We start from the raw sequence: 57,671 nt of genomic DNA on the forward strand, positions 1-57,671 counted from the left end.
TGGATACACCTCTGAGCCGCATGCAGCCGTCGCTTACCGCGCTTTACGTGACCAGTTAAATCCGGGCGAGTATGGTTTGTTCCTCGGTACTGCGCATCCGGCGAAGTTTAAAGAAAGCGTTGAAGAGATTCTTGATGTGACGCTGGATCTGCCAAAAGAGCTGGCGGAGCGTGCGGACTTACCTCTGCTCTCCCATCACTTACCCGCCGATTTTGCCGCGCTGCGTCAGTTGATGATGACCCGCAGCTAACTATAGTGCCCGGTAGCGCATGCGCTTACCGGGCCTACAAAATCTGTTGGTTAATCTCTATTGCTAAACAAATCACTGTTCGTGACGTTTAAACACCAGTTCACCGTTCCCTGACGCTTCTTCATCAAAGAAATAGCCGTCACTGTTAAACGCCGCAAGCTGTTCTGGCTTTGTTAAACGGTTTTCAATGATATAGCGGCTCATCAGGCCACGTGCCTTTTTGGCATAGAAACTGATGACTTTGAATTTGCCATTTTTCTCATCGAGGAAAACGGGTTTGATCAGCTCCGCGTTTAGCTTTTTCGGCTTCACGGATTTGAAATATTCATCAGAGGCGAGGTTAACCACCACGTTGTCGCCTTGTGCTTCCAGCGCTTCATTTAGTTTGTCTGTGATGATATCTCCCCAGAACTGGTAGAGATCTTTCCCCTTCGTATTGGCAAGACGGATGCCCATTTCCAGACGATAAGGCTGCATCAGGTCCAGTGGGCGTAAAACGCCATACAGTCCGGACAGCATGCGTAAATGCTGCTGAGCGAAATCAAAATCCGCCTCACTGAAGGTTTCTGCCTGCAATCCGGTGTAGACATCGCCCTTAAACGCCAGAATCGCCTGACGCGCATTCTCAGGTGTGAAATCAGGCTGCCAGTCATGAAAGCGGGTGGCATTCAGGTCCGCCAGCTTGTCGCTAATCCCCATCAGCTTGCCAATCTGCGGTGCAGAGAGCTGGCGTGCGGTATGAATAAGCTGCTGGGAGTGATCCAGCAGCTCGGGCAGAGTATGGCGAGTGGTGGCCAGCGGACTTTGGTAGTCGAGTGTTTTTGCAGGTGAAATCAGAATCAGCATATCCAGTCCTTGCAGGAAATTTACTGCGACTTTAGCAAAAAAAACGACAGAATTGATCGATGGTTGCAATTGCCTGGCTAGTTGCGCGGCGGTTCATGCCATGTTTCCGGTGCAAGCTGTTGTCTGATATCAGGATAACGGTGTGGATCAAATTCTGGTCGCACGCCGAGTTTTCGCTGACGCAGGTAATCGCTGGCAAGAGTATGGACAACCGGGGACAGCAGTAAAATTGCCGTCAGATTAGTGATGGCCATACAGGCCATGATAATGTCGGCTAACTGCCACACCAGCGGAAACTGGAGTAATGTTCCTGCAATTACGGTGCAGACGGTCGTGATACGTAAAAGCCAGATGACCCGGATATTGTCCAGATTCAAAAAGACCAGGTTGTTTTCCGCATAGATGTAGTTGGCGACGATCGAACTGAAAGCAAAAAGGATAACAATCAGAGCGACGAATCCCGCGCCCCATTCACCTGTTAGCGATACCATGGCTTTCTGAACCAACTGGATACCTTCCATTGGGACATATGTAGTTCCATTCCCTGCCAGAAGAATAATCATTGCGCTGGCTGTACAGATAATCAGTGTATCACCCAGCACGCCAATCATTTGCACAATACCTTGTGCGGCAGGATGCGGAGGCCATGAGGCGGCTGAAGCCGCAGCGTTAGGGGTTGAACCCATTCCGGCCTCATTCGAAAACATACCGCGTTGAAAGCCACTGGCAATGGCCTGGCTTAGCGTATACCCGGCTGCACCGGCGGCGGCTTCCTGCCAGCCAAATGCACTCTTCACAATGGTGACGATGATCTCTGGGATCTGGCCGATATGCCACAGACAAATGGCAATGCTACAGCCGACCCACAACAAAGCCATTAACGGAACGAACCATTGCATCAAGCGGGCAACACCTTTAATTCCGCCGACTATAGCCAGTAAAGACAGCAATGCCAGCGAGATACCGGATGCAAGAGGAGGGATGTCGAAAGCAAATTCCAGCGCACGAGAGACAGAGTTTGCCTGGACGCTGTTAAAAATCAGGCCATAAGCAATGAGTAAGAAGATAGCAAAGAGGACGCCCATCCAGCGCATGCCCAGTCCGCGAGCCATATACCACGCAGGCCCGCCGCGAAACTGCCCCTTACTGTCGCGCTCTTTATACAGTTGTGCGAGTGAGCACTCGGCAAACGAGGTCGCCATACCAATCAGGGCAGAGACCCACATCCAGAAGACAGCACCAGCGCCACCTGCAGCAATAGCCAGTGCAACGCCAGCCAGGTTTCCGCTTCCGATACGAGCCGCAAGGCTGGTACACAGTGCCTGAAATGATGTTAAACCGCCCGGCTGTGGGCTGAGACTATTTTTAAGACTTTTGCCAAACTGGCGAACGTAGCGAAACTGGACAAATCCCGTACGGTAAGTGAACCAACACCCTGCGCCTAGCAGGAGGTAGATCATCACCGATCCCCAGAGTACTTCATTAATAAATGAGAAAAAATCAGGCATTAACATCCCTCTTGTTGATGCCGGCAAGCGCGAATAATTCCGTGTAAGCGCTACCAATTAGCGAACAGTATATACCTTGTCATGAGATTGATAGCGGGAGTTTATCATACATCAGGTCTCCCCCTTAATTGCGCATGGCTGGCCTGGAGATGCGTAATCAGAGCTGAACGGCAGGTCGGGCAATCCCGGCGGTTGCGCTGAGAGTGCGTCGTGCTATCATCAGGGAAGATCGGTTACATCCCCCTAACAAGCTGTTTAAAGAGAAACGCTATCATGACGGACAAATTGACCTCCCTTCGTCAGTTCACCACTGTAGTGGCCGACACCGGAGACATCGCGGCAATGAAGCTGTATCAGCCTCAGGATGCCACAACTAACCCTTCTCTCATTCTTAACGCAGCGCAGATCCCGGAATACCGTAAGCTGATTGATGATGCTGTCGCCTGGGCTAAGCAGCAGAGTAACGACCGCGCACAGCAGATCGTCGATGCAACTGACAAACTGGCGGTGAACATTGGTCTGGAGATCCTGAAGCTGGTCCCGGGTCGCATCTCCACCGAAGTTGACGCTCGTCTGTCCTACGACACTGACGCATCTATCGCGAAAGCAAAACGCCTGATCAAACTGTACAACGATGCTGGCATCAGCAACGATCGTATTCTGATCAAACTGGCTTCTACCTGGCAGGGTATCCGTGCCGCGGAGCAGCTGGAAAAAGAAGGCATTAACTGTAACTTGACCCTGCTGTTCTCCTTCGCGCAGGCGCGCGCATGTGCAGAAGCTGGCGTATACCTGATCTCTCCGTTCGTTGGCCGTATTCTTGACTGGTACAAAGCGAATACCGACAAGAAAGAGTATGCACCGGCAGAAGATCCAGGTGTGGTTTCCGTTACGGAAATCTACGAGTATTACAAACAACACGGTTATGAAACTGTGGTTATGGGCGCGAGCTTCCGTAACATCGGCGAAATCATTGAGCTGGCAGGCTGCGATCGTCTGACGATTGCTCCGGCACTGCTGAAAGAGCTGGCGGAAAGCGAAGGTGCTATCGAGCGTAAACTGTCCTTCTCCGGTGAAGTGAAGGCACGTCCGGCACGCATCACTGAAGCTGAGTTCCTGTGGCAGCACAACCAGGATCCGATGGCTGTAGACAAACTGGCGGATGGTATCCGTAAGTTTGCTGTAGACCAGGGTAAACTGGAAAAAATGATCGGCGATCTGCTGTAATCATTTAAGCGTGACCGGGCTTCCGGTCACGCTCTCGTTCTATACCTCTTCTGAAACCTGTCTGTCGCTTCCTCCGCAGTGTATCATTCTGTTTAACGAGACTGTTTAAACGGAATAATCATGAACACTTTACGCATTGGCCTAGTTTCCATTTCTGACCGAGCCTCCAGTGGCGTTTACCAGGATAAGGGGATCCCTGCTCTCGAAGAGTGGCTGGCATCGGCCCTGACGACCCCTTTTGAGCTACAAACGCGGCTAATCCCGGATGAGCAGGCGATCATCGAACAAACGTTGTGCGAACTGGTTGATGAAATGAGTTGTCATCTGGTGTTGACCACCGGAGGCACCGGTCCGGCACGTCGCGATGTGACACCGGATGCGACGCTGGCTGTTGCCGACCGCCAAATGCCTGGTTTTGGTGAGCAAATGCGCCAGATTAGTCTGCACTTTGTCCCTACGGCGATCCTCTCCCGCCAGGTCGGGGTGATTCGTAAGCAGGCGTTGATCCTGAACCTGCCTGGGCAACCTAAATCGATCAAAGAGACGCTGGAAGGCGTGAAAGGTGCCGACGGTAAGGTTATTGTGCCGGGTATTTTTGCAAGTGTACCGTATTGTATACAGTTGCTGGATGGACCATACGTGGAAACCGCACCGGCAGTGGTAGCATCTTTTCGACCAAAAAGCGCAATACGCGATACAAACGCCTGAAAGTAGCCTATTTGTGATATAAATGACAATGATGGTGGAGTGTTGAATTGTTTACGATATAGTAATTTTTAATTTACACGTATCGACAAAACGTTCAATGACTCCACTGACTCATGGTTTGCTATGTCACAACACTCTCGACCGCTGAATCGCCAGGATTATAAAACCCTTTCGCTTGCTGCCCTCGGCGGGGCGCTGGAGTTTTATGATTTCATTATTTTTGTCTTCTTTGCCGCAGTCGTTGGCGAATTATTTTTCCCCGCAGACATCCCGGAATGGCTACGTCAGGTCCAAACCTTTGGTATTTTTGCCGCAGGATATCTGGCGCGTCCGTTGGGTGGCATCATCACGGCGCATTTTGGCGATCTGGTGGGGCGTAAGAAAATGTTCACTTTGAGCATTTTGCTGATGGCGATACCGACGCTGGCGATTGGCCTGTTACCGACTTACAGCTCGATGGGGATTCTGGCACCGCTGTTGTTGCTGCTGATGCGTATTTTGCAGGGCGCTGCCATCGGTGGAGAAGTTCCGGGGGCGTGGGTGTTTGTGGCAGAACATGTCCCGGAACGCCGTATTGGTATTGCCTGCGGAACACTGACCGCCGGATTGACAGTCGGTATTCTGTTGGGGTCAGTGGTTGCAACGCTGGTCAATACAAGCCTGACACCGCAGGCAGTACATGAGTACGGCTGGCGTATTCCTTTCCTCTTAGGGGGGGCGTTTGGGCTGGTGGCGATGTACCTGCGCCGTTGGTTGCAGGAAACACCGATCTTCCTTGAAATGCAGGCGCGTAAAGCGCTGGCGGAAGAACTGCCGGTTAAATCGGTTGTCAGCAAGCATAAAAAAGCGGTGGTAATTTCGATGCTACTGACCTGGCTGCTTTCGGCCGGTATTGTGGTGGTGATCCTGATGTCGCCTGTCTGGCTGCAAAAACAATATGGCTTTGCGCCCGCTCTGACGCTACAAGCCAACAGCGTCGCCACCATTATGCTGTGTGTGGGATGTCTGCTGGCCGGCTTTATTGTCGACAGAGTTGGTGCCAGCAAAACCTTTATTATCGGTAGCCTGCTGCTGGCCTGTTCCAGCTGGTTTTTCTATCACCTTGCCGGTATTTACCCTGAACACCTGTTTCTTTTATACGGCCTGGTCGGTTTATGTGTCGGCGTGGTCGGAGCCGTACCTTACGTGATGGTGCGGGCGTTTCCAGCGGAAGTTCGCTTTACCGGCATCTCTTTTTCCTACAATGTCTCGTATGCCATTTTTGGCGGTCTGACGCCGATTGCAGTGACAATGTTGATGAGTGTGTCGCCAATGGCTCCAGCCTGGTACGTGCTGGCGTTATCACTGGTAGGGTTAGGACTGGGAATTTGGCTGCGACAGGATATTTATCATCGCGATACGGACGTACAGGGAGAGTTGCAGCGCCTGTAAGAAATATCCCCCCGCAAGGGGGGGATAACGGAATAGATTAGTGCATTTCACCAATCGGCAGGATAGTACGGCCAAACTGTTCGTTCAGCACTTCACCCATTGCCAGGTAAATGGCGCTTGCGCCACACACTAAACCAACCCAGCCAGCGAAATGGATAACTCCTTCGTTACCTGCAATGTTGCCAACAGCCAGCAGGGCGAACAGCACCGTCAGGCTCAGGAAGACAAACTGCAAAGCACGGTTAGCTTTCAGCGTGCCGAAGAACATGAACAGTGTGAACACGCCCCACAGACCCAGATACACGCCCAGGAACTGACCATTTGTTGCATCCGCCAGGCCCATTTTCGGCATGATCAGGATGGCAACCAGCGTCAGCCAGAAAGAGCCGTAGGAGGTAAAGGCGGTTAAACCGAAGGTGTTGCCTTTTTTATATTCCAGCAGGCCGGCAAAAATTTGCGCGATACCGCCGTAGAAAATTCCCATCGCCAGAATAATAACGTCAAAGGCGAAGAAACCCGCGTTGTGCAGGTTAAGCAGAATGGTGGTCATGCCAAAGCCCATCAGGCCCAGCGGTGCCGGATTAGCCAACTTAGTGTTGCCCATAATTCCTCAAAATCATCATTGATTGAATGGTGAAATAGTTTCCCCGAATAACGATCACTGTCTTCGGGGCGCGGCATAATAATCAGGTGAGAGTGGGCTGTCTATGATCTAATAAGGGGAAAATGAATTATTTTCCCCTGTGACAGGCATCACGCTTGTGGGGGGAACATTTGGCGCAGGTAAAGGAGAGGGTTTAGTCGTCGCCAATCACTTTTAACGTCGCCATGTCAGAAGAATTGACCGACTGGCCTGAGAAGGTAATTTTCGACACACAACGTTTATTGTTGTTGTCGCTATTGATATTGATCCATTTGGTGGTTTGCCCCTCTTTGATTGACGAAGGGACATTCAGGCTCTGGCTGGACATGCGTGCTGCTTTAAAATAAACGGAGGCTCCATTCAGATGAATATCGCCACGATCTGCCGTCAATTGGATGCGCTTCACAACGCGACAAACGGGGATTTTTAACGTGAGGCTGTCGGTTTGATTTCTGGGCATCGCAATCATACCGAGGATTTTATGATCGTTAGCATGTGCTGTGCTGCTCAGAAGAAGACCGAAAAGCATGCTGACAGACAGCGTTAAAACGGATTTCATGGGATTTCTCTTTGACGGGTTCAAAAGTGGCAATCTGCCACCATATTACCGCTGTCAGAAAAACGATTCATTCTTGTAATATTTTCTTTTTATTACAATTTTTTCGTGAATGGCTTATTTTGTTTTATTCGATTTATGAATAAATTTGGATTGGTAACTATTTCTCATGTTGCTTTTCAGCTCCATTTATCTCGTTTTCTGGTCTCAGGGCTAAAAAAAATTTGCATGCCCCCCTTGATGACGTGGGTTACGACCCCATCTTGTAGACAACCGCAGTGGTGAGTCTGAAAAAAAACGATTCAGGGTAGTTGAAACCGCACGTTTCGCCCTTATTACAGATTCACAACCACATGATGACCGAATTTTTAGTGGAGACGTTTAGATGGGTAAAATTATTGGTATCGACCTGGGTACTACCAACTCTTGTGTAGCGATTATGGATGGCACTACTGCACGTGTGCTGGAGAACGCCGAGGGCGATCGCACCACGCCTTCTATCATTGCTTATACCCAGGATGGTGAAACTCTGGTTGGTCAGCCGGCTAAACGTCAGGCAGTGACAAACCCGCAAAACACCCTGTTTGCGATTAAACGCCTGATTGGCCGCCGCTTCCAGGACGAAGAAGTGCAGCGTGATGAAGCTATCATGCCGTACAAAATCATCGGTGCTGACAACGGTGATGCATGGATTGATGTAAAAGGTCAGAAAATGGCACCGCCGCAGATTTCTGCAGAAGTGCTGAAAAAAATGAAGAAAACCGCTGAGGATTACCTGGGCGAACCGGTAACTGAAGCCGTTATCACCGTACCTGCATACTTTAACGATGCTCAGCGTCAGGCAACCAAAGACGCAGGCCGTATCGCAGGTCTGGAAGTCAAACGTATCATCAACGAACCGACTGCTGCCGCGCTGGCTTACGGTCTGGATAAAGAAGTCGGCAACCGTACTATCGCGGTATACGACCTCGGTGGTGGTACCTTCGATATCTCTATTATTGAAATCGACGAAGTTGACGGCGAAAAAACCTTCGAAGTTCTGGCAACCAACGGTGATACCCACCTGGGTGGTGAAGACTTCGATAGCCGTATGATCAACTACCTGGTTGACGAATTTAAGAAAGATCAGGGCATTGACCTGCGTAACGACCCGCTGGCAATGCAGCGCCTGAAAGAAGCCGCAGAAAAAGCGAAAATTGAGCTGTCTTCTGCGCAGCAGACCGACGTTAACCTGCCGTACATCACTGCAGATGCGTCTGGTCCGAAACACATGAACATCAAAGTGACCCGTGCGAAACTGGAAAGCCTGGTAGAAGACCTGGTGAACCGTTCCATCGAGCCGCTGAAAGTTGCTCTGCAGGATGCTGGTCTGTCTGTTTCCGACGTTCAGGATGTAATCCTGGTTGGTGGTCAGACTCGTATGCCGATGGTGCAGAAGAAAGTTGCTGAGTTCTTTGGTAAAGAACCGCGTAAAGACGTTAACCCGGACGAAGCTGTAGCAATTGGTGCTGCCGTTCAGGGTGGTGTATTGACCGGTGATGTGAAAGACGTACTGCTGCTGGACGTTACCCCGCTGTCTCTGGGTATCGAAACCATGGGCGGCGTGATGACTCCGCTGATCGCCAAAAATACCACCATCCCGACCAAGCACAGCCAGGTGTTCTCTACCGCTGAAGACAACCAGTCTGCGGTAACCATCCATGTGCTGCAGGGTGAACGTAAACGTGCTGCTGATAACAAAGATCTGGGTCAGTTTAACCTGGATGGCATCAGCCCGGCACCGCGCGGCATGCCGCAGATCGAAGTCACCTTCGATATCGATGCTGACGGTATCCTGCATGTTTCCGCGAAAGACAAAAACAGCGGTAAAGAGCAGAAGATCACCATCAAGGCATCTTCTGGTCTGAACGAAGAAGAAATTCAGAAAATGGTTCGTGAAGCAGAAGCGAACGCGGAATCTGACCGTAAGTTCGAAGAGCTGGTTCAGACCCGTAACCAGGGCGACCATCTGCTGCACAGCACTCGCAAGCAGGTTGAAGAAGCAGGCGACAAACTGCCAGCTGATGACAAAACTGCCATCGAGTCTGCACTGACCGCGCTGGAAACTTCTCTGAAAGGTGAAGACAAAGCGGATATCGAAGCGAAAATGCAGGCGCTGGCACAGGTTTCCCAGAAACTGATGGAAATCGCTCAGCAGCAGCACGCACAGCAGCAGGCTGGTGCAGCAGGCGCTGATGCTTCTGCAAACAACGCGAAAGATGACGATGTTGTCGACGCTGAGTTTGAAGAAGTGAAAGACAAAAAATAATCGCCCTTTGAACGGGTAATTACTGGCACGGGCGAAGAGGTTTCCTCTCCGCCCGTGCATGCATGTTAGGGGCAGATAAAAAAAGATGGCTAAGCAAGACTATTACGAGATTTTAGGCGTTTCCAAAACAGCGGAAGAGCGTGAAATCAAAAAGGCCTACAAGCGCCTGGCCATGAAATTCCACCCGGACCGTAACCAGGGTGATAAAGAGGCCGAAGCTAAATTCAAAGAGATCAAAGAAGCCTACGAGATCCTGACCGATGCGCAAAAGCGTGCGGCTTACGATCAGTACGGCCATGCAGCATTTGAGCAAGGCGGTATGGGCGGCGGCGGCGGTTTTGGCGGCGGTGCTGACTTCAGCGATATCTTTGGTGACGTGTTTGGCGATATCTTTGGCGGTGGTCGTGGCCGTCAGCGCGCCTCACGTGGTGCTGATTTACGTTACAACATGGATCTCACTCTGGAAGAAGCCGTGCGTGGCGTCACCAAAGAGATCCGTATTCCTACACTGGAAGAGTGTGACGTCTGCCACGGCAGCGGCGCGAAATCCGGTACTCAGCCGCAGACCTGTCCAACCTGTCACGGTTCAGGTCAGGTGCAGATGCGTCAGGGCTTTTTTGCCGTACAGCAGACCTGTCCACACTGCCAGGGGCGCGGTACGCTGATCAAAGATCCATGCAATAAATGCCATGGTCATGGTCGCGTTGAGAAGAGTAAAACGCTGTCCGTTAAAATACCTGCTGGGGTGGATACCGGCGATCGTATTCGCTTGTCTGGTGAAGGCGAAGCAGGCGAGCATGGCGCACCGGCAGGCGATCTGTACGTTCAGGTGCAGGTGAAACAGCACCCGATTTTTGAACGAGAAGGCAATAACCTCTACTGTGAAGTACCGATTAACTTTGCGATGGCAGCTCTGGGCGGTGAAATTGAAGTACCGACGCTGGATGGCCGCGTGAAGTTAAAAATACCTGGTGAAACGCAAACCGGTAAACTTTTCCGTATGCGTGGCAAAGGTGTTAAATCGGTTCGCGGTGGTGCTCAGGGCGATCTGTTGTGCCGTGTTGTCGTTGAAACCCCAGTGGGTCTGAACGACAAACAAAAACAGTTGCTGAAAGATCTTCAGGACAGCTTTGGCGGTCCGACGGGTGAGCAAAACAGCCCGCGCTCAAAAAGCTTCTTCGACGGCGTGAAGAAATTCTTCGATGATCTGACGCGCTAATAAACAAGCCTAACATTTGATGAAAAGCCTGAGACTGAAGAGCCTCAGGCTTTTTTATTTCTGCGATCCGTCCTGATCAAATTGTCATCCACCTTTGTTTTTAGTTCGTAAATACCGAGTTATTCATCATGAATAAACTAATATTAACGATGAGTTATGCGGAGTAAGATAGTAATTACGAAGTATTCACCCAATAGAGAGAATAAAAAGTGAAACATCTGCATCGTTTTTTTAGTAGCGACGCCTCGGGAGGCATTATTCTGATCATCGCTGCAGTGGTAGCTATGTTGATGGCCAATATCGGCGTAACCAGTGGATGGTACCACGCCTTTCTGGAAACCCCCGTCCAACTGCGGGTTGGCGCGCTTGAGATCAACAAAAATATGCTGCTGTGGATCAACGACGCCTTGATGGCGGTGTTTTTCCTGCTAATTGGTCTGGAAGTGAAGCGTGAGCTGATGCAAGGGTCGCTGGCCAGCCTGCGTCAGGCTGCTTTTCCAATCATTGCGGCGATTGGCGGCATGATTGTTCCGGCGTTGCTCTATCTCGCATTCAACTATGCCGATCCTATCACCCGTGAAGGGTGGGCGATCCCGGCGGCAACGGATATAGCTTTTGCATTGGGCGTGCTGGCACTGCTGGGGAGTCGTGTCCCGCTGGCGCTGAAAATATTCCTGATGGCGCTGGCGATTATCGATGATCTTGGCGCTATCGTGATTATCGCGCTGTTCTATACCAGCGACCTGTCACTGCTTTCGGTGGGGGTTGCCGCATTCGCTATTTTGATTCTGGCGGCGTTGAATTTGTGCGGGGTAAGACGTACCGGCATTTATATTCTGGTTGGCGTAGTGCTGTGGACTGCGGTACTGAAGTCCGGCGTGCACGCGACCCTGGCTGGCGTAATTGTTGGTTTCTTCATTCCGTTGAAGGAAAAGCATGGTCGGTCACCAGCGAAGCGTCTGGAGCACGTCCTGCATCCGTGGGTGGCATATTTGATTCTACCGCTGTTTGCCTTTGCCAATGCGGGAGTTTCATTGCAGGGCGTTACGATGGATGGGCTAACCTCCATACTGCCTCTGGGCATTATTGCCGGCCTGCTTATTGGTAAGCCGTTGGGAATCAGCCTGTTCTGCTGGCTGGCGCTGCGTCTGAAGTTGGCACAGTTGCCGGAGGGGACGAATTTCCAGCAAATTATGGCGGTGGGTATTCTGTGCGGTATTGGCTTCACAATGTCGATTTTTATCGCCAGCCTTGCGTTTGGTAACGTTGATCCTGAGTTAATTAACTGGGCGAAACTGGGGATCCTGATCGGTTCCTTGCTGTCGGCGGTTATCGGTTATAGCTGGCTGCGCACGCGTTTGAATGCGCCAGCCTGATCGGTTAATCCGTTTATGACAATTTTCAGGGAGAGAGTATGTCTCATATAAATTACAACCACCTGTATTACTTCTGGCATGTGTACAAAGAAGGTTCGGTGGTGGGGGCTGCAGAAGCGCTTTATCTGACGCCACAAACTATTACCGGGCAGATCAAAGCGCTTGAGGAACGTTTACAGGGAAAGTTGTTTAAGCGTAAGGGACGTGGGCTGGAGCCGAGTGAGCTGGGCGAATTAGTTTTTCGATATGCGGACAAGATGTTCACCTTAAGCCAGGAGATGCTGGATATCGTGAACTATCGCAAAGAGTCTAATTTACTGTTCGACGTTGGCGTGGCGGATGCGTTGTCTAAACAGCTGGTCAGCAGCGTGCTGGATGCTGCTGTGGTTAAAGATGAACAGATCCACCTGCGCTGCTTTGAATCAACGCATGAGATGCTGCTGGAGCAGCTCAGCCAGCACAAGCTGGACATGATTATCTCAGACTGCCCGATCGACTCAACGCAACAGGAAGGGCTGTTCTCGGTGAAAATTGGCGAGTGTTGTGTAAGCTTCTGGTGTACAAATCCGTTACCAGAAAAGCCGTTTCCGGCATGCCTCGAGGAGCGGCGATTATTGATACCAGGACGTCGTTCAATGCTCGGGCGTAAGTTGCTGAACTGGATTAACTCTCAGGGGCTGAACGTAGAAATCCTCGGGGAGTTTGACGATGCCGCATTGATGAAAGCTTTTGGTGCAACACACAATGCCATTTTTGTTGCACCTACGCTCTATTCGAACAATTTCTATGCAGATGACTCAATTATTGAGATTGGACGCGTGGAGAATGTGATGGAGGAATATCATGCCATTTTTGCCGAGAGGATGATCCAGCATCCGGCGGTGCAGCGTATTTGTAATGCGGATTATTCCGCGCTATTTACGCCAGCGAACAAATAAGCAGACATAAAAAAACCCGCTTGCGCGGGTTTTTTCACAAAGCGACAACAAGCAAGCGATTAAGCCAGTTTGTTGATCTGCGCAGTCAGGTTTGCTTTATGACGTGCAGCTTTGTTTTTGTGGATCAGACCTTTAGCAGCCTGACGATCCACGATTGGTTGCATTTCGTTAAATGCTTTCAGTGCAGTAGCTTTGTCGCCAGCTTCAATAGCTGCGTATACTTTCTTGATGAAAGTACGCATCATAGAGCGACGGCTAGCGTTGTGCTTGCGGGCCTTTTCAGACTGAACGGCGCGCTTCTTAGCTGATTTGATATTAGCCAAGGTCCAACTCCCAAATGTGTTCTATATGGACAATTCAAAGGCCGAGGAATATGCCCTTTTAGCCTTCTTTTGTCAATGGATTTGTGCAAATAAGCGCCGTTTAAATTGCGGCACTCGTTGCGTAGTGATGGCGCAGGATTCTACCAGCTTGCGTGCTGTGAATACAGCTTTTCCACGAGAAAAGTTGAATTGGCTTGCCCATGAAGGACATCAATTTGTTTCATAACAATGAAAACAATCTTCTTTCTGTTTCGTGGTACCAATCGTCGGTTAACCTTGACCGCGGTACAGGGTATACTTTCACGATTTTCACTGTTTTGAGCCAGACATGAAGCTGATACGAGGCATACATAATCTCAGTCAGGCCCCGCATGGGTGTGTGCTGACTATTGGTAATTTCGATGGCGTGCATCGTGGCCACCGCGCGTTGCTGCAGGGTTTGCAGGAAGAAGGACGCAAGCGGGGCTTGCCGGTAATGGTGATGATTTTTGAGCCACAGCCGCTTGAACTGTTTGCGACTGAAAAGTCACCTGCACGACTGACTCGTTTGCGGGAAAAGCTGCGTTATCTGGCGGAATGCGGCGTTGATTACGTGCTCTGTATACGTTTTGACAGACGCTTTGCCGCATTAACGGCACAGAATTTTATCGGTGACCTGTTGGTTAAGCGGCTGGGTGTACAATTTCTTGCCGTTGGTGATGATTTCCGCTTCGGCGCTGGTCGCGAGGGCGATTTCTTGTTATTACAGGAAGCGGGTGCGGAGTATGGCTTCGATATCACCAGTACCCAGACCTTCTGTGAAGGTGGAGTGCGAATCAGCAGTACCGCAGTGCGCCAGGCGCTGGCTGAAGATAATCTGTTGCTGGCTGAAAGCTTGCTGGGTCATCCCTTTACCATTTCGGGACGGGTTGTACACGGCGACGAGTTAGGACGTACCATCGGCTTTCCGACGGCAAATTTACCGCTCCGTCGCCAGGTCTCTCCTGTAAAAGGGGTGTATGCGGTTGAGGTGATGGGGCTTGGCGAAAAACCTATTCCCGGTGTCGCTAACATCGGTACTCGCCCAACGGTGGCAGGCGTACGCCAGCAGTTAGAAGTGCATTTGCTGGACGTTGTAATGGACCTCTACGGTCGCCATATAGATGTAGTACTGCGTAAAAAAATACGCAACGAACAGCGATTTGCCTCGCTGGATGAACTAAAAGCGCAGATTGCGCGTGATGAGTTAACTGCCCGCGATTTTTTTGGGCTATCAAAACCGGCTTAACGCCTATACGAGTTTTAAATACGGAACCGAGAATCTGATGAGTGACTATAAATCAACCCTGAATTTGCCGGAAACAGGGTTCCCGATGCGCGGCGATCTCGCCAAGCGTGAACCGGGAATGCTGGCGCGTTGGACTGATGATGACCTGTACGGCATCATTCGTGCGGCTAAAAAAGGCAAAAAAACCTTCATTCTGCATGATGGCCCTCCTTATGCGAATGGCAGCATTCATATTGGTCACTCTGTAAACAAGATTCTGAAAGACATTATCGTGAAGTCCAAAGGACTCACGGGATATGACTCGCCTTACGTTCCGGGCTGGGACTGCCACGGTCTGCCTATCGAGCTGAAAGTAGAGCAGGAATTTGGTAAGCCGGGAGAGAAGTTCACTGCCGCAGAGTTCCGTGCCAAATGCCGTGAATATGCCGCAACGCAGGTTGACGGCCAGCGTAAAGACTTTATCCGTCTTGGCGTGATGGGCGACTGGTCACATCCGTACCTGACGATGGACTTCAAAACCGAAGCCAACATCATTCGCGCGCTGGGTAAAATCATCGGCAACGGTCACCTGCACAAAGGTGCGAAACCGGTGCATTGGTGCGTAGACTGCCGTTCTGCACTGGCGGAAGCGGAAGTTGAATATTACGACAAAACGTCCCCGTCTATCGACGTGGCGTTCCACGCTGCCGACCCTGACGCGGTGAAAGCGAAGTTTGGCGTTTCTGATGTCAACGGCCCGATCTCTCTGGTCATCTGGACTACCACTCCGTGGACGCTGCCGGCTAACCGCGCTATCTCTCTGGCACCTGATTTTGATTATGCGCTGGTGCAGATTGACGGTCAGGCCCTGATTCTGGCAAAAGACCTGGTTGAAAGTGTAATGCAGCGTATTGGCGCCGCTGAGTACAGCATCCTTGGTACAGTAAAAGGCGCTGAGCTGGAACTGCTGCGTTTTACCCATCCGTTTATGGGCTTTGATGTTCCGGCAATCCTTGGCGATCACGTGACGCTGGATGCGGGTACCGGTGCGGTGCATACCGCGCCAGGCCATGGTCCTGACGACTATGTCATTGGTCAGAAATATGGACTGGAAGTGGCTAACCCGGTTGGTCCGGACGGCACTTATCTGCCAGGTACTTATCCAACGCTGGATGGCGTTAACGTATTCAAAGCCAACGATATCGTCGTTGCATTGCTGACTGAAAAAGGCGCACTGCTGCACGTTGAGAAGATGCAACACAGCTATCCTTGCTGCTGGCGTCACAAGTCTCCGATCATCTTCCGTGCAACACCACAGTGGTTCGTCAGCATGGATCAGAAAGGCTTGCGCGCGCAGTCGCTGAAAGAGATCAAAGGTGTACAGTGGATCCCGGACTGGGGTCAGGCGCGTATCGAATCAATGGTTGCCAACCGTCCTGACTGGTGTATCTCCCGTCAGCGTACGTGGGGTGTGCCGATGTCTCTGTTTGTTCACAAAGACACAGAAGAACTGCATCCGCGTGCCATCGAACTGATGGAAGAAGTTGCCAAACGCGTTGAAGTCGACGGCATCCAGGCATGGTGGGATCTCGATCCAAAAGATATCCTCGGTGACGAAGCTGACCAGTATGTCAAAGTACCGGATACGCTGGACGTATGGTTCGATTCCGGGTCAACCCATTCATCCGTGGTTGATGTGCGCCCTGAGTTTTCTGGTCACGCGGCAGATATGTATCTGGAAGGCTCTGACCAGCATCGCGGTTGGTTCATGTCTTCGCTGATGATTTCCACCGCAATGAAGGGCAAAGCGCCATACCGTCAGGTACTGACCCACGGTTTCACCGTTGATGGTCAGGGACGCAAGATGTCCAAGTCCATCGGTAACACCATTAGCCCACAGGATGTGATGAACAAACTGGGTGCGGATATTCTGCGTCTGTGGGTGGCATCTACCGACTACACCGGCGAAATGGCGGTTTCAGACGAAATCCTGAAACGTGCTGCTGACAGCTATCGTCGTATCCGTAACACCGCTCGCTTCCTGCTGGCGAACCTGAACGGGTTTGATCCGCTAAAAGACATGGTGAAACCGGAAGAGATGGTCGTGCTGGATCGCTGGGCTGTGGGCTGTGCACAAGCGGCACAGGACGAGATCCTGAAAGCCTACGAAGCCTATGACTTCCACGAAGTCGTGCAGCGCCTGATGCGCTTCTGCTCCGTTGAAATGGGTTCGTTCTATCTCGACATCATCAAAGACCGCCAGTACACCGCGAAAGCGGACAGCGTGGCGCGTCGTAGTTGCCAGACTGCGCTGTTCCATATCGCAGAAGCACTGGTCCGTTGGATGGCACCAATCATGTCATTTACCGCCGATGAAATCTGGGGTTACCTGCCAGGCGATCGCGAGAAGTATGTTTTCACCGGTGAGTGGTACCAAGGTCTGTTTGGTCTGGCCGATACTGAAGCGATGAACGACGCATTCTGGGACGAACTGCTGAAAGTGCGTGGCGAAGTGAACAAGGTTATCGAGCAGGCGCGTACGGATAAGAAAGTGGGCGGTTCTCTGGAAGCGGCAGTCACCCTGTATGCTGAGCCAGAACTGGCTGCGAAGCTGACCGCACTGGGCGAAGAGTTACGCTTTGTTCTGTTGACCTCTGGCGCGATTGTTGCGGATTATGCAGAAGCACCTGCTGATGCTCAGCAGAGCGAACTGCTCAAAGGTCTGAAAATTGTACTGAGCAAAGCCGAAGGTGAGAAGTGCCCGCGTTGCTGGCATTACACCACCGACGTCGGTCAGGTGGCGGAACACGCAGAAATCTGCGGACGCTGTGTCAGCAACATCGCCGGTGATGGCGAAAAACGTAAGTTTGCCTGATGAGTAAGCCTCTTTGTTCAACTGGGCTACGCTGGCTATGGCTGGTGGTAGTCGTGCTGATTATCGATTTGGGCAGCAAATACCTGATCCTCCAGAACTTTGCTCTGGGGGATACGGTGTCGCTATTCCCGTCGCTTAATCTGCACTATGCGCGTAATTATGGCGCTGCGTTTAGCTTCTTAGCCGACAGCGGTGGCTGGCAGCGCTGGTTCTTCGCCGGTATCGCGATTGGTATTTGTGTCATTCTGGCGGTGATGATGTATCGCTCGAAGGCGACGCAGAAGCTAAACAACATTGCCTATGCGCTAATCATTGGTGGCGCGCTGGGGAACCTGTTCGATCGACTGTGGCATGGTTTCGTGGTCGATATGATCGACTTTTACGTTGGTGACTGGCATTTCGCGACATTCAATCTTGCTGATACGGCGATTTGTATTGGCGCTGCGTTGATTGTCCTGGAAGGCTTCTTACCTTCGAAAGAGAAAAAAGCCGCATAAAAAAATGCCGGATAACGCTATGCTTATCCGGCGTGTAATATATCGCGATCCTTGTTTGCCCGGCTTGCTTAGCGCTACCGGGCAAACAGGCGGCAGCAATTTTAAAGAGCAATCTGCATGTCTAAATCAGTACAGAGTAACAGTGCGGTGCTGGTGCACTTCACCTTAAAGCTCGACGATGGCTCCACCGCAGAGTCAACCCGCAATAACGGTAAGCCTGCGCTGTTCCGCCTGGGCGATGGTTCTCTGTCTGAAGGACTGGAACAACATCTTCTGGGGTTAAAAGAGGGTGATAAAACCACTTTTTCTCTGGAGCCGGACGCCGCCTTTGGTGTGGCAAGCCCGGACTTAATTCAGTATTTCTCGCGTCGGGAATTTATGGACGCGGGTGAGCCAGAAATTGGCGCTATCATGCTCTTTACCGCAATGGACGGCAGTGAGATGCCGGGTGTGATCCGCGAAATCAATGGTGATTCAATCACGGTTGACTTCAACCATCCGCTGGCCGGGCATACCGTTCATTTTGATATTGAAGTGCTGGAAGTCGAACCGGCACTGGAGGCGTAAAATGCAGATCCTGTTGGCCAACCCGCGCGGTTTTTGCGCTGGCGTAGACCGCGCTATCAGCATTGTAGAAAACGCGTTGGCCATTTACGGCGCGCCGATTTATGTCCGCCATGAAGTGGTGCATAACCGCTATGTGGTGGATAGCCTGCGCGAGCGCGGCGCTATTTTTATAGAACAAATCAGCGAAGTGCCAGATGGCGCGATCCTGATTTTCTCGGCTCACGGAGTGTCTCAGGCAGTACGTAATGAGGCGAAAGGTCGTGACCTCACGGTGTTTGATGCAACCTGTCCGCTGGTGACGAAAGTGCATATGGAAGTCGCGCGAGCCAGCCGTCGCGGTGAAGAGTCGATCCTGATCGGCCACGCCGGGCACCCGGAAGTCGAAGGCACAATGGGGCAGTACAGCAACCCGCAAGGGGGAATGTATCTGGTTGAATCACCAGATGATGTGTGGACGCTGGACGTTAAAAACGAAGCGAAGCTGTCGTTTATGACGCAAACCACGCTCTCTGTGGACGACACATCTGATGTGATTGACGCGCTACGTAACCGTTTCCCGAAAATTGTCGGACCGCGTAAAGACGATATCTGCTATGCCACCACTAACCGACAGGAAGCGGTTCGTGCGCTGGCGGAACAAGCGGATGTGGTACTGGTGGTCGGTTCGAAAAACTCCTCTAACTCCAACCGCCTGGCCGAGCTGGCGCAGCGTATGGGCAAAGCGGCATACCTGATCGACGATGCAACCGATATCCAGGAATTGTGGGTGAAAGAGGCGAAGTGCGTGGGTGTCACCGCCGGAGCTTCTGCACCGGATATCCTGGTGCAGAACGTGATTACTCGCCTACAGGAGTTTGGCGGCGGGGAACCTGTTCCGCTGGAAGGACGTGAAGAGAACATTGTTTTCGAAGTGCCTAAAGAGCTGCGTGTGGATGTTCGTGAAGTAGAGTAAAACTTTCACTTATCTATTATGAGAAGATGCCAGACTTAACGTCTGGCATTTTTTTTGGAGAAACCATGCGCTTACCGATCATTCTTGATACCGACCCCGGCATTGATGATGCCGCCGCTATAGCCGCCGCGCTGTTTGCCCCTGAGCTGGATCTGCAACTGATGACCACGGTAGCAGGTAACGTTTCTGTGGAAAAAACCACTCGTAACGCGCTACAACTGCTACATTTCTGGAATGCGGATATCCCGCTGGCACAAGGGGCATCAATGCCGTTGCTGCGACCGCTACGCGACGCGGCTTCTGTACACGGTGAGTCCGGTATGGAAGGATATGAGTTTGTCGAACATAACCGTCAGCCGCTGGTAAAACCCGCCTTTCAGGTGATCCGTGATGCATTGATGAGCTCCCCTGAACCCCTCACCCTGGTTGCTATTGGTCCGTTAACTAATATTGCATTGCTGCTGATGCACTATCCGGAATGTGCGTTCAATATTCGTCGTCTGGTGATCATGGGCGGTTCCGCGGGTAGGGGAAACTTTACGCCAAATGCGGAGTTTAATATTGCTATCGATCCTGAAGCGGCAGCAAAAGTATTCCAGAGTGGGCTGGAGATTGTGATGTGCGGGCTGGATGTTACTAATCAGGCAGTACTCGCACCAGATTATCTGGCGACATTGCCTGAGTTGAACCAGACCGGGAGAATGCTGCATGCGCTGTTCAGTCATTACCGCAGTGGTAGCATGAATACAGGGCTGCGTATGCACGATCTCTGCGCCATTGCCTGGCTGGTGCATCCGGATCTGTTCACAATGAAGCCGTGCTTTGTGGCAGTAGAAACGCAGGGTGAATACACGTCGGGTACGACGGTGGTGGATATTGAAGGACGACTTGGTCAACCGGCAAACGCACAGGTGGCGCTGGATCTGAACGTTGAAGGTTTTCAACAGTGGGTTGCTCACGTGTTGGCGCTGGCCCCCTGATTTCTGCACGATATAACGATATGACGCTGCTTATTCCGTAGTGTCATGTCTTTTACTGATATCTCTCCCTGTTTATCATTAAATTCTAATTATCGACGTTTTCGGCTGGCGGCGCAGCGATGCGCTGGTTAATCTGAAAATGATTTACGTGAAATTAACAAAAGAGAATAGCTATGCATGATGCACAAATCCGCGTTGCCATCGCGGGAGCCGGGGGGCGCATGGGGCGTCAGTTGATTCAGGCCACCCTCGGCATGGATGGCGTACAGCTGGGCGCGGCGCTGGAGCGTGAAGGCTCATCCTTGCTGGGTAGCGATGCCGGAGAGTTGGCAGGAGCCGGGAAAACGGGCGTGACTGTGCAGAGTAGCCTTGAGGCGATCAAAGATGATTTCGATATTTTTATCGATTTTACTCGCCCGGAAGGCACTTTGACGCATCTGGCATTTTGTCGCCAGCATGGAAAAGGGATGGTTATTGGGACGACTGGCTTTGATGATGCAGGCAAACAGGCTATTCATGATGCTGCTCAGGAGATTGGCATTGTATTCGCCGCTAACTTTAGCGTGGGTGTCAATGTCATGCTGAAGCTTCTGGAAAAAGCGGCGAAAGTGATGGGTGATTACACCGACATTGAAATCATCGAAGCCCACCACCGTCATAAAGTAGATGCGCCGTCAGGCACAGCGCTGGCGATGGGAGAAGCGATTGCCGGGGCACTGGATAAAGATCTCAAAGATTGCGCTGTCTATAGCCGTGAAGGTTACACCGGTGAACGTGTACCTGGCACCATTGGTTTTGCCACAGTGCGTGCAGGGGACATCGTCGGGGAACATACCGCGATGTTCGCTGATATTGGCGAACGTATCGAGATTACGCACAAGGCTTCCAGCCGTATGACGTTTGCTAATGGAGCGGTGAGATCGGCCATCTGGCTTAAATCTAAGTCAAATGGTCTTTTTGACATGCGTGATGTGCTTGATTTACGCAGTTTATAGGCATTATTTATCCTTCGTGATGTGGTTATTGTAATCATAATTAGTTGATTACATGGGGCAATATTTTATTGCCCTTTTATTTTTGATTGTTTTTGTGTGTTTTTGTCCTGAGTTGATTAATTTGAAACATTTACCTACAGTATTTTGTAGATTAAATGTAAATTTTGACCAAATGGTCTACTTTTTTTCATGTGTAAGCTATTTTTCACGCTCGATAAGTTCCGCAAGCGTTTTCTACCCCCACTTAGCTGATCTTTTTGCCTGTTAAATCGCATGTTTCATTCCAGTTGCGTAAAATAATAATAAAAATTGCCCTTTTGGGTAGACTTTTAGCTGGGCTGTCTCTAGAATGCCGCCGTTTGCCAGAAATCCATAGGTAAGCAAATTTGCATTGATTCACTCTGTCTTAATGAATTAATATGCAAATAAAGTGAGTGAATATTCTCTGGAGGGTGTTTTGATTAAGTCAGCGCTATTGGTTCTGGAAGACGGAACCCAGTTTCACGGTCGGGCCATAGGGGCAACAGGTTCGGCGGTTGGGGAAGTCGTTTTCAATACTTCAATGACCGGTTATCAAGAAATCCTCACTGATCCTTCCTATTCCCGCCAAATCGTCACTCTTACTTATCCCCATATCGGCAATGTCGGCACCAATGAAGCCGATGCAGAATCTTCTCAGGTACATGCGCAAGGTCTGGTCATCCGCGACCTGCCACTGATTGCCAGCAACTTCCGCGATACTGAAGACCTCTCTTCTTACCTGAAGCGTCACAACATTGTGGCGATTGCCGATATTGATACCCGTAAGCTGACTCGTCTGCTGCGTGAAAAAGGCGCACAGAATGGCTGCATCATTGCAGGGGATAACCCGGATGCAGCTCTGGCGCTGGAAAAAGCGAAAGCCTTCCCAGGCCTGAACGGAATGGACCTGGCGAAAGAAGTCACCACTGCGGAGCCTTACAACTGGACGCAGGGGAGCTGGACGCTGGCAGGTGACCTGCCAGAAGCGAAATCTGCAGATGAACTCCCGTTCCATGTTGTGGCTTATGATTTTGGTGCTAAACGCAATATTCTGCGCATGTTAGTGGATCGCGGCTGTCGCCTGACGGTGGTGCCGGCGAAGACCTCCGCAGAGGAAGTACTGAAGATGAATCCGGATGGTATTTTCCTGTCCAACGGTCCTGGTGACCCGGCTCCGTGCGACTACGCTATCGACGCGATTGGAAAATTCCTCGAAACCGATATTCCGGTATTCGGCATCTGCCTCGGCCATCAGCTACTGGCGCTGGCGAGCGGTGCTAAGACTATCAAGATGAAGTTTGGCCACCACGGCGGCAACCATCCGGTTAAAGATATTGATAACAACACCGTGATGATTACTGCACAAAACCACGGCTTTGCGGTGGATGAAGCGTCGCTGCCTGCAAACCTGCGCGTAACGCATAAATCGCTGTTCGATGGCACCCTTCAGGGTATCCACCGCACTGATAAACCGGCGTTCAGCTTCCAGGGCCACCCGGAAGCCAGTCCGGGGCCGCATGATGCTGCGCCGCTGTTCGACCACTTTATCGAGTTAATTGAGCTTTACCGTCAGTCCGCGAAATAATCAGGAGTTAATAGAGCCATGCCAAAACGTACAGACATAAAAAGTATCCTGATTCTGGGCGCGGGTCCGATTGTTATCGGCCAGGCGTGTGAGTTTGACTATTCCGGTGCGCAGGCATGTAAGGCCCTGCGTGAAGAGGGTTACCGCGTTATTCTGGTAAACTCCAACCCGGCAACCATCATGACCGACCCGGAAATGGCCGATGCTACCTACATCGAGCCGATTCACTGGGAAGTTGTGCGTAAGATTATCGAAAAAGAACGCCCGGATGCGGTACTGCCGACCATGGGCGGCCAGACTGCGCTGAACTGTGCACTGGAACTTGAGCGTCAGGGCGTACTGGCTGAATTCGGTGTTACCATGATTGGGGCAACGGCGGATGCGATTGATAAAGCTGAAGACCGCCGTCGCTTCGATATCGCGATGAAGAAAATCGGCCTCGACACTGCGCGTTCTGGTATCGCACATACCATGGAAGAAGCGCTCGCGGTTGCCGCTGATGTTGGCTTTCCGTGCATTATCCGGCCTAGCTTCACCATGGGCGGCACCGGTGGCGGTATCGCTTATAACCGCGAAGAGTTTGAAGAAATTTGCGAACGCGGGTTGGATCTTTCCCCAACCAAAGAGCTGCTGATTGATGAGTCGCTGATTGGCTGGAAAGAGTACGAGATGGAAGTGGTACGTGATAAAAACGACAACTGCATCATCGTCTGCTCCATCGAAAACTTCGACGCTATGGGCATCCATACAGGTGACTCCATCACCGTAGCTCCGGCGCAAACGCTGACCGATAAAGAATACCAAATCATGCGTAACGCCTCGATGGCGGTACTGCGTGAAATTGGCGTGGAAACCGGTGGTTCTAACGTCCAGTTTGCGGTGAATCCAAAAAATGGTCGTCTGATTGTTATCGAAATGAACCCGCGTGTTTCTCGATCGTCGGCGCTGGCATCAAAAGCGACCGGTTTCCCGATTGCGAAAGTGGCGGCAAAACTGGCGGTTGGTTACACCCTCGACGAACTGATGAATGACATCACGGGCGGTCGTACTCCGGCTTCCTTTGAGCCGTCTATCGACTACGTCGTGACCAAAATCCCACGCTTTAACTTCGAGAAATTCGCCGGCGCCAACGACCGTCTGACTACTCAGATGAAATCTGTTGGTGAAGTGATGGCGATTGGTCGCACCCAGCAGGAATCTTTGCAGAAAGCACTGCGCGGTCTGGAAGTGGGGGCTACCGGTTTCGATCCTAAAGTGAGCCTGGATGACCCGGAAGCGCTGACCAAGATTCGCCGTGAGCTGAAAGATGCGGGCGCTGAGCGTATCTGGTATATCGCCGATGCGTTCCGCGCAGGTCTGTCCGTCGATGGCGTCTTCAACCTGACCAACATCGACCGCTGGTTCCTGGTACAAATTGAAGAACTGGTGCGTCTGGAAGAAAAAGTGGCGGAGCTTGGCATCAACGGGCTCAATGCTGACTTCCTGCGTGCTCTTAAGCGTAAAGGCTTTGCCGATGCGCGTCTGGCAAAACTGGCGGGCGTGCGCGAAGCGGAAATCCGCAAGCTGCGCGAACAGTATAATCTGCACCCGGTTTATAAGCGTGTAGATACCTGCGCCGCAGAATTTGCCACCGATACCGCTTATATGTACTCCACCTATGAAGATGAATGCGAAGCGAACCCAACGCAGGATCGCGACAAAATCATGGTCCTGGGTGGTGGTCCGAACCGTATCGGTCAGGGTATTGAATTCGACTACTGCTGCGTACATGCTTCGCTGGCACTGCGTGAAGACGGCTACGAGACCATCATGGTTAACTGTAACCCGGAAACTGTCTCTACCGACTACGACACTTCTGACCGTCTGTACTTTGAGCCGGTAACTCTGGAAGACGTGCTGGAAATCGTGCGCATCGAGAAACCAAAAGGTGTCATCGTCCAGTACGGCGGCCAGACCCCGCTGAAGCTGGCGCGTGCGCTGGAAGCCGCAGGTGTGCCGGTTATCGGCACCAGCCCGGATGCAATTGACCGTGCAGAAGACCGTGAAAGATTCCAGCACGCGGTTGACCGTCTGAAACTGAAACAACCCGCGAACGCCACCGTCACCGCCATCGAACAAGCAGTTGAGAAGGCGAAAGAGATTGGCTATCCGCTGGTGGTGCGTCCATCCTACGTTCTCGGCGGTCGCGCGATGGAAATCGTCTACGACGAAGCCGACTTACGTCGCTACTTCCAGACGGCAGTTAGCGTCTCCAACGACGCGCCGGTACTGCTGGACCGTTTCCTGGATGACGCGGTAGAAGTGGATGTGGATGCTATTTGCGACGGCGAAATGGTGCTGATTGGTGGCATCATGGAACACATCGAACAGGCTGGCGTTCACTCCGGTGATTCAGCATGCTCCCTGCCAGCCTACACGCTGAGCCAGGAAATTCAGGATGTAATGCGCCAGCAGGTGCAAAAGCTGGCCTTCGAACTGCAGGTTCGTGGTCTGATGAACGTCCAGTTTGCGGTGAAGAATAACGAAGTCTACCTGATTGAAGTCAACCCGCGAGCGGCGCGTACGGTACCGTTTGTGTCGAAGGCGACGGGGGTTCCGCTGGCGAAAGTGGCTGCACGAGTGATGGCAGGTAAAACGCTGGCACAGCAGGGCGTAACCAAAGAAGTTATCCCACCGTACTACTCGGTAAAAGAAGTGGTGCTGCCGTTCAACAAATTCCCGGGCGTTGACCCCCTTTTAGGGCCAGAAATGCGCTCTACCGGTGAAGTGATGGGCGTCGGCCGCACCTTTGCGGAAGCGTTCGCTAAGGCACAGTTGGGTAGCAGCTCCACCATGAAAAAACAGGGCCGCGCTTTACTCTCTGTTCGCGAAGGCGACAAAGAGCGCGTCGTCGACCTTGCGGCCAAACTGCTGAAGTTTGGTTTTGAGCTGGATGCCACGCACGGTACAGCGATTGTTCTGGGGGAGGCCGGGATTAACCCGCGTCTGGTGAATAAAGTGCATGAAGGTCGCCCGCACATTCAGGACCGTATCAAGAATGGCGAATACACCTACATCATCAACACTACAGAAGGTCGTCAGGCGATTGAGGATTCCAAGCTGATTCGTCGCAGTGCGCTGCAGTACAAAGTGCATTATGACACCACCCTGAACGGTGGTTTTGCCACGGCGATGGCGTTGAATGCGGATGCCACAGAGAAGGTGACGTCTGTTCAGGAAATGCACGCGCAGATCAATAAATAATATCTGGATGGTCCGGTGATAATTGCGTTAAGCGGACTTTAAATATAATTCGAAACGGTTTCTGTAAAGGAGCCGTTTTTTTTTGCTCTATCAGGTCATTCCTGGATAAATAGAATTCCATAACCACATTTTCAATGTAATAAGCGCGATGTTGCTCACACTAATCAACATTCAAGTCGCATACTATCCTTTATATACACAATTTTAATATGGCTTTGTTTTTATTAATTTTGGACAAGCCGTAGCCAGATTTTTAATTTGTGAAATGGTGCGCTTATGTGTGAAGAATATGTTGAAAGACCGCTTTATTTGTTAATTGCCGATTGGATTATGGCAGAAGATCGTTGGGTGACGGCAAAAGAAATTTCCCGTCATTTCGATATTGAACATTGCAAAGCGATTAATACGCTCTCTTATATTCTTTCGGAAGTGAGTGAAATTGTTTGTGAAGTTAAGATGATCCCTAATCAGCTTGCTGGTCGCGGATGTCAGTGTCAGCGCCTGGTGAAAGTTGTGAGAATTGATCCTCAGCTTTATAGCCGATTGAGCCACGGTCTGCAGGAGAAAAGAGTGAGTGTTGGGAAAACGCCACGGATGTCGGCTGTTCCCCCTAGTGAGCTTAATCGCGAGCAGAAATGGCAGATGATGCTGTCAAAAAGTATGCGTCGGTAATCTTTTCTTTGCCGGATGGTGCTTATGCTTATCCGGCACCATCAGGAAGCCGTTTTGGGCTTTACCTCCGTTGTGCCTTTGAGGCGTGGACGGTTTTCTTCGACCTGCGTTAACGGCTGGGTTTCATGTAACCCAGCCCTACAGCGCACAGCGAGATCCTGATACTCCCTGGTATTCATTCGCTTCCACTGCAATTCCTGATCCGTCACTTCTCGTATTACCCGGGCGGGTGCCCCAACCAGTAATTGCCTTGGTTCGCCAGTAAATCCTGCTTTAACAAAGCTCATGGCGGCGACAATGCTTTCTTCGCCTATCACGGCACCGTCCATAATTACGCTGTTCATGCCAACCAGCGCATCGCGACCAATCACGCAGCCGTGCAGGATCGCGCCGTGTCCGATGTGTCCGTGCTCATGCACGATGGTATCGGTGTCGCAGTATCCATGCATGATGCAGCTATCCTGCAGATTGGAGCCTGCTTCAAGGATCAGACGACCATAGTCGCCGCGCAGTGAAGCGAGTGGGCCAATATAGACACCCGCACCCACAATTACATCGCCAATCAGCACAGCGCTGGGATGAACATAAGCAGACGGGTGTACCACGGGGATAAGACCTTCAAAAGCGTAATAGCTCACAATATTCCTTATTTTTACCGGATGGCGGTATACGGTATTTGTTGGCCGGATAAGCGAAGCCTATCCGGCATGACAACATTAACGACCTTTCCACACCGGATCGCGTTTTTCGGCAAATGCCTGCGGACCTTCAAGCGCATCTTCAGAGTGCAACACCGCCGGGTAGTGTTTCAGCACACCACTGCGGATATAGCGGTAGCCTTCTTCTACCGGCATTTCACTGGTAGCACGGTAAATCTCTTTTAGCGCTGCGATAGCCAGTGGGGCGCTATTCACCAGCTGTTGTGCCAGTTCGCGCGCACTGTCCATAAGCTCGCTTTGGTTGACGACACGGTTTACGATCCCCCAACGTAGAGCTTCTTCGGCGCTCATCCGTCTGCCGGTCATCACCATTTCGTTGACGATAGCCGGTGGCAGCAGCTTGGGCAAACGGAGTACTCCGCCACTGTCAGGCACAATACCGAGCTTCGCTTCCGGCAGCGCAAAGCTGGCGTTTTCTGCACAGACGATAAAGTCCGCAGCCAGTGCCAGCTCGAAACCACCGCCAAAGGCATAGCCGTTTACTGCCGCTATGACAGGCTTGTTGAGGTCGAAAATTTCGGTTAAACCGGCGAAGCCGCCAGGACCAAAATCAGCATCCGGAGCTTCACCTTCTGCCGCCGCTTTTAAGTCCCAACCGGCGGAAAAGAATTTCTCTCCGCCGCCGGTGATGATAGCCACGCGTAATTCAGGATCGTCACGGAAATTAAGAAAAGCCTCTCCCATTTCAAAACTGGTTTTGGCATCAATGGCATTCGCCTTTGGTCTGTCCAGCGTAATTTCCAGAATCGGGCCATTGCGGGTCAGATGTAATGATTCACTCATAGTTCATCTCCAAAAATATACCCTTCGTCTTTCAGGCTGCATTTTTGTTAGCTGCGCCCGCTCACCCAATTCACATAGTTATCTATGCTCCTGGGATGAGCGGACTTGCCGTCTCAATGCAACTCGAAATCTATTGGGTATAGATTTCCCGGCAGGAGGAATTCCCGCCAGAGGGGTTATTTCAGATTTTTTTTGATTATTTTTCCTGAACAATTACGCGGCAGGTCGGTTCGTATCTCCATAAAAGAGGGAACCTTAAATTTCGCCATATTGTGTTCGCAGAAGCTGAAGAATTCTGCTTCGCTTAATGTTTCACCTTCATTCAGTACGATAAAAGCTTTAATCGCCTCATCACGGATAGAGTCCTTAATACCGACAACGACGATGTCCTGAATTTTGGGGTGGGCGGAGATAATATTTTCCAGTTCGACACAGGAGACATTTTCTCCACCGCGTTTAATCATGTTGCAGCGCCTGTCGACGAAATAGAAAAAACCATCTTCATCCTGGTAACCTGAATCGCCGGTATGCAGCCAACCCTCAGGCTCCAGCGCTTTGGCCGTCGCATCCGGTTGTGCATAGTACTCTTTGAAGATCGTTTTACCCGGTACGCCCTTAATACAGATTTCGCCAATTTCTCCGGCGGGTAGGGGACGGTTTTGATCGTCGCGGATTTCTGCTTCATAGCTAAAGCCCACTCGCCCAATAGAGGGCCAGCGTCGTTTATCCCCCGGACGGTCTCCAATAATGCCGACAATCGTTTCTGTCATGCCGTAGGAGGTCAGGAGTCTGACGCCAAACCGTGCGATAAAGTCATCCTTCTCCTGTACCGATAAATTGAGATAGAACATCACTTCGCGCAGATGATGCTGCTTGTCCGTGGATGCAGCGGGCTGCACCATCAATGTTCTGATCATCATCGGAATGCATTCTGTAACCGTCGCCTGATATTTACGTACCTGCTCCCAGAAGGCCCTGGCGCTGTATTTCTCTATCAGAACAAAGGTACTGCCTGCAGAGAATGCCGCCATTGCTGCCGTACACTGGCAGTCGATATGAAAGGCGGGCATCACCGTCAGGTACACATCATCGTCGCGCAGGGCGCATTGCCAGGAGGAGTAGTAGCCAGCAAAACGCAGGTTATAGTGGGTAATGACCACCCCTTTGGGACGCGAGGTGGTTCCTGAGGTGAACAGGATTTCCGCCGTATCGTCAGTGGATAACGCAGGCGCATAACACAGCGTTGCTGGCTGTTGGTTTTTCAGGTCGGAAAAGTGACTTACGCCGTCGTCAGCCGGAACATGCTCGCTAATCAAACAGATGTGATTGAGCGGAGTCTCATTTTCCAACTTTATCTGGCGATACATGGGATAAAACTGGGTGCTGGTAACCAGCAGACTGACCTGGCTGTTTTGCAGGATCCAGGCACTTTCCTCTCCCAGTAAGCGGGCATTAATCGGTACCATAATGGCGCCAATTTTTGCCAGCCCAAACCAGCAAAAAATGAATTCCGGGCAGTTATCCAGATGCAATGCGACCTTATCGCCTTTGCGGATCCCCAAGGAATGAAAAAGATTTGCCGTGCGGTTAATCTCTTCATTAAGCGAGGCATAACTAAACTGTCGAACGTTTCCTTCACAGGATTCGAAAATAAGCGCCGTTTTATCTCCGTACACCCCGGCCAGGTCGTCCCACATCTGACGTAAGTTTTGTCTGCCAACGATATCCATATTACTTATCCACTGAAATCAGGCGTGAGCGCTAACCAAACGAACTGGCCAGCGCGTCGCGTTTAATCCTCAACTCTGGCCAGGCCTTTGCCGACCAGCTCATTAATGTCTGCTTCGCTATAACCGATATTTTTCAGAATGGCGGCGGTATCCATGCCGTGTGATGGCATGCCACGCCAGATTTTCCCCGGGTTGTTTTTGAATTTCGGCATGATGTTCGGTCCTTTACAGGTGCGACCGTCCATCGTTTGCCACTGGGTAATCGATTCACGGGCAACGTACTGCGGGTTATCTTCCAGTTCAGGAATGGTCAGCACTTTCGCACAAGCGATATTCAGTTCCGCAAAGCGCGCCTGCACTTCAGCGATGGTGTGCGTTGCCAGCCAGGCGTCCAGTTTCTCCTCGACTAACGGACCATATGGACATTCAACGCGGTGGATAAGCTGCGTTCCTTCCGGCACTTCAGGCGTACCGAGAATGTGCGCCAGTCCAATATCCTTAAAGCATTCGTTGATTTGCGTGATACCAACCAGTTCCATGACGATGTAACCATCGGCACATTTATACAGGCCGCAACCGGCATAATAGGGGTCTTTGCCTTTGGTCATTCGCGGACATATTTCGCCGCCGTTGAAATAATCCATCATGAAGTACTGGCCCATACGCAGCATCACTTCATACATGGCAACATCAATACTTTCGCCTTTACCGGTCTCACGCACTTTGTGCAGCGCCGCGAGTGCTGCTGTGGTTGCGGTCATACCTGAGAAGTAATCGGCTGTGTAGGGGAAGGCAGGCATGGGCTGATCAACGTCGCCGTTCTGGATCAGATAGCCGCTGAATGCCTGAGCAATGGTGTTGTAAGCGGGGAGATTGGTGTACTCATCGGTACCAAACTGGCCGAAGCCGGAAAGATGGGCAATAACCAGTTTCGGGTTATGTTGCCACAGCACCTCGTCGGTAATACCACGACGGGCGAAGGCCGGGCCTTTACTGGCTTCAATGAAAATGTCGGTGGTTTCCATTAACTTCAGAAATGCTTCCCGTCCCTCATCTTTGAAAATATTGAGCGAAAGAGCGTGCAGGTTGCGGCGTGATAGCTGCGGATAGTTAGGTTGTACACGGATGGTATCGGCCCAGGCGACGTTTTCAATCCAGATAACTTCAGCACCCCATTCGGCAAACATTTGTCCGGCGAACGGCCCGGCAATTTCGATCCCTGAGAAGACCACGCGTAATCCGGACAGCGGTCCAAAAGCGGGCATTGGTAGACGGTTCATAAATTAGCTCCTGGCAGTGAGTTGTAGGCCCGGTAAGCTCAGCGCTACCGGGCATGTTTCCGGATGAGGGCTTAGCTCTCTCTCCGGCCTACAGATGCGCCGACTTAACGGTATTGTTTCAATACCGAACGGCCCAATGTCAGGATCTGCATTTCATCAGAGCCCCCGGACACACGGTCAACGCGCAGGTCACGCCAGAAACGTGTGATGCGATGGTTGCCCGCGATACCGACACCACCCAGCACTTGCATGGAGGTATCTACCACTTCAAATGCGGCATTGGCGCAGAAGTATTTGCACATTGCTGCATCACCAGAGGTGATGGTACCGTTATCCGCTTTCCACGCGGCTTCCAGCAGCATGTTTTTCATCGAGTTAAGTTTGATCGCCATGTGCGCAAACTTCTCCTGAATCAGCTGGAAGCGTCCAATAGCTTCGCCAAACTGCACACGTTGATTCGCGTAGCGTGCCGCATCTTCAAACGCACACATTGCTGTACCGTAGTTAGTCAGTGCGACGAGGAAACGCTCGTGGTCAAACTCTTCTTTTACGCGGTTGAAACCATTACCTTCCCGACCGAACATGTCTTTTTCGTCCAGCTCTACGTCATCAAAGGTGATTTCACAGCAGCTATCCATACGCAGGCCGAGCTTCTCCAGCTTGTTGACCTTGATACCCGCTTTGCTCATGTCAACAAACCACTCGGTATAAACAGGTTTATCCGGCGATGCTCCATCTCTTGCCATTACCACGATGTACGGGGTATAGGCGCTACTGGTGATGAAGCACTTACTGCCATTAAGATAAACCTTACCATTTTTGCGTGTATAAGTGGTTTTCAGACTGCCAACATCCGATCCTGCTCCCGGTTCTGTAATCGCGGAGTTCCACATCTGCTTACCGGTGCCCTGGAACGCCATGATTTTATCAATTTGCTCCTGGGTTCCTTCACGCAAGAAAGTGTTAAAACCACCTGGCAATTGGTACAGCACGTAGGTTGGAGCGCCAAGACGACCCAGTTCCATCCAGACAGCGGCAACGGTGACGAATCCCGCTTCCAGACCGCCGTGTTCTTCCGGGATCAAAAGGCTGTCGATGCCCATATCCGCCAGTGCTTTCACAAAACGCTCTGGGTAGACGCTATCGCGATCGCACTCGGCAAAATAAGCTTCCCAGTTCTCACTGGCCATCAGTTCACGAATACCAGCGACAAACAGCTCCTGCTCGTCATTCAAATTGAAATCCATCTTCAAGCCTCTTCAGTAATGGGTTAATTAAACTTATTTATCTTTCCAGTGCACTTTGGCGTCTTTAATAAAGGACAGCGTTACCATGATGTTGACGAAGAACAGCGGGCACCCACCGGCGATAATCGCAGTCTGTATGGGCTTCAATCCTCCCAGTGCCAACAGAACGATACCGATGACACCTACCAATACTGACCAGCCGATACGTACCAACAGCGGAGGTTCTTCACCATCGCGAACTTCACGGCAGGTGGACATCGCCAGGGTATATGAGCAGGCGTTGATGAGTGTGACGGTGGCGATAAAGCAGAGGATAAAGAATCCCCACATGGTGGCTGTGCTGAACGGCAATGCGGCCCAGGTTTCGATAATGGCGCGCGCCACGCCGTGCTGTTCAATCAGTTGTGGGATGTTGAGGATGTTTTTATCCATCAACAGCAGAGTGTTACTGCCAAGCACGGTCCACAGGATCCAGGTAGAGGCGGTCAAGCCCAACACCATCCCGAAGCACAGTTCACGCACGGTACGGCCGCGAGAGATACGGGCAAGGAAAATACTCATCTGGATGGCGTAAATGACCCACCATGCCCAGTAGAAGACGGTCCAGCCCTGTGGGAAGCCGCCTTTGCCGATGGCATCGGTATAGAACAGCATGCGCGGCAAGTACATCAGCAGCATACCGACGGAATCGGTGAAGTAGTTCATGATGAAGCTGGCACCGCTGACGATAAACACCCAGCCCAACATCAGAAAACTCAGGTAGCTACGCACATCGCTGGCGATTTTGACCCCTTTTTGCAGGCCACAAGCCACGCAAATTGCGTTCAAAATGATCCAGCAGGTAATGATGATTGCGTCTAATTGCAGCGTGTGCGGAATACCAAACAACCACTGCATACACTCGGTAACCAGCGGTGTCGCCAGCCCAAGACTGGTGCCCATTGCGAAGATCAGCGCGACCAGGTAGAAGTTATCTACGATAGTGCCGAATAACCCTTTCGCGTGTTTTTCACCGACCAGGGGAACCAGCGTGGAGCTGGGGCGGATAACATCCATCTTGCGTACAAAGAAGAAGTAGGCGAATGCCACCGAGAGGAAGCTATAGGTTGCCCACGGCAGAGGCCCCCAGTGGAACAAGCTGTAGGCCAGACCAATCTCTTTCGCCGGTGTCGATCCTGGCGTTAGCGCGAACGGCGGCGTGGAGATGTAGTAATAGATCTCTATCGAACCCCAGAACAGCACGGCGGCTGAGGTGCAGGAGGCAAACATCATAAAAATCCAGCTGGCTGTGCTGAACTCAGGTTTTTCGTCGCCTAATTTCTTTTTAGCATAGGGACCAAAGACCAACCAGAACCAGCCGAATAGCATAACGACCATATACCATTCAAATGCCCAACCCCAGACATTGGTGACGTAACTGAATACCGCATTAATAACAACATTAGCGGCATCAAGATCTCTTACTGTTAGCCAACAAAGTATTCCGACAATTATTAATGGCGGAAAGAAAACCTTTGGCTCAATTCCCGATTTTTTCTTTTCATTTTTCATAAGTGAATTCCAGTTTGAAAACGAAATTTATTTAGCGTTCCCTTTTTTGCTGTTTTGTATATTTATTATTAATAATTTGTTGATAACTATTTAACCTCTGGGGCGCCTCAGTGAGTAACTCATAATGGGTATTCATTACGGGGCATTCTGTTAACTCTGTCACACTTTTATTTCTGGTGTGTTTTGCTTTGTTTTTGCTTTATTTTTGTTGAAAATCATGTGTTTATGCCTATTCTTTGGGTGTTTTTAGCGAACTGCCTTTCAATATTGGTGATCCAGAAAACAATATTGAAAGTTTTCATATTTGTTTGCATCTTTTCAATATTGGTGAGGCACGTAACACTATTGAAAGTTGCAAATATCAATGTGTGACATTTTCAATATTGGTGATTAAGGTTTTATTTCCGAATTAAAGAGCGTGATATCTGTATTTAACACTGCCGATATGAATAACGTTTCCTTCATGATTTCTGGAGATGCAATGAAGATAATTACTTGCTACAAATGCGTGCCTGATGAACAGGATATTTTGATTAATAATGCTGATGGTTCACTGGATTTCAGTAAAGCGGATGGCAAAATCAGTCAGTACGATCTGAATGCGATAGAAGCGGCCTGTCAGTTAAAACAGCAACTGGGAGAAGCCCAGGTCGTCGCCTTGAGCGTAGGTGGTAAAGCGCTGACAAATGCAAAAGGCCGCAAAGATGTGCTCTCGCGCGGGCCTGATGAACTGATTGTCGTAATTGACGATCGGTTTGAGCAGGCGCTGCCGCAGCATACGGCGACCGCACTGGCTGCTGCCGCGCAAAAATCCGGTTTTGATTTGATCGTCTGCGGCGACGGCTCCTCCGATCTTTATGCCCAGCAGGTTGGTCTGCTGGTGGGGGAAGCGCTGAATATTCCAGCGATTAACGGCGTGAGCAAGATCCTCTCTCTGGCTGATAACACCCTCATTGTTGAACGTGAGCTGGAAGATGAAATTGAAACCCTGAGCATTCCGCTCCCGGCAGTTATTGCGGTCTCAACAGATATCAACACGCCACAAATCCCTTCCATGAAAGCCATCCTCGGCGCAGCGAAAAAACCGGTTCAGGTCTGGTCGCCAGCGGACATTGAGCTCAATGCCGTGGAGGCGTATTCCGTACAACAGGTTGCAGCACCGAAGCAACGTGAGCGTCAGCGCGTTGTGATTGAAGGTGACGGTGAAGAACAGATTGCTGCGTTTGTCGAGAGTCTTCGCAAAATCATTTAATTATCAGGGGATGTTATGAACAAGTTTTCCAGTATCTGGGTATTCAGCGATACCCCTTCTCGTCTGCCGGAGCTGATGAATGGTGCGCAGACTTTAGGTGAAAAAATCAATACGTTTGTGCTCAACGAAGCTGATAGTGCAGCGGCGTTCCAGCTTGGTGCGGATCATGTCTGGCTGCTCAGCGGTAAGCCAGATGATCGTATGGTGGAAGATTATGCCGGCGTGATGGCTGAGACTATTCGCCAGCACAGTGAAGGTGGTGCGGTGCTGTTGCCGAATACACGTCGCGGTAAGCTGCTGGCGGCGAAACTGGGTTTTCGTTTGTCTGCGGCGGTCTCTAACGATGCCAGTGCGGTGGCATTGCAGGACGGTAAGGCTGCGGTTAAACATATGGTCTACGGTGGACTGGCTATGGGCGCTGAAACGATCGCTTCGCCGTTTGCCGTGATGACGCTTAGCAGTGGGACATTTGACGCCCAACAACCCGATGCCTCCCGCAGTGGCGAGATGCACACCGTACAGTGGCAGGCTCCGACCACTGCCGTCACCCGTACCGCAACGCAGGCTCGTAAGAGCAATAGCGTTGATCTCGACAAAGCACGTCTGGTGGTCAGCGTGGGACGCGGTATTGGCAGCAAGGATAATATTTCTCTGGCCGAAGCGCTGTGCCAGACCATTGGTGCTGAGTTGGCGTGCTCCCGTCCGGTAGCGGAAAATGAGAAGTGGATGGAGCATGAACGCTACGTCGGTATCTCCAACCTGATGCTCAAACCTGAACTGTATCTGGCCGTGGGGATTTCAGGACAGATCCAACATATGGTCGGTGCTAACGGTGCCCAGACTATTTTCGCCATCAACAAAGACAAAAATGCCCCGATCTTCCAGTACGCGGATTATGGCATCGTTGGCGATGCGCTGAAGATCCTGCCTGCATTAACGGCTGCATTAGCGCGCTAAACCATTTCGGCAGGGCGCTATATGCCCTGCCGCTGACAGGAGTTTTTATGTCTGAAGATATCTTTGATGCCATCATCGTGGGTGCAGGGCTGGCCGGTTCGGTTGCGGCGCTGGTGCTTGCCCGTGAGGGGGCTCAGGTGTTGGTTATCGAGCGTGGTAATTCTGCTGGCGCGAAGAATGTCACCGGTGGGCGCATCTACGCGCATAGCCTGGAGCGTATCATCCCCGGTTTTGCTGAACAGGCTCCCATTGAACGCATGATCACCCACGAAAAACTCGCCTTTATGACCGAACAAGGGGCGATGACGATGGATTATTGCAACGGTGAAGAAGCCGCGGCATCGCAGGTTTCTTACTCGGTATTGCGCAGTAAATTTGACGCCTGGTTGATGGAGCAAGCTGAAGAAGCAGGGGCCCAGCTTATCACCGGTATTCGCGTGGATAACGTTGTTCAGCGTGATGGCAAAGTCGTGGGTGTGGAAGCCGATGGCGATATTCTTGAAGCAAAAGTTGTGATCCTCGCTGATGGGGTGAATTCTCTGCTGGCAGAAAAGCTGGGAATGGCAAAGCGCGTTGAAGCCGCTCATGTTGCCGTTGGCGTGAAGGAGCTCATTGAATTACCGAAGTCGGTAATTGAAGATCGCTTTCATCTGCAAGGGAATCAGGGGGCAGCCTGTCTGTTTGCCGGTTCACCGACCGATGGTCTGATGGGCGGTGGCTTCCTTTATACAAATGAAACAACCCTTTCTCTGGGGCTGGTGTGCGGTCTTCATCACCTGAAAGACGCTAAAAAATCGGTCCCACAAATGCTGGAAGATTTCAAACAGCACCCGGCTGTTGCTCCATTAATAGCGGGTGGCAAGCTGGTGGAGTATGCCGCCCACGTTGTACCGGAAGCAGGAATGAATATGCAGCCTGAGCTGGTTGGCGATGGTGTGTTGATAGCCGGTGATGCCGCAGGCATGTGCATGAACCTTGGCTTCACCATTCGCGGCATGGATCTAGCCGTGTCGGCAGGAGAGGCGGCTGCTAAGACGGTGCTCTCCGCCATGAAGCGCGATGATTTTAGCAAACAGGCGCTTACCGAATATCACCAGCATCTGGACGATGGCCCGATGCGCGACATGCGCATGTACCAGCGCTTGCCTGCATTCCTTGATAATCCACGCATGTTTACAGCTTATCCAGAGATGGCGGTTGGTATCGCCCGTGACCTGTTCACCGTTGATGGTTCGGCCCCTGTTCCTATGCGTAAAAAAATGCTGCGTCATGCGAAGAAAGTGGGCTTCATCAACCTGCTGAAGGATGGCCTTAAAGGAGTGACCGTATTATGACTTCTCCTGTCAATGTGGACGTCAAGCTGGGCGTCAATAAATTCAATGTGGATGAAGAAATCCCGCATATCATTCTGAAAACTGAGCCCGATCAACAGGTGCTGGACGTGTTAATTAAAGCCTGTCCGGCAGGACTGTATAAAAAACAGGACGATGGCAGTGTGCGTTTTGATTACGCCGGATGTCTGGAATGCGGTACATGTCGGATTCTTGGGCTTGATACGGCGCTGGAAAAATGGGAATACCCACGCGGGACGTTTGGCGTGGAGTTTCGCTACGGCTAATAAGTACAGGTTTGTGCACCCGTAGGCCGGATAAGACGCCTCTGTGTCGACATCCGGCAATAATAACGTGACGCCAGTGCCGGATAGCGGCGTAAATGCCTCCTCCGGCCTGGATATAACGCTTTGCCCGTGTTGAAACAGGAAGTCGCTATGCAGCAGCCCAGGAACTTTGATGACATCAAATTTACCTCCATTCACCGCCGGATAATGCTGTGGGGAAGCGGTGGGCCGTTTCTGGATGGTTATGTGCTGGTGATGATAGGCGTTGCGCTGGAGCAGCTCACACCAGCATTGAAACTGGATGCCGAATGGATTGGCCTGCTGGGAGCCGGGACGCTGGCCGGGCTGTTCGTTGGTACATCACTGTTTGGTTATATCTCCGATAAGGTCGGACGGCGCAAAATGTTCATCATCGATATTATCGCCATTGGCGTGATATCGGCGGCGACAATGTTCGTCACATCTCCTGTTGAGCTGCTGGTAATGCGCGTGCTGATCGGCGTTGTGATTGGGGCAGATTATCCCATTGCGACCTCCATGATCACCGAGTTTTCCAATACCCGCCAGCGTGCTTTCTCCATCGGTTTTATTGCCGCTATGTGGTATGTCGGCGCCACCTGTGCCGATCTGGTCGGCTACTGGCTGTATGATGTTGAGGGGGGATGGCGCTGGATGCTGGGCAGCGCGGTGATCCCTTGCATTTTGATCCTGATTGGTCGCTTTGATCTGCCTGAATCACCACGCTGGCTGCTGCGTAAAGGCCGGGTAAAAGAGTGTGAGGAGATGATGATAAAGTTGTTCGGCGAACCGGTGGTGTTCGACGAAGAAGCGCCGCAGGAAACTCGTTTTCTCCAGTTGTTTAACCGTCGCCACTTCCCGTTTGTCTTGTTTGTTGCCGCTATCTGGACCTGCCAGGTGATCCCGATGTTTGCCATTTACACCTTTGGTCCACAGATTGTCGGGCTGCTGGGCCTCGGTGTCGGGAAAAGCGCCGCGCTGGGGAATGTGGTGATCAGCTTATGCTTTATGCTGGGATGTATTCCGCCGATGTTCTGGCTGAACAGCGCAGGTCGTCGACCGCTATTGATTGGCAGCTTCGTGATGATGACACTGGCGCTGGCTGTGCTGGGGCTGGTCCCGGATATGGGGGCATGGCTGGTGGTACTGGCATTTGCCGTGTATGCGTTTTTCTCGGGTGGGCCAGGGAATCTCCAGTGGCTATATCCCAATGAACTGTTCCCTACCGATATCCGTGCGTCAGCCGTCGGCGTGATTATGTCATTGAGTCGCATCGGGACCATTATTTCAACCTGGGCGCTCCCTGTGTTTATCACTAAATATGGGATCAATTCTGTGATGTTAATGGGAGCAGGGATTTCGCTAATAGGACTGCTTATTTCCATTGCTTTTGCACCGGAAACGCGAGGGTTGACGCTCGCTCAGACGAGTCAAATGACGATTCGCACCAAGTCCGTATCCCGGGCCAGTTATTAGGAGTGTTCTGTATTTTCCCTGTTACTCAGTCAGTTAGCCTACAGTTAACGGGTATATCACTGAAAATGACTGAAAAGCAGGGAGAACACCATGCAAAAACATATTCTGATCACCTCTATTTTTACCGCAGCTGCTCTGTTTACCGTCGCCGGTTGTTCCTCTAACCAGGCGGTCAAAACCACTGATGGTAAAACGATCGTCACCGATGGCAAACCGCAGGTAGATGATGATACCGGCCTGGTATCGTATAAAAACGCGGAAACTGGCAAAACGGAACAAATCAACCGTGACCAGGTTAAAGACATGAGCGAACTTGACAACTAGTTCAGTTTTCTCCATTCAGCTACTCAATAATATTGACTTTTAGCCTGCTGATTAAGTGACTAAACTCACTGTTATTACAATAATGCAGTGATAGCAGGCTAATCATGATTCTCATCATTTACGCACATCCCTATCCGCAGCACTCGCATGCGAATAAGCGGATGCTTGAACAGGCAAGGACGCTGGAAGGCGTTGAAATTCGCTCGCTCTACCAACTCTATCCCGACTTCAATATCGATATCGCTGCTGAACAGGATGCACTGGCTCGCGCGAGCCTTATTATCTGGCAGCATCCTATGCAATGGTACAGCACACCCCCTTTACTCAAACTGTGGATGGATAAAGTTCTCTCCCACGGTTGGGCATATGGTCATGGGGGGACCGCGCTGCATGGTAAACATCTGCTGTGGGCGGTGACGACCGGTGGTGGGGAAAACCACTTTGAGATCGGTTCCCATCCGGGGTTTGACGTGCTCTCTCAGCCTTTGCAGGCGACAGCGATATATTGTGGTCTCAAGTGGCTCCCACCGTTTGCTATGCACTGCACGTTTATCTGTGATGACGAAACGCTACAGGCGCAGGCCCGTCATTACAAACAACGTTTGCTGGAATGGCAGGAGGCACACCATGGATAGCCATACACTAATACAGGCGCTGATTTATCTCGGCTCGGCGGCGTTGATTGTACCGATTGCCGTCCGACTGGGTTTAGGCTCTGTGCTGGGCTATCTCATTGCCGGATGTATCATTGGTCCGTGGGGGCTACGATTGGTCACAGACGCAGAGTCTATACTGCATTTTGCTGAAATCGGCGTAGTTCTGATGCTGTTTGTTATCGGTCTGGAGCTGGATCCGCAGCGTCTGTGGAAACTGCGTGCATCGGTTTTCGGCGGCGGCGCACTGCAAATGGTGGTCTGTGGTGGATTGATCGGCGTGTTCTGTATGTTCCTCGGCCTGCGCTGGCAGGTGGCGGAACTGATTGGTATGACGCTGGCACTCTCCTCCACGGCCATCGCCATGCAGGCAATGAATGAACGCAACCTGATGGTTTCACAAATGGGGCGCAGTGCATTTGCCGTGCTGTTGTTCCAGGATATTGCCGCTATCCCGCTGGTAGCGATGATTCCACTACTGGCTGCGAGTGGTGCGTCGACGACGCTGGGAGCTTTCGCTCTGTCTGCGCTGAAAGTGGCTGGTGCGCTGGTCCTGGTGGTTCTGTTGGGGCGCTATGTCACCCGTCCGGCATTACGTTTTGTGGCGCGTTCTGGCCTGCGGGAAGTCTTTAGTGCCGTCGCACTGTTTCTCGTATTTGGCTTCGGCTTACTGCTAGAAGAGGTCGGACTGTCGATGGCAATGGGGGCGTTTCTGGCGGGCGTATTACTGGCGAGTTCTGAGTACCGCCACGCGCTGGAAAGCGATATCGAGCCGTTTAAAGGGCTGCTGTTGGGACTCTTTTTCATCGGCGTCGGCATGTCTATCGACTTTGGGACGCTGATTGATAATCCACTGCGTATTGTCACTCTGCTGGTGGGGTTCCTGGCGATTAAAACCATTATGTTGTGGATTATTGCGAAACCGCTGCGGGTGCCGAATAAGCAGCGTCGCTGGTTTGCCGTATTATTAGGACAGGGGAGTGAGTTTGCCTTCGTGGTGTTTGGCGCAGCGCAAATGGCAAATGTGCTCGATCCCGACTGGGCGAAAGCGTTGACGCTGGCGGTAGCACTCTCAATGGCGGCCACGCCGATTTTACTGGTTGTCCTGACGCGGCTTGAGAAATCGGCTACCGATGAAGAACGTGAGGCGGATGAAATTGACGAGGAACAACCCCGGGTGATTATCGCCGGATTTGGGCGATTCGGTCAGATAACCGGTCGTTTGCTGCTGTCGAGTGGAGTGAAGATGGTCGTGCTCGATCACGATCCGGACCACATTGAAACGCTGCGCAAATTTGGTATGAAGGTTTTTTATGGCGATGCGACCCGTATGGATCTGCTGGAGTCAGCTGGCGCAGCTAAAGCTGAGGTAATTATTAATGCTATCGACGATCCCGAAACCAGCCTGCAGCTGACCGAAATGGTGAAAACCCATTTCCCTCATCTACAAATTATTGCCCGTGCGCGCGATGTTGATCATTACATCCGCTTGCGTCAGGCGGGAGTAGAGATGCCTGAACGTGAAACTTTTGAAGGTGCACTGAAAACCGGGCGCCTGGCACTGGAAGGTCTTGGGCTTGGGCGTTATGAAGCCCGTGAACGGGCCGATGTGTTTCGTCGCTTCAATACGTTGATGGTTGAAGAGATGGTGAAGGGGGAAAACGATGCGGTTTCCCGTGCGGCTGTCTATAAACGCACCAGTGCAATGCTGAGTGAAATTATTGCTGAGGATCGTCAGCATCTATCTTTAATTCAACGCCATGGCTGGCAAGGCACGGATGAAGGTAAACATACGGGCGACGTCGCCGATGAGCCGGAAGTGAAACCGTCAGCATAAGGTACAAAATGTGATGTTCTGCAAACTTTACTGCTAACTGGCTGTTTTTGAACTACTGTAATGCTGGCGTACCACCTTAAATAGGTCGGTTCGCCAGCAGAACGAAAAATTTTCCTGCTCATCCTCTTTCCGCCAGTCGACGAAAGATTGCGCTTTCCGTATAGTGGCGACAATTTTTTTGTATCCGGGAAATATTCAATGATCAGTCTGATTGCGGCGTTAGCGGTAGATCGCGTCATCGGTATGGAAAACGCCATGCCGTGGAACCTACCTGCCGATCTCGCCTGGTTTAAACGTAATACCTTAAACAAGCCAGTTGTCATGGGACGCCATACCTGGGAATCCATCGGGCGACCGTTGCCAGGGCGTAAAAATATTGTCATTAGTAGCCAGCCAGGCACCGACGATCGCGTGCAGTGGGTGAAGTCTGTCGATGAGGCAATTGCTGCCTGTGGCGATGAACCTGAAATTATGGTGATTGGCGGTGGGCGTGTGTATGAGCAGTTTCTGCCGAAAGCGCAGAAATTGTATCTGACGCATATTGACGCTGAAGTAGAAGGGGATACGCATTTCCCGGACTACGAGCCGGATGACTGGGAATCTGTTTTCAGCGAATTCCATGATGCCGACGCGCAAAACTCTCACAGCTATTGCTTCGAGATTCTGGAACGTCGTTAATACACTATGTAGGCCTGATAAGCGAAGCGCCATCAGGCAATAGATGGCGTGAATGCCGGATAGCGGCGTAAATGCCTTATCCGGCCTACAGAATGCTCATCAGCCGTTTACAACTTCGCCCGGATCCAGATCTACATGGCGATTTGACGGCTGTACAAAGTATTGTTTGTCTTCCCAGCGCAGACAGGTGAGATCTCCCCCCCAGCAGCAACCAGTATCCAGCGCGTAAATACCTTCCGGAGTGCCTTTGCCCTCCAGCGATGCCCAGTGCCCGAATGCAATGCTATACGCTTCACTGACCGGGCCGGGGATGGCAAACCAGGGCTTCAGCGGAGCTGGGGCATCTTCCGGCGACTCTTTGCTGTACATATCCAGTTGACCGTTGGGGAAACAGTAACGCATACGGGTAAAGGCGTTGGTAATAAAACGTAATCGTGCCAGCCCCGTCAGCTCCGGCGTCCAGTTATTCGGCATGTCGCCATACATGGCATCAAGGAAGAATGGATAGGAGTCGCTCGACAGTACTGCTTCGACATCACGGGCACACTCCTTTGCGGTCTGCAGATCCCACTGTGGCGTAATACCCGCATGCGCCATCACCAGCTTCTTCTCTTCATCAACCTGCAACAGCGGTTGGCGGCGTAACCAGTTAAGCAGCGCGTCGGCATCCGGTGCTTCGAGTAACGACGAGAGTCTGTCTTTAGGTTTATTGCGACTAATACCTGCAAATACGGCCAGCAGATGTAAATCATGATTACCTAATACCAACCGTACGCTGTCGCCAAGTGATTTGACATAGCGCAGCACGTCCAGTGAGCCAGGACCACGGGCGACCAAATCGCCGGTAAGCCATAAGGTATCTTTCCCAGGGGCAAAGTCTACTTGATGCAGCAATGCGATCAGTTCGTCGTAACAACCGTGAACGTCGCCAATGAGGTATGTCGCCATAGCTATTGTTTTAGTGAATGAGTGTAGGAACGGCGAGTCGGAATACGGGAATATCGATGGTAAAGGCGACGCCCTGCTCATCAATCATTTCGTAATGACCCTGCATGGTGCCCAGCGGCGTTTCAATAACCGCGCCGCTGGTGTACTGGTATTCTTCACCAGGTTCAATGTGGGGCTGAACGCCAACCACACCTTCGCCCTGAACTTCGGTTTCGCGGCCATGGCCATTGGTAATCAACCAATAACGCCCCAACAGCTGCACTGGTGCTCGCCCCAAATTGCGGATGGTCACGGTATAGGCAAAAACGTAACGTTCATCATCAGGTGAGGATTGAGCCTCAATATAGACGCTTTGTACCTGAATACACACTCGGGGCGAATTGATCATGCTTAACTCTCCTTCGATGGCGCGTTTTCTGACAGATAGTTAGCCATCCGGCAGTATTGCGCGACAGAGATATTTTCTGCTCGCATCGCCGGATCAACTCCCAGCTCTGTCAATACTTCAACGCTGAACAGATTACCGAGGCTGTTACGTACCGTTTTGCGGCGCTGATTAAACGCTTCGGTCGTAATACGGCTCAGGACGCGAACATCTTTAACCGGGTATGGCATCGTGGCGTGAGGAACCAGACGCACTACCGCGGAATCTACTTTAGGAGCCGGTGTGAAGGCCGATGGCGGCACTTCGAGTACCGGGATAACCTGGCAGTAATATTGTGCCATGACGCTTAATCGACCATACGCTTTACTGTTTGGCCCTGCAACCAGACGATTGACCACCTCTTTTTGTAACATGAAATGCATGTCGGCAATGGCATCAGTATAGGTAAAAAGATGGAACATTAGCGGCGTGGAGATGTTGTAAGGCAAGTTGCCAAACACGCGCAGCGGCTGACCCATTGTCTGCGACAGTTCACCGAAGTTCATGGTCATGGCGTCTTGCTGATAGATGGTCAGCTTCGGCCCTAAAAACGGGTGCGTTTGCAGACGGGCTGCCAGATCGCGGTCCAGTTCAATGACGGTTAGCTTGTCCAGACGTTCACCTACCGGCTCGGTCAGTGCAGCAAGGCCCGGGCCGATTTCGACCATGGCCTGACCCTTTTGTGGGTTGATAGCAGAGACAATACTTTCGATCACAAACTGATCGTTGAGGAAGTTTTGCCCGAAACGTTTACGGGCTAAATGGCCCTGATGGACTCGATTATTCATTGGTATTAACAATCATTTTGATGGCGAGATTAAGCGCCGTAATAAAACTGCCGACATCGGCTTGCCCACGACCCGCAAGTTCAAGTGCGGTGCCGTGATCAACGGATGTGCGAATAAATGGCAGGCCCAGTGTGATATTCACACCGCGACCAAATCCCTGGTATTTTAGCACGGGGAGGCCTTGATCGTGGTACATTGCCAGCACGGCATCCGCGCTATTGAGATATTTGGGCTGAAACAGGGTGTCTGCGGGCAGTGGACCGTTTAACTTCATCCCCTGTGCGCGCATTTCATCGAGAACCGGAATGATTGTATCTATCTCTTCCGTACCCATATGACCGCCTTCACCCGCATGTGGATTAAGTCCACATACCAGAATATGTGGATCAGGGATACCAAACTTCGTGCGTAAATCATGATGCAGAATACCGATCACTTCCCGTAGTAACGCAGGCGTAATGGCATCGGCAACGTCCCTGAGCGGCAGATGCGTGGTCGCCAGAGCAACGCGCAGCTCCTCAGTTGCCAGCATCATCACCACTTTTTTCGCCTGTGAGCGCTCTTCAAAAAATTCGGTATGACCGGTGAACGGCACGCCAGCATCATTAATCACGCCCTTGTGTACGGGGCCTGTGATCAGAGCTGAAAATTCACCTTGCAGGCAACCGTCGCACGCACGAGCCAGCGTATCCACCACATACTGCCCATTTTCCACTACCAACTGACCCGGTACGGCAGGTGCGCGTAGCGCAATCGGGAGCAACGTCAATGTGCCCGCAGATTGTGGTCTGGCTGGTATATCTTGATTGTAGGGGAGGAGCGAGAGTGGTAAACCGAGCATCGCTGCCCGGTTGGAAAGTAGCGCGGCATCGGCGCAGACGACGAGCTCTACCGGCCATTCACGCTGCGCAAGCTGAACGACCAGATCCGGACCAATCCCGGCGGGTTCGCCGGGAGTGATAACAACGCGTTGAGTACGGGTCATTAGTTGCTCAGAATTTTAACGTACGCGCTGGCGCGCTGTTCCTGCATCCAGGTCGCTGCTTCTTCCGAGAATTTACGGTTCATCAGCATGCGATAAGCACGGTCTTTCTGCGCCGCGTCAGTTTTATCAACGTTACGCGTGTCTAGCAGTTCGATCAGGTGCCAGCCAAAAGAGGAATGCACCGGTGCACTCATCTGGCCTTTGTTCAGTCGGGTCAGCGCATCGCGGAAGGCTGGATCGAAAATGTCTGCTGCAGCCCAACCCAGATCGCCGCCCTGGTTTGCCGATCCAGGATCCTGAGAGAACTCTTTTGCTGCTGCTGCAAAGGTCGTTTTACCGCTCTTAATATCCGCTGCGATTTGTTCCAGCTTCAGACGTGCCTGCTGATCGGTCATGATCGGCGATGGCTTCAGCAGAATATGGCGGGCGTGAACTTCAGTCACGGAGATGCTCTGACTCTGGCCACGCATATCATTAACTTTCAGAATGTGGAAGCCGACACCAGAACGAATCGGGCCGATAATGTCGCCTTTTTTCGCGGTGCTTAACGCCTGAGCAAAGATGCCTGGCAGTTCCTGAATACGACCCCAGCCCATCTGACCGCCTTTCAGCGCCTGCTGATCGGCAGAATAAGTGATGGCCAGCTTGCCGAAATCACTACCGTTACGCGCTTCGTCAACAACAGAGCGCGCCTGGCTTTCAGCTTCGTTAACCTGATCTGAGGTTGGATTTTCCGGTAAAGGAATAAGAATGTGGCTCAGATTGAGTTCAGTGCTGGCATCATTTTGGTTGCCAACCTGCTGCGCCAGGGCATCAACTTCCTGCGGCAGGATCGTGACACGGCGGCGTACTTCATTGTTGCGCACCTCAGAGATAGTCATCTCTTTACGGATTTGGCTACGATAGGTCGAATAGCTTAAGCCATCCTGAGCCAGACGGCTGCGCATTTGGTCCAGCGTCATGTTGTTCTGCTTGGCGATGTTAGCGATAGCCTGATCCAACTGCTCATCAGAGATTTTCACCCCCATCTTCTGACCCATCTGCAGAATAATTTGATCCATGATCAAACGTTCCAGGATCTGATGACGAAGCGTTGCATCGTCCGGAAGCTGCTGGCCAGCCTGACCTGCATTGAGTTTTACGGACTGCATTAAGCCATCGACGTCGCTTTCCAGAACGACGCCGTTATTGACGACGGCTGCGACTTTATCGACTACCTGTGGGGCAGCGAAACTGGTATTCGCGATCATGGCGATACCGAGAAGCAGCGTTTTCCAGTTCTTCATACTTTTTCCATTATTAATTAACCGCAATGCGGATTACGTAGTATACCCTTCGTCTTTCAAGCCGCATTTTTGTTGGCCGCCTTCACTCACCCCAGTCACTTACTGATGTAAGCTCTTGGGGATTCTCTCAGTTGCCGCCTCAATGCAGCTCGAAATCCATTGGGTATAAATCAGTCAGATCATAAAGCGCTTTGGTACGGCAATATGTTCGAACGCAACATTTGATTGGTGCCAAGGCCATAGTTAGAGCTCAGACCGCGCAGTTCGATATTAAAGCCGATCGTATTGTCATAAACTGCGTGTTGCTGGGTGTTATCCCAACCGTTCAGCTTACGTTCGTAGCCGAAGCGGATGGCGTAGCAGCAGGAGTTGTACTGCAAGCCCAGCATTGAGTCCGCTTCTTTGTTCACATTGGTATCAAAGTAGTAAGCACCGACAATCGACCAACGGTCGGCAATCGGGAAGCTTGCCACTGCGCCCACCTGCGAAATCCCGTTTTTATACTGCTCCGCTGTAGAGTAGTACGATGGCAGCGTAGCCTGAATATACTCAGAGCTGGCATAACGGTAATTCAACTGCAGCATGCGGTTTTCGTCACGACGATATTCGATGCTGCTGCTACTGGTGGCGACGCTGTCCAGACGGGTGTCGTACTGGATACCGCTGCGTAAACCCCAGCGATCGGATATACGCCAGTAGGTATCGCCTGCCCATACCAGTGAGCCGGTTTTGTCGTCATTCTCCCATTTAATGTTGTCATCGCCGGTGCGAGACTCCGTGAAATAGTAGATTTGACCCACGGAAATATTAAAACGTTCAACGGCCGCGTCATCATATACGCGAGATGTGACACCGGTAGTGACCTGGTTGGCGGAAGCAATACGGTCCAGACCGCCATAAGTGCGGTCACGGAACAGGCCGCTATAGTCAGATTGCAGCAGTGAGGAGTCATAGTTATAGATATGACTTTGGTCACGATACGGTACGTACAGGTACTGCGCGCGCGGCTCCAGCGTCTGGGTATAACCCGGTGCCAGCATTGCCATGTCACGCTCAAATACCATTTTGCCGTCAACTTTAAACTGCGGCATCACGCGGTTGGCCGATTCGTCCAGCTTGTTTACGTTGCCCGGATTATTATTGTACGTATCCAGATTCGTTTGCTGATAATGCGTTGCCAATAGCTTCGCTTCAGTGTTGATGCTTCCCCACTGATTGGATAACGGCAGATTGATAGTTGGCTCAAGGTGAACTCGTGTGGCTTCCGGCATATTGTCATTGGTATTGACGAAATGCACCGCCTGACCATAAATGCGGGTATCGAACGGACCCACATCATTCTGATAGTAGTTGACGTCTAACTGCGGTTGCGCAGAGTAACTGTTGCTGTTTTGGGCGTCGAAGACCTGGAACTGCTTGGTCGATATCGTGGCATCAAAGTTCTGTACCGCGTAGCCAACGCTGAATTTTTGCGTGGCATAGCCGTCGGTACTGGAGCCGTATTTATTATCGAAATCATTAAAGTAGCTGGTATCGCTGACTTTGGTATAGTCGACGTTGAAACGCCACACCTGGTCCATTACCCCGGCATGTTGCCAGTAGAACAGCCAGCGGCGCGAATTGTCATCCTTCGGATGTTCATCATCGTAAACTTTGTCGGAATTCAGATAGTCAAATTCCATCAGGCCCGCACCCGCCTGAGTGAGGTAACGGAATTCGTTCTCCCACATAATACCGCCACGACGGTGCATATAATGCGGCGTGATGGTGGCGTCCATATTGGGCGCGATATTCCAGTAATACGGAAGGTAGAACTCAAAATAGTTATTGGTGGAGTATTTTGCGTTCGGGATCAGGAAGCCAGAACGTCGCTTATCTCCAACGGGAAGCTGTAAATAAGGGCTGTAAAAGACCGGAACCGGGCCCAGCTTGAAGCGAGCGTTCCAGATTTCTGCCACCTGTTCTTCGCGGTCGTGGATCACTTCGCTACCGACAACGCTCCAGGTATTAGATCCCGGCAAACAGGAGGTAAAGCTACCGTTCTCCAGAATGGTATAGCGGTTTTCACCACGCTGTTTCATCAGGTCCGCTTTCCCGCGCCCCTGACGGCCAACCATCTGATAGTCACCTTCCCAGATGTTGGTATCTTTTGTATTCAGGTTAGACCAACCCTTCGGTCCCTTCAGAATGACCTGGTTGTCATCATAGTGGACGTTACCCAGAGCATCGACGGTGCGAACCGGCTCCGGCAGACCCTCGGCCTGTTTCTGATGAAGCTGTACTTCATCGGCCTGCAGGCGGCTATTACCCTGGGCGATATCCACGTTGCCGGTAAACACGGCGTCATCCGGGTAATTCCCTTTCGCGTGATCGGCATTGATGGTAACGGGTAACTCGTTTGTCTCGCCCTGCACCAGAGGACGGTTATAGCTTGGCACGCCCAACATGCACTGTGAGGCGAGATCGGCTGCCAGACCCTGCTGACTATAGAGGGCGCTGGCAATCATGGTGGCCAGAAGAGTGGGAATACGTTTTTTCATACGTTGTATTTATTGTTCCATCATCAGTAGCGTCGCGCGTGACAAACGGTCACAGCCTAACTTATCTCATCTTCACTGCGCTAGTATTAATCCTGCCCATTTAGGCATCCGTGGTGTTAGGCACGGCATTGAATGACAGGTATGATAATGCAAATTATAGGCGATGTCCCACAATTGACCGCAGCCGTAAAACGGTAAAAGCACCTTATATTGTGGGACATAGCCTGGCTGACAGCATAAAGATTTGGGGAGTCTATGCAGTATTGGGGAAAGATTATTGGTGTAGCCGTGGCCTTAATGATGGGCGGCGGCTTCTGGGGCGTGGTTTTGGGCCTGTTAGTTGGCCATATGTTCGACAAAGCTCGCATGCGCAAAATGGCATGGTTTGCGAATCAACGTGAACGTCAGGCACTGTTTTTTGCCACCACTTTTGAGGTGATGGGACATCTGACCAAATCCAAAGGACGCGTCACGGAAGCAGATATCCATATTGCCAGCCAACTGATGGATCGGATGAATTTGCACGGTGACTCACGTACCGCCGCTCAGCATGCCTTCCGGGTGGGAAAATCAGATAATTACCCATTACGTGAAAAGATGCGCCAGTTTCGTAGCGTCTGTTTTGGCCGTTTCGATCTGATCCGCATGTTTCTGGAGATTCAGATCCAGGCCGCGTTTGCCGATGGGTCATTGCATCCTAACGAACGCGAAGTGCTGTACGTAATTGCAGAAGAACTGGGGATCTCGCGTACGCAATTTGATCAGTTCCTGCGCATGATGCAGGGGGGCGCGCAGTTTGGTGGAGGATACCAGCAGCAGTCTGGTGGCGGCTGGCAGCAGGCGCAACGAGGACCTACGCTGGAAGATGCCTGTAACGTGCTTGGCGTTAAAGCAACCGATGATGCGACGACCATTAAGCGAGCCTATCGCAAACTGATGAGTGAGCACCATCCTGATAAACTGGTTGCGAAAGGGTTGCCGCCGGAGATGATGGAAATGGCGAAACAGAAAGCGCAGGAAATCCAAAAAGCTTACGAGTTGATTAAGGATCAAAAAGGGTTCAAGTGATTGCTTTGTCGGATGGCGGCTGGCGTCTTATCCGGCCTACGTTATGAATGTAGGCCGGGCAAACGAAGCGTCTCCGGCATAAATTGGCTCTGAGATTTAAAAATCTGCCGGGACTTTAAACGTCATACTGTTGCCGTAGGCGGGGTGGGTGATGGTTAGCATCTCCGCATGCAGTAGCAAGCGTGGTGCCATCGCCAGGGCTTCCGGCGGGGCATAGAAGCGATCGCCCAGAATCGGATGCCCTAACGCCTGCATATGTACGCGAAGCTGATGGGAACGCCCGGTAATAGGTTTGAGCACCACCCGGGCGGTATTATCCGCAGCAAACTCCACGACTTCATACTCGGTCTGCGCGGATTTGCCGGTTTCATAACACACTTTCTGCTTTGGTCGGTTCGGCCAGTCACAAATCAGTGGTAAATCAACCAGTCCCTCGGCAGGTGAGGGATGTCCCCAGATGCGCGCGACATATTGCTTCTTCGGCTCACGCTCGCGAAACTGACGTTTTAGCTCGCGCTCTGCCGCTTTGGTCAGCGCCACTACAATCACACCGCTGGTTGCCATATCCAGACGATGTACGGATTCAGCCTGTGGATAGTCGCGCTGAACACGTGTCATCACGCTGTCTTTGTGCTCTTCAAGACGACCCGGCACGGACAACAAACCGCTCGGTTTGTTGACCACCATAATGTGTTCATCCTGATACAGGATAACCAACCAGGGTTCCTGCGGCGGATTGTAGTTTTCCATCCCCATGTATGACTCCGTTACTGGTGCGTCACGACGATCAGACGCAAGGCATCCAGGCGCCAGCCCGCCTGATCCAGGCTATCCATCACCTGTTGACGGTTGCTTTCGATTGCAGCAAGTTCGTCATCACGGATGTTTGGGTTAACAGCGCGTAGTGCTTCCAGGCGCGACAGCTCCGCAGTCAGCTTCTCGTCCGCTTCTTTGCGCGCGGCGTCGATCAATGCCCGGGCAGACTTCTCAACCTGTGCTTCGCCCAACTGCAAAATCGCGTGGACATCCTGTTGCACGGCGTTGACCAGTTTGCTTCCGGTGTGGCGGTTAACGGCACTGAGCTGACGGTTAAAGGTTTCAAACTCAACCTGCGCGGCGAGGTTATTACCATTTTTATCCAGCAACATGCGTACCGGTGTTGGCGGCAGGAAGCGGTTTAACTGTAGCTGTTTCGGCGCTTGCGCTTCAACGACGTAGATCAGTTCAACAAGCAGTGTGCCTACTGGTAATGCTTTGTTCTTCAAAAGGGAAATGGTACTGCTACCGGTGTCTCCGGAAAGGATCAGATCCAGACCGTTGCGGATCAGCGGGTGTTCCCAGGTAATAAATTGGGCATCTTCACGCGACAGCGCCACATCACGCTCAAACGTAATGGTACAGCCATCTTCTGGCAGTCCCGGAAAGTCAGGAACCAGCATATGGTCGGATGGCGTCAGGACAATTAAGTTATCACCACGGTCATCCTGATTAATACCGACGATATCAAACAGGTTCATGGCGAACGCGATCAGGCTGGTGTCATCGTCCTGCTCTTCAATACTTTCGGTCAGCGCCAGTGCTTTTTCGCCGCCATTGGAGTGAATTTCCAGCAGACGGTCACGCCCTTGCTCCAGTTGCGCTTTCAGTGCGTCGTGCTGTTCGCGGCAGGTTTTGATCAGGTCATCAAATCCCTCGTTGTTTTCCGGTTCTGCCAGATAACCAATCAGATTATTGTAGACCGTATCATAGATGGTACGTCCGGTCGGGCAGGTGTGTTCGAACGCATCCAGACCTTCGTGGTACCAGCGCACCAGCACAGACTGCGCGGTTTTTTCCAGGAAGGGGACGTGGATCTGAATATCATGCGCCTGACCAATACGGTCCAGACGGCCGATACGCTGTTCCAGCAGATCCGGGTTAAAAGGCAGATCAAACATCACCAGATTGCTGGCAAACTGGAAGTTACGGCCTTCAGAGCCGATTTCAGAGCACAGCATCACCTGTGCGCCGCTGTCTTCTTCGCTAAACCAGGCGGCGGCACGGTCACGTTCAATGATCGACATACCTTCATGGAACACGGCGGCGCGAATGCCTTCGCGCTCACGCAGCACCTGTTCCAACTGCAACGCGGTGGTCGCTTTCGCACAGATAACCAGCACTTTCTGCGAGCGATGGCTGGTCAGGTAGCCCATCAGCCACTCAACGCGCGGATCAAAATTCCACCAGGTACCGGTATCGCCTTCGAATTCCTGGTAAATCTGTTCCGGGTAGAGCATGTCGCGTGCGCGATCTTCCGCGCTCTTGCGCGCACCCATAATGCCGGAGACTTTAATTGCGGTCTGGTATTGGGTTGGCAGCGGCAGCTTGATGGTATGCAGCTCGCGTTTCGGGAAGCCTTTCACGCCGTTACGAGTGTTACGGAACAGTACGCGGCTGGTGCCATGTCTGTCCATCAGCATCGAAACCAGCTCCTGACGTGCACTCTGGGCGTCGTCACTATCGCTGTTCGCAGCTTGCAACAATGGCTCAATGTCCTGCTCGCCAATCATCTCACCCAGCATGTTTAGCTCATCGTTGCTCAGCTTCTTGCCTGCCAGCAGCATAGCAACGGCATCGGCAACCGGACGGTAATTTTTTTGCTCTTCAACGAACTGCTCGAAATCGTGGAAACGACTTGGATCCAACAGGCGCAAACGTGCAAAGTGGCTTTCCATGCCCAGCTGTTCCGGCGTTGCGGTCAGCAGCAGGATCCCCGGTACGCGCTCAGCCAGCTGTTCAATCGCCATATATTCACGGCTTGGCGCATCTTCGCTCCACACCAGGTGATGAGCTTCATCGACCACCAGCAGATCCCACTCGGCGTCGCACAGATGTTCCAGACGTTGCTTATTGCGACGGGCAAAGTCCAGCGAGCAGATGATCAGTTGTTCGGTTTCAAACGGGTTGTAGGCGTCATGCTGCGCTTCGGCATAGCGCTCATCATCAAACAGCGCAAAGCGCAGGTTGAAACGGCGCAACATTTCGACCAGCCACTGATGCTGTAACGTCTCAGGGACGATGATCAGCACACGCTCTGCGGCGCCAGACAGCAACTGTTGATGCAGGATCATCCCGGCTTCAATTGTTTTTCCTAAGCCAACTTCGTCTGCCAGCAGAACACGGGGGGCATGGCGACGACCGACATCATGGGCAATATTGAGCTGATGAGGGATCAGGCTGGTGCGTTGACCGCGCAAACCACTCCACGGCATACGGTACTGCTCGCTCTGAAATTTACGCGCACGGTAGCGCAGAGCAAAGCGGTCCATACGGTCGATTTGACCAGCAAACAGGCGATCCTGCGGTTTACTGAATACCAGTTTGCTGTCGAGTAGTACTTCACGCAGCATCACACCGGTTTCTTCGGTATCAAGGCGGGTCCCGATATAAGCAAGCAGGCCGTTTTCTTCTTTTACTTCATCGACATGCAGCTGCCAACCTTCATGGCTTGTTATCGTATCGCCAGGATTGAACATCACCCGGGTCACGGGGGAATCACTGCGCGAGTACAGACGGTTTTCACCCGTTGATGAGAAAAGTAATGTGACGGTTCGCGCATCCATGGCGACAACAGTACCAAGTCCCAATTCGCTTTCTGTATCGCTGATCCAGCGTTGACCAAGTGTAAAAGGCATATGTGTTCGGCTCTATATCTTTAATTGCAGGCAATACTCGTCATTATTCGGGCACCCCGAGTTTTTGAGAGCATACGACACCGCTACCAGGCTAATAAATCAGTGGTAGTGATGTTAAATGGGTCCAGGAATGGAAAGGGCGCTATGGTACTGGATGGCGACGCATTCGTCACGCGTCAAAATAACCCCAGTTGCCCTGTGAGTAGTGTAGCAAAGTTATCATCAATAAAGGGAAGAATTCCCTCCGCAACAGGCTGTAGCTGGCGCGTAAGATAATGTTCGTAATCCAGCGCAGATAATTGATAATCCACCGGTTCCGGGCCGTTTATCGTCCAGACATATTTGATGGTACCGCGGTTTTGATACTGCGGAGGGCGGCCCAGCTTTACGTTTTGTTCGTCAGCAAGCCGTGCGGCACGCACGTGTGGCGGCACATTACGTTGGTATTCGTTCAACGGGCGACGCAGGCGCTTGCGGTAAACCAGTTGGTCATCAAGCTCTCCCGCCATCAGTTTATCAATGGTTTCGCGGATAAACTCCTGATAGGGCTCGTTACGAAAAATACGCAGATACAGCGTTTGCTGAAACTGCTGCGCCAGCGGCGTCCAGTCGGTGCGCACTGTTTCCAGCCCTTTGAAGACCATACGCTGTTGGTCTCCATCCTGAATGAGTCCGGCGTAGCGTTTCTTGCTGCCCGTATCCGCACCGCGAATCGTCGGCATCAGAAAACGGCAGAAGTGGGTTTCAAACTCCAGTTCCAGGGCGCTGGTCAAATTCTGTTGTTGCAGCGATTGTGCCCACCAGGTATTGACGTTATTCACCAATTGCTGGCCAATCCTTCCGGCCTCCTCTTCTGAGTATGCGCCTTTGAGCCAGACAAAGGTTGAGTCGGTATCGCCATAGATGACGTCGTATCCCTGAGCTTCAATCAGTGCTTTGGTCTGGCGCATGATCGCATGGCCGCGCATGGTAATTGATGAAGCCAGCCGTGGATCAAAAAAACGACAGGCGGTTGTTCCAAGCACGCCGTAAAACGCGTTCATGATGATTTTCAGCGCCTGAGAAAGCGGCTTATTACCGCGGCGTTTAGCCTCATCGCGTCCGTGCCAGATCTGGGTAACGATCTCCGGGAGGCAGTGTTTTTCGCGCGAGAACCAGGCATCAAGAAAACCTTCGGTACTGTGTACCGGGTCAGGATGCGCCATACCTTCAATTAACCCCACCGGGTCGATTAAAAAAGTCCGAATGATTGAGGGATATAGGCTTTTATAGTCCAGTACCAGCACGGAATCGTACAAACCCGGGCGCGAATCCATCACGTAGCCGCCGGGGCTGGCGTGAGGGGGGACTTCCCCCAGATTCGGTGCCACGTAGCCGGCGCGGTGCATGCGCGGTAAATAGAGATGGCCGAAGGCGGCAACGGAACCACCGTGCCGGTCGACAGGCAGGCCGTTGACCGTCGAGCGTTCCAGCAGAAATGGCATGATTTCAGTTTTATGAAAAATGCGCGTGACCAGTTCGCAGTCTTTAAGGTTGTATGTGGCAAGCGCAGGCTTATCGTTAGCGAATCGGCGGTCAATTTCGTCCATTCGATCCCACGGGTTATCAATAGATTTCCCTTCTCCCAGCAGCTCTTGCGAAACCGTCTCCAGTGAAAACGATGAGAAATTCCAGAATGCTGATTTAAGCGCTTCAATGCCGTCAATAATCAGACGGCCTTTAGCCTGGGCGAAAAAAACGCCATTTTTGAAACCATGCTCGCGCCACTCCAGCTCGCTGTTATCGCGGCCAAAACGCAGTGGAATACGATAACGTTCGGCATGATTTTGCAAGACGCGTAAATCGAACTGCACCACGTTCCAGCCGATAATCACATCAGGATCGTGACGTGCTATCCAGTCGTTGAGTTTTTCCAGCAACTGAGGACGACTTGCCACGTACTCAAGTGCAAAATCAAGCTGTGAGGCATCACCATTTGCCGGGCCGAGCATATACACAATGCGTTGTCCGCAGCCTTCAAGGCCAATGCAGTACAGTTCACCGTGTCGTGTCGTTTCGATATCCAGTGATACCCATTTCAGAGGGGGACGGTAGTCTGGATTCGGCTTCAGGCGGGCATTTACAAGCGTGTTGCCGCGTCTGTCGCCTTCGACCCAAACGGGGGACGTGACAAAGCGTTCCATCAGATAACGCTCTGGTGGGCGCACGTCTGCCTCGTACACCGTCACTGCGTTTTCTCGCAGCAGTTTTTCCAGACGCATAAGCTGACGATGTGAACGGCAATACAGGCCAGAAACAGGTTGTCGGTGAAAATCTTGCAAATTGAGCGGCGTCAGGCGATAGCCGTTTTCACTACTTAATAATGAGGTGACTCGGGAAACCTGACTTGTGGGGATAAAGGCGACCGACTCTTGAGGCGCAAGCGTGACAAGCAGTGGCCCATCGTCTGTTGCCAGCCAGAATGAAACCTCTGTCCCCTGCGGGGTATCCCGCCAGTGTCGGGTTAAAATAAAACCTGCCTGCGCCACGCTGTGTATCCATCAAAAAACCAGGCATGATTATAGCCTGGTTCTGAGGAGTTTGCTGTGGTTTTATACAGTTGTATGCCGCCAGAGCGCGCTGCACTGCTTGAGTAATTCGCTACTGTCCGTAATAGGCCTTGGCACCGTGTTTACGCAGATAGTGTTTGTCTAGCAGGGTTTGCTGCATATTCGGCAGTTGTGGCGCGAGCTGGCGGCAGAAGATCCCCATATAGGCGACTTCTTCCAGCACAATCGCGTTGTGTACGGCGTCTTCGGCATTTTTACCCCAGGCAAACGGGCCGTGAGAGTGCACCAGCACCCCCGGCATTTGCGCTGCGTCAATGCCT

The 57,671-nt window shown here is 51.7% G+C and carries 49 protein-coding genes and 1 pseudogene (2 of these 50 only partly in view); 29 read left to right on the forward strand and 21 right to left on the reverse strand.

Features of this window, described 5'->3' with window-relative positions; all coding sequences use genetic code 11:
• Positions 1 to 250: the final stretch of a threonine synthase gene (gene thrC / locus AACS05_RS02990; protein WP_045439578.1), read on the forward strand. Its footprint begins 1,037 nt before the window's first position; only the last 250 of its 1,287 coding nucleotides appear in the window; its start codon lies off the left edge, out of view; the stop codon is at positions 248 to 250.
• A gap of 72 nt (positions 251 to 322) precedes the next feature.
• Here thrC and yaaA read toward each other — a convergent pair whose 3' ends face one another.
• Together yaaA and AACS05_RS03000 are read right to left on the reverse strand one after the other, a co-directional pair.
• Positions 323 to 1,096, reverse strand: coding sequence for a peroxide stress protein YaaA (gene yaaA / locus AACS05_RS02995; RefSeq protein WP_045439581.1), 774 nt, complete (start codon positions 1,094 to 1,096; stop codon positions 323 to 325).
• Positions 1,097 to 1,173: 77 nt separating this feature from the next.
• On the reverse strand, positions 1,174 to 2,604 hold the full coding sequence (locus AACS05_RS03000) for an alanine/glycine:cation symporter family protein (RefSeq protein ID WP_045439583.1): 1,431 nt from the start codon (positions 2,602 to 2,604) through the stop codon (positions 1,174 to 1,176).
• Positions 2,605 to 2,877: 273 nt separating this feature from the next.
• On the opposite strand from AACS05_RS03000, the gene tal reads away from it, so the two are divergent.
• The 3 genes from tal (at position 2,878) to AACS05_RS03015 (ending at position 5,970) form a co-directional block, all read left to right on the forward strand.
• Positions 2,878 to 3,831 carry a transaldolase gene (tal, locus tag AACS05_RS03005; protein ID WP_045439585.1) on the forward strand — a complete coding sequence of 318 codons (954 nt, stop codon included), beginning with the start codon at positions 2,878 to 2,880 and terminating at the stop codon, positions 3,829 to 3,831.
• A gap of 120 nt (positions 3,832 to 3,951) precedes the next feature.
• Positions 3,952 to 4,539 (forward strand): molybdopterin adenylyltransferase, encoded by a 588-nt coding sequence (gene mog / locus AACS05_RS03010; protein WP_045439588.1) that lies wholly within the window; start codon positions 3,952 to 3,954, stop codon positions 4,537 to 4,539.
• Between the two features lie 123 nt (positions 4,540 to 4,662).
• Complete coding sequence (locus AACS05_RS03015) at positions 4,663 to 5,970, forward strand: MFS transporter (RefSeq protein WP_045439591.1); 1,308 nt, start codon at positions 4,663 to 4,665, stop codon at positions 5,968 to 5,970.
• A gap of 37 nt (positions 5,971 to 6,007) precedes the next feature.
• Here the strand turns inward: AACS05_RS03015 and satP are convergent, their stop codons facing one another.
• A complete protein-coding gene (gene satP / locus AACS05_RS03020; RefSeq protein WP_045439598.1) occupies positions 6,008 to 6,574 on the reverse strand; it encodes an acetate uptake transporter in 567 nt (188 codons plus the stop codon).
• A 193-nt stretch (positions 6,575 to 6,767) separates the two neighbouring features.
• Complete coding sequence (locus AACS05_RS03025; RefSeq protein ID WP_045439601.1) at positions 6,768 to 7,172, reverse strand: DUF2541 family protein; 405 nt, start codon at positions 7,170 to 7,172, stop codon at positions 6,768 to 6,770.
• Between the two features lie 382 nt (positions 7,173 to 7,554).
• Here AACS05_RS03025 and dnaK point away from each other — a divergent pair, with 382 nt between their 5' ends.
• From dnaK to nhaR, 4 genes are all read left to right on the forward strand, one after another.
• Positions 7,555 to 9,477 (forward strand): molecular chaperone DnaK, encoded by a 1,923-nt coding sequence (gene dnaK, locus AACS05_RS03030; RefSeq protein ID WP_045439604.1) that lies wholly within the window; start codon positions 7,555 to 7,557, stop codon positions 9,475 to 9,477.
• Positions 9,478 to 9,562: 85 nt separating this feature from the next.
• Positions 9,563 to 10,696 carry a molecular chaperone DnaJ gene (gene dnaJ, locus AACS05_RS03035; RefSeq protein ID WP_045439607.1) on the forward strand — a complete coding sequence of 378 codons (1,134 nt, stop codon included), beginning with the start codon at positions 9,563 to 9,565 and terminating at the stop codon, positions 10,694 to 10,696.
• Between the two features lie 209 nt (positions 10,697 to 10,905).
• The gene (gene nhaA, locus AACS05_RS03040; protein ID WP_045439609.1) at positions 10,906 to 12,072 is read left to right on the forward strand and encodes a Na+/H+ antiporter NhaA; all 1,167 of its coding nucleotides are present in this window, start codon (positions 10,906 to 10,908) and stop codon (positions 12,070 to 12,072) included.
• A gap of 38 nt (positions 12,073 to 12,110) precedes the next feature.
• A complete protein-coding gene (gene nhaR / locus AACS05_RS03045; protein ID WP_045439611.1) occupies positions 12,111 to 13,010 on the forward strand; it encodes a transcriptional activator NhaR in 900 nt (299 codons plus the stop codon).
• Between the two features lie 59 nt (positions 13,011 to 13,069).
• Here the strand turns inward: nhaR and rpsT are convergent, their stop codons facing one another.
• Positions 13,070 to 13,333 (reverse strand): 30S ribosomal protein S20, encoded by a 264-nt coding sequence (gene rpsT, locus AACS05_RS03050; protein WP_003018940.1) that lies wholly within the window; start codon positions 13,331 to 13,333, stop codon positions 13,070 to 13,072.
• Between the two features lie 105 nt (positions 13,334 to 13,438).
• Here rpsT and AACS05_RS03055 point away from each other — a divergent pair.
• The 11 genes and pseudogenes from AACS05_RS03055 (at position 13,439) to caiF (ending at position 26,966) form a co-directional block, all read left to right on the forward strand.
• Positions 13,439 to 13,654, forward strand: a pseudogene (locus tag AACS05_RS03055) (DUF2575 domain-containing protein).
• 7 nt (positions 13,655 to 13,661) lie between these two features.
• Positions 13,662 to 14,600, forward strand: coding sequence for a bifunctional riboflavin kinase/FAD synthetase (gene ribF, locus AACS05_RS03060; protein ID WP_045439613.1), 939 nt, complete (start codon positions 13,662 to 13,664; stop codon positions 14,598 to 14,600).
• A 37-nt stretch (positions 14,601 to 14,637) separates the two neighbouring features.
• Positions 14,638 to 17,454 (forward strand): isoleucine--tRNA ligase, encoded by a 2,817-nt coding sequence (gene ileS / locus AACS05_RS03065; RefSeq protein WP_045439616.1) that lies wholly within the window; start codon positions 14,638 to 14,640, stop codon positions 17,452 to 17,454.
• Complete coding sequence (lspA, locus tag AACS05_RS03070) at positions 17,454 to 17,951, forward strand: signal peptidase II (protein ID WP_045439619.1); 498 nt, start codon at positions 17,454 to 17,456, stop codon at positions 17,949 to 17,951. The genes ileS and lspA overlap by 1 nt, the downstream gene beginning before the upstream one ends.
• 117 nt (positions 17,952 to 18,068) lie before the next feature.
• Positions 18,069 to 18,518, forward strand: a complete 450-nt coding sequence (gene fkpB, locus AACS05_RS03075) for an FKBP-type peptidyl-prolyl cis-trans isomerase (RefSeq protein WP_045439628.1) — start codon at positions 18,069 to 18,071, stop codon at positions 18,516 to 18,518.
• A gap of 1 nt (position 18,519) precedes the next feature.
• Positions 18,520 to 19,470 carry a 4-hydroxy-3-methylbut-2-enyl diphosphate reductase gene (gene ispH / locus AACS05_RS03080; RefSeq protein ID WP_045439631.1) on the forward strand — a complete coding sequence of 317 codons (951 nt, stop codon included), beginning with the start codon at positions 18,520 to 18,522 and terminating at the stop codon, positions 19,468 to 19,470.
• A gap of 65 nt (positions 19,471 to 19,535) precedes the next feature.
• Positions 19,536 to 20,450, forward strand: a complete 915-nt coding sequence (gene rihC / locus AACS05_RS03085) for a ribonucleoside hydrolase RihC (protein ID WP_045449435.1) — start codon at positions 19,536 to 19,538, stop codon at positions 20,448 to 20,450.
• Positions 20,451 to 20,623: 173 nt separating this feature from the next.
• The gene (dapB, locus tag AACS05_RS03090) at positions 20,624 to 21,445 is read left to right on the forward strand and encodes a 4-hydroxy-tetrahydrodipicolinate reductase (RefSeq protein WP_045439634.1); all 822 of its coding nucleotides are present in this window, start codon (positions 20,624 to 20,626) and stop codon (positions 21,443 to 21,445) included.
• Between the two features lie 457 nt (positions 21,446 to 21,902).
• A complete protein-coding gene (carA, locus tag AACS05_RS03095; protein WP_045439637.1) occupies positions 21,903 to 23,051 on the forward strand; it encodes a glutamine-hydrolyzing carbamoyl-phosphate synthase small subunit in 1,149 nt (382 codons plus the stop codon).
• Positions 23,052 to 23,069: 18 nt separating this feature from the next.
• Positions 23,070 to 26,294, forward strand: coding sequence for a carbamoyl-phosphate synthase large subunit (gene carB, locus AACS05_RS03100; protein WP_045439640.1), 3,225 nt, complete (start codon positions 23,070 to 23,072; stop codon positions 26,292 to 26,294).
• A gap of 276 nt (positions 26,295 to 26,570) precedes the next feature.
• Positions 26,571 to 26,966, forward strand: a complete 396-nt coding sequence (gene caiF, locus AACS05_RS03105) for a carnitine metabolism transcriptional regulator CaiF (protein ID WP_045439642.1) — start codon at positions 26,571 to 26,573, stop codon at positions 26,964 to 26,966.
• A 41-nt stretch (positions 26,967 to 27,007) separates the two neighbouring features.
• On the opposite strand, the gene caiE is transcribed toward caiF, so the two are convergent.
• The 6 genes from caiE to caiT form a co-directional block, all read right to left on the reverse strand.
• Positions 27,008 to 27,604, reverse strand: coding sequence for a carnitine operon protein CaiE (gene caiE / locus AACS05_RS03110; protein WP_045439644.1), 597 nt, complete (start codon positions 27,602 to 27,604; stop codon positions 27,008 to 27,010).
• 78 nt (positions 27,605 to 27,682) lie between these two features.
• Positions 27,683 to 28,468: a crotonobetainyl-CoA hydratase gene (caiD, locus tag AACS05_RS03115; protein WP_045439647.1), complete on the reverse strand. Its 786-nt coding sequence runs from the start codon at positions 28,466 to 28,468 to the stop codon at positions 27,683 to 27,685.
• Positions 28,469 to 28,644: 176 nt separating this feature from the next.
• Positions 28,645 to 30,198 (reverse strand): crotonobetaine/carnitine-CoA ligase, encoded by a 1,554-nt coding sequence (gene caiC / locus AACS05_RS03120; RefSeq protein ID WP_045439650.1) that lies wholly within the window; start codon positions 30,196 to 30,198, stop codon positions 28,645 to 28,647.
• Positions 30,199 to 30,260: 62 nt separating this feature from the next.
• On the reverse strand, positions 30,261 to 31,478 hold the full coding sequence (gene caiB, locus AACS05_RS03125; protein WP_045439653.1) for an L-carnitine CoA-transferase: 1,218 nt from the start codon (positions 31,476 to 31,478) through the stop codon (positions 30,261 to 30,263).
• Positions 31,479 to 31,582: 104 nt separating this feature from the next.
• Complete coding sequence (gene caiA, locus AACS05_RS03130; protein WP_045439656.1) at positions 31,583 to 32,725, reverse strand: crotonobetainyl-CoA dehydrogenase; 1,143 nt, start codon at positions 32,723 to 32,725, stop codon at positions 31,583 to 31,585.
• Between the two features lie 33 nt (positions 32,726 to 32,758).
• Positions 32,759 to 34,276 carry an L-carnitine/gamma-butyrobetaine antiporter gene (gene caiT / locus AACS05_RS03135; protein ID WP_045439665.1) on the reverse strand — a complete coding sequence of 506 codons (1,518 nt, stop codon included), beginning with the start codon at positions 34,274 to 34,276 and terminating at the stop codon, positions 32,759 to 32,761.
• 481 nt (positions 34,277 to 34,757) lie between these two features.
• Between caiT and AACS05_RS03140 the strand changes: the two genes are divergently transcribed.
• The 9 genes from AACS05_RS03140 to folA all read left to right on the forward strand — a co-directional run bounded on the left by AACS05_RS03140 (position 34,758) and on the right by folA (position 43,089).
• Positions 34,758 to 35,528, forward strand: a complete 771-nt coding sequence (locus tag AACS05_RS03140; protein ID WP_045439668.1) for an electron transfer flavoprotein FixA — start codon at positions 34,758 to 34,760, stop codon at positions 35,526 to 35,528.
• Positions 35,529 to 35,543: 15 nt separating this feature from the next.
• Positions 35,544 to 36,485, forward strand: coding sequence for an electron transfer flavoprotein subunit alpha/FixB family protein (locus AACS05_RS03145; RefSeq protein WP_045439670.1), 942 nt, complete (start codon positions 35,544 to 35,546; stop codon positions 36,483 to 36,485).
• A 47-nt stretch (positions 36,486 to 36,532) separates the two neighbouring features.
• Entirely contained in the window at positions 36,533 to 37,819 is a 1,287-nt protein-coding gene (locus tag AACS05_RS03150) for an FAD-dependent oxidoreductase (protein WP_045439672.1), read from the forward strand.
• Positions 37,816 to 38,103: a ferredoxin-like protein FixX gene (gene fixX / locus AACS05_RS03155; protein ID WP_045439675.1), complete on the forward strand. Its 288-nt coding sequence runs from the start codon at positions 37,816 to 37,818 to the stop codon at positions 38,101 to 38,103. Before AACS05_RS03150 ends, fixX begins: the two co-directional genes overlap by 4 nt.
• A 150-nt stretch (positions 38,104 to 38,253) precedes the next feature.
• A complete protein-coding gene (locus AACS05_RS03160; protein ID WP_045439678.1) occupies positions 38,254 to 39,597 on the forward strand; it encodes an MFS transporter in 1,344 nt (447 codons plus the stop codon).
• Positions 39,598 to 39,687: 90 nt separating this feature from the next.
• Positions 39,688 to 39,921, forward strand: a complete 234-nt coding sequence (locus AACS05_RS03165) for a YgdI/YgdR family lipoprotein (RefSeq protein ID WP_005124493.1) — start codon at positions 39,688 to 39,690, stop codon at positions 39,919 to 39,921.
• A gap of 104 nt (positions 39,922 to 40,025) precedes the next feature.
• Positions 40,026 to 40,556: a glutathione-regulated potassium-efflux system oxidoreductase KefF gene (kefF, locus tag AACS05_RS03170; protein WP_045439684.1), complete on the forward strand. Its 531-nt coding sequence runs from the start codon at positions 40,026 to 40,028 to the stop codon at positions 40,554 to 40,556.
• Positions 40,549 to 42,411 (forward strand): glutathione-regulated potassium-efflux system protein KefC, encoded by a 1,863-nt coding sequence (kefC, locus tag AACS05_RS03175; protein WP_045439686.1) that lies wholly within the window; start codon positions 40,549 to 40,551, stop codon positions 42,409 to 42,411. Before kefF ends, kefC begins: the two co-directional genes overlap by 8 nt.
• Positions 42,412 to 42,609: 198 nt before the next feature.
• Positions 42,610 to 43,089 carry a type 3 dihydrofolate reductase gene (gene folA / locus AACS05_RS03180; RefSeq protein ID WP_136345316.1) on the forward strand — a complete coding sequence of 160 codons (480 nt, stop codon included), beginning with the start codon at positions 42,610 to 42,612 and terminating at the stop codon, positions 43,087 to 43,089.
• A gap of 99 nt (positions 43,090 to 43,188) precedes the next feature.
• Here the strand turns inward: folA and apaH are convergent, their stop codons facing one another.
• The 6 genes from apaH to lptD all read right to left on the reverse strand — a co-directional run bounded on the left by apaH (position 43,189) and on the right by lptD (position 50,060).
• A complete protein-coding gene (apaH, locus tag AACS05_RS03185; RefSeq protein ID WP_045439691.1) occupies positions 43,189 to 44,037 on the reverse strand; it encodes a bis(5'-nucleosyl)-tetraphosphatase (symmetrical) ApaH in 849 nt (282 codons plus the stop codon).
• Between the two features lie 10 nt (positions 44,038 to 44,047).
• Positions 44,048 to 44,425, reverse strand: a complete 378-nt coding sequence (gene apaG, locus AACS05_RS03190; protein ID WP_045439694.1) for a Co2+/Mg2+ efflux protein ApaG — start codon at positions 44,423 to 44,425, stop codon at positions 44,048 to 44,050.
• 2 nt (positions 44,426 to 44,427) lie between these two features.
• Positions 44,428 to 45,249, reverse strand: a complete 822-nt coding sequence (gene rsmA / locus AACS05_RS03195; protein WP_045439696.1) for a 16S rRNA (adenine(1518)-N(6)/adenine(1519)-N(6))-dimethyltransferase RsmA — start codon at positions 45,247 to 45,249, stop codon at positions 44,428 to 44,430.
• Entirely contained in the window at positions 45,242 to 46,234 is a 993-nt protein-coding gene (pdxA, locus tag AACS05_RS03200) for a 4-hydroxythreonine-4-phosphate dehydrogenase PdxA (protein WP_045439698.1), read from the reverse strand. Before pdxA ends, rsmA begins: the two co-directional genes overlap by 8 nt.
• On the reverse strand, positions 46,234 to 47,520 hold the full coding sequence (gene surA, locus AACS05_RS03205; RefSeq protein ID WP_045439701.1) for a peptidylprolyl isomerase SurA: 1,287 nt from the start codon (positions 47,518 to 47,520) through the stop codon (positions 46,234 to 46,236). Before surA ends, pdxA begins: the two co-directional genes overlap by 1 nt.
• 179 nt (positions 47,521 to 47,699) lie before the next feature.
• Complete coding sequence (gene lptD, locus AACS05_RS03210; protein ID WP_045439703.1) at positions 47,700 to 50,060, reverse strand: LPS assembly protein LptD; 2,361 nt, start codon at positions 50,058 to 50,060, stop codon at positions 47,700 to 47,702.
• A gap of 255 nt (positions 50,061 to 50,315) precedes the next feature.
• Here lptD and djlA point away from each other — a divergent pair, with 255 nt between their 5' ends.
• Positions 50,316 to 51,128 (forward strand): co-chaperone DjlA, encoded by an 813-nt coding sequence (gene djlA, locus AACS05_RS03215; protein WP_045439706.1) that lies wholly within the window; start codon positions 50,316 to 50,318, stop codon positions 51,126 to 51,128.
• Between the two features lie 96 nt (positions 51,129 to 51,224).
• Here djlA and rluA read toward each other — a convergent pair whose 3' ends face one another.
• The 4 genes from rluA to araD all read right to left on the reverse strand — a co-directional run.
• A complete protein-coding gene (rluA, locus tag AACS05_RS03220; protein WP_045439709.1) occupies positions 51,225 to 51,884 on the reverse strand; it encodes a bifunctional tRNA pseudouridine(32) synthase/23S rRNA pseudouridine(746) synthase RluA in 660 nt (219 codons plus the stop codon).
• Positions 51,885 to 51,895: 11 nt separating this feature from the next.
• The gene (gene rapA / locus AACS05_RS03225) at positions 51,896 to 54,802 is read right to left on the reverse strand and encodes an RNA polymerase-associated protein RapA (RefSeq protein ID WP_045439712.1); all 2,907 of its coding nucleotides are present in this window, start codon (positions 54,800 to 54,802) and stop codon (positions 51,896 to 51,898) included.
• 176 nt (positions 54,803 to 54,978) lie between these two features.
• Positions 54,979 to 57,330 carry a DNA polymerase II gene (gene polB / locus AACS05_RS03230; protein ID WP_045439714.1) on the reverse strand — a complete coding sequence of 784 codons (2,352 nt, stop codon included), beginning with the start codon at positions 57,328 to 57,330 and terminating at the stop codon, positions 54,979 to 54,981.
• Positions 57,331 to 57,442: 112 nt separating this feature from the next.
• Positions 57,443 to 57,671, reverse strand: partial view of an L-ribulose-5-phosphate 4-epimerase gene (gene araD / locus AACS05_RS03235; RefSeq protein WP_045439716.1) — the final stretch only. 467 nt of this gene lie beyond the right edge of the window; the window shows 229 of its 696 coding nt (coding positions 468–696); the start codon falls outside the window, past its right edge — the gene reads right to left on this strand; its stop codon occupies positions 57,443 to 57,445.

Origin of the sequence: Citrobacter sp. S-77, from assembly GCF_963864895.1 — a bacterium.
Lineage (GTDB): Bacteria > Pseudomonadota > Gammaproteobacteria > Enterobacterales > Enterobacteriaceae > Citrobacter > Citrobacter murliniae.

What these genes read in the sequence shown, in the direction of transcription:
- yaaA (WP_045439581.1), bottom strand. Translation starts at nt 1,096, where the DNA reads ATGCTGATTCTGATTTCACCTGCAAAAACACTCGACTACCAAAGTCCG.
- AACS05_RS03000 (WP_045439583.1), bottom strand. Translation starts at nt 2,604, where the DNA reads ATGCCTGATTTTTTCTCATTTATTAATGAAGTACTCTGGGGATCGGTG.
- tal (WP_045439585.1), top strand. Translation starts at nt 2,878, where the DNA reads ATGACGGACAAATTGACCTCCCTTCGTCAGTTCACCACTGTAGTGGCC.
- mog (WP_045439588.1), top strand. Translation starts at nt 3,952, where the DNA reads ATGAACACTTTACGCATTGGCCTAGTTTCCATTTCTGACCGAGCCTCC.
- AACS05_RS03015 (WP_045439591.1), top strand. Translation starts at nt 4,663, where the DNA reads ATGTCACAACACTCTCGACCGCTGAATCGCCAGGATTATAAAACCCTT.
- satP (WP_045439598.1), bottom strand. Translation starts at nt 6,574, where the DNA reads ATGGGCAACACTAAGTTGGCTAATCCGGCACCGCTGGGCCTGATGGGC.
- AACS05_RS03025 (WP_045439601.1), bottom strand. Translation starts at nt 7,172, where the DNA reads ATGAAATCCGTTTTAACGCTGTCTGTCAGCATGCTTTTCGGTCTTCTT.
- dnaK (WP_045439604.1), top strand. Translation starts at nt 7,555, where the DNA reads ATGGGTAAAATTATTGGTATCGACCTGGGTACTACCAACTCTTGTGTA.
- dnaJ (WP_045439607.1), top strand. Translation starts at nt 9,563, where the DNA reads ATGGCTAAGCAAGACTATTACGAGATTTTAGGCGTTTCCAAAACAGCG.
- nhaR (WP_045439611.1), top strand. Translation starts at nt 12,111, where the DNA reads ATGTCTCATATAAATTACAACCACCTGTATTACTTCTGGCATGTGTAC.
- ribF (WP_045439613.1), top strand. Translation starts at nt 13,662, where the DNA reads ATGAAGCTGATACGAGGCATACATAATCTCAGTCAGGCCCCGCATGGG.
- ileS (WP_045439616.1), top strand. Translation starts at nt 14,638, where the DNA reads ATGAGTGACTATAAATCAACCCTGAATTTGCCGGAAACAGGGTTCCCG.
- lspA (WP_045439619.1), top strand. Translation starts at nt 17,454, where the DNA reads ATGAGTAAGCCTCTTTGTTCAACTGGGCTACGCTGGCTATGGCTGGTG.
- fkpB (WP_045439628.1), top strand. Translation starts at nt 18,069, where the DNA reads ATGTCTAAATCAGTACAGAGTAACAGTGCGGTGCTGGTGCACTTCACC.
- ispH (WP_045439631.1), top strand. Translation starts at nt 18,520, where the DNA reads ATGCAGATCCTGTTGGCCAACCCGCGCGGTTTTTGCGCTGGCGTAGAC.
- rihC (WP_045449435.1), top strand. Translation starts at nt 19,536, where the DNA reads ATGCGCTTACCGATCATTCTTGATACCGACCCCGGCATTGATGATGCC.
- dapB (WP_045439634.1), top strand. Translation starts at nt 20,624, where the DNA reads ATGCATGATGCACAAATCCGCGTTGCCATCGCGGGAGCCGGGGGGCGC.
- carB (WP_045439640.1), top strand. Translation starts at nt 23,070, where the DNA reads ATGCCAAAACGTACAGACATAAAAAGTATCCTGATTCTGGGCGCGGGT.
- caiF (WP_045439642.1), top strand. Translation starts at nt 26,571, where the DNA reads ATGTGTGAAGAATATGTTGAAAGACCGCTTTATTTGTTAATTGCCGAT.
- caiD (WP_045439647.1), bottom strand. Translation starts at nt 28,468, where the DNA reads ATGAGTGAATCATTACATCTGACCCGCAATGGCCCGATTCTGGAAATT.
- caiC (WP_045439650.1), bottom strand. Translation starts at nt 30,198, where the DNA reads ATGGATATCGTTGGCAGACAAAACTTACGTCAGATGTGGGACGACCTG.
- caiB (WP_045439653.1), bottom strand. Translation starts at nt 31,478, where the DNA reads ATGAACCGTCTACCAATGCCCGCTTTTGGACCGCTGTCCGGATTACGC.
- caiA (WP_045439656.1), bottom strand. Translation starts at nt 32,725, where the DNA reads ATGGATTTCAATTTGAATGACGAGCAGGAGCTGTTTGTCGCTGGTATT.
- caiT (WP_045439665.1), bottom strand. Translation starts at nt 34,276, where the DNA reads ATGAAAAATGAAAAGAAAAAATCGGGAATTGAGCCAAAGGTTTTCTTT.
- AACS05_RS03140 (WP_045439668.1), top strand. Translation starts at nt 34,758, where the DNA reads ATGAAGATAATTACTTGCTACAAATGCGTGCCTGATGAACAGGATATT.
- AACS05_RS03145 (WP_045439670.1), top strand. Translation starts at nt 35,544, where the DNA reads ATGAACAAGTTTTCCAGTATCTGGGTATTCAGCGATACCCCTTCTCGT.
- AACS05_RS03150 (WP_045439672.1), top strand. Translation starts at nt 36,533, where the DNA reads ATGTCTGAAGATATCTTTGATGCCATCATCGTGGGTGCAGGGCTGGCC.
- fixX (WP_045439675.1), top strand. Translation starts at nt 37,816, where the DNA reads ATGACTTCTCCTGTCAATGTGGACGTCAAGCTGGGCGTCAATAAATTC.
- AACS05_RS03160 (WP_045439678.1), top strand. Translation starts at nt 38,254, where the DNA reads ATGCAGCAGCCCAGGAACTTTGATGACATCAAATTTACCTCCATTCAC.
- AACS05_RS03165 (WP_005124493.1), top strand. Translation starts at nt 39,688, where the DNA reads ATGCAAAAACATATTCTGATCACCTCTATTTTTACCGCAGCTGCTCTG.
- kefF (WP_045439684.1), top strand. Translation starts at nt 40,026, where the DNA reads ATGATTCTCATCATTTACGCACATCCCTATCCGCAGCACTCGCATGCG.
- kefC (WP_045439686.1), top strand. Translation starts at nt 40,549, where the DNA reads ATGGATAGCCATACACTAATACAGGCGCTGATTTATCTCGGCTCGGCG.
- folA (WP_136345316.1), top strand. Translation starts at nt 42,610, where the DNA reads ATGATCAGTCTGATTGCGGCGTTAGCGGTAGATCGCGTCATCGGTATG.
- apaH (WP_045439691.1), bottom strand. Translation starts at nt 44,037, where the DNA reads ATGGCGACATACCTCATTGGCGACGTTCACGGTTGTTACGACGAACTG.
- apaG (WP_045439694.1), bottom strand. Translation starts at nt 44,425, where the DNA reads ATGATCAATTCGCCCCGAGTGTGTATTCAGGTACAAAGCGTCTATATT.
- rsmA (WP_045439696.1), bottom strand. Translation starts at nt 45,249, where the DNA reads ATGAATAATCGAGTCCATCAGGGCCATTTAGCCCGTAAACGTTTCGGG.
- pdxA (WP_045439698.1), bottom strand. Translation starts at nt 46,234, where the DNA reads ATGACCCGTACTCAACGCGTTGTTATCACTCCCGGCGAACCCGCCGGG.
- surA (WP_045439701.1), bottom strand. Translation starts at nt 47,520, where the DNA reads ATGAAGAACTGGAAAACGCTGCTTCTCGGTATCGCCATGATCGCGAAT.
- lptD (WP_045439703.1), bottom strand. Translation starts at nt 50,060, where the DNA reads ATGAAAAAACGTATTCCCACTCTTCTGGCCACCATGATTGCCAGCGCC.
- djlA (WP_045439706.1), top strand. Translation starts at nt 50,316, where the DNA reads ATGCAGTATTGGGGAAAGATTATTGGTGTAGCCGTGGCCTTAATGATG.
- rluA (WP_045439709.1), bottom strand. Translation starts at nt 51,884, where the DNA reads ATGGGGATGGAAAACTACAATCCGCCGCAGGAACCCTGGTTGGTTATC.
- rapA (WP_045439712.1), bottom strand. Translation starts at nt 54,802, where the DNA reads ATGCCTTTTACACTTGGTCAACGCTGGATCAGCGATACAGAAAGCGAA.